The 57671-nt window shown below is 65.0% G+C and carries 41 protein-coding genes (1 of these 41 running past the window's edge); 18 read left to right on the top strand and 23 right to left on the bottom strand.

The window, feature by feature from the left end; genetic code table 11:
• From ABIE56_RS09700 to ABIE56_RS09685, 4 genes are all read right to left on the bottom strand, one after another.
• A protein-coding gene (locus ABIE56_RS09700) for an ESPR-type extended signal peptide-containing protein (RefSeq protein ID WP_429243608.1) crosses the window boundary here: on the bottom strand, positions 1–4490 show its 5' portion. Its footprint begins 2389 nt before the window's first position; 4490 of the gene's 6879 nt are visible here — the first part of the coding sequence; its start codon is at positions 4488–4490; its stop codon lies off the left edge, out of view.
• A gap of 121 nt (positions 4491–4611) precedes the next feature.
• Positions 4612–6591, bottom strand: coding sequence for a PA domain-containing protein (locus ABIE56_RS09695; RefSeq protein WP_429243607.1), 1980 nt, complete (start codon positions 6589–6591; stop codon positions 4612–4614).
• Positions 6588–7034, bottom strand: a complete 447-nt coding sequence (locus tag ABIE56_RS09690; protein WP_429243606.1) for a post-PEP-CTERM-1 domain-containing protein — start codon at positions 7032–7034, stop codon at positions 6588–6590. Before ABIE56_RS09690 ends, ABIE56_RS09695 begins: the two co-directional genes overlap by 4 nt.
• Positions 7035–7178: 144 nt before the next feature.
• Positions 7179–9134 carry a S8 family peptidase gene (locus ABIE56_RS09685; RefSeq protein WP_429243605.1) on the bottom strand — a complete coding sequence of 652 codons (1956 nt, stop codon included), beginning with the start codon at positions 9132–9134 and terminating at the stop codon, positions 7179–7181.
• Between the two features lie 347 nt (positions 9135–9481).
• Between ABIE56_RS09685 and ABIE56_RS09680 the strand changes: the two genes are divergently transcribed.
• The gene (locus ABIE56_RS09680; RefSeq protein WP_429243604.1) at positions 9482–10270 is read left to right on the top strand and encodes a TatD family hydrolase; all 789 of its coding nucleotides are present in this window, start codon (positions 9482–9484) and stop codon (positions 10268–10270) included.
• 5 nt (positions 10271–10275) lie between these two features.
• On the opposite strand, the gene ABIE56_RS09675 is transcribed toward ABIE56_RS09680, so the two are convergent.
• Positions 10276–11934 (bottom strand): Na+/H+ antiporter, encoded by a 1659-nt coding sequence (locus ABIE56_RS09675; RefSeq protein ID WP_429243603.1) that lies wholly within the window; start codon positions 11932–11934, stop codon positions 10276–10278.
• Positions 11935–12401: 467 nt separating this feature from the next.
• On the opposite strand from ABIE56_RS09675, the gene ABIE56_RS09670 reads away from it, so the two are divergent.
• The gene (locus tag ABIE56_RS09670; protein ID WP_429243602.1) at positions 12402–15458 is read left to right on the top strand and encodes a TonB-dependent receptor; all 3057 of its coding nucleotides are present in this window, start codon (positions 12402–12404) and stop codon (positions 15456–15458) included.
• Between the two features lie 427 nt (positions 15459–15885).
• A complete protein-coding gene (locus ABIE56_RS09665) occupies positions 15886–19005 on the top strand; it encodes a carboxypeptidase regulatory-like domain-containing protein (protein WP_429243601.1) in 3120 nt (1039 codons plus the stop codon).
• 96 nt (positions 19006–19101) lie between these two features.
• Here ABIE56_RS09665 and ABIE56_RS09660 read toward each other — a convergent pair whose 3' ends face one another.
• Together ABIE56_RS09660 and ABIE56_RS09655 are read right to left on the bottom strand one after the other, a co-directional pair.
• The gene (locus ABIE56_RS09660; RefSeq protein WP_429243600.1) at positions 19102–19980 is read right to left on the bottom strand and encodes an EamA family transporter; all 879 of its coding nucleotides are present in this window, start codon (positions 19978–19980) and stop codon (positions 19102–19104) included.
• A 156-nt stretch (positions 19981–20136) separates the two neighbouring features.
• Positions 20137–20478 carry a DUF6249 domain-containing protein gene (locus ABIE56_RS09655; protein WP_429243599.1) on the bottom strand — a complete coding sequence of 114 codons (342 nt, stop codon included), beginning with the start codon at positions 20476–20478 and terminating at the stop codon, positions 20137–20139.
• 119 nt (positions 20479–20597) lie between these two features.
• Between ABIE56_RS09655 and ABIE56_RS09650 the strand changes: the two genes are divergently transcribed.
• On the top strand, positions 20598–21167 hold the full coding sequence (locus tag ABIE56_RS09650; RefSeq protein ID WP_429243598.1) for an RNA polymerase sigma factor: 570 nt from the start codon (positions 20598–20600) through the stop codon (positions 21165–21167).
• A complete protein-coding gene (locus ABIE56_RS09645; protein WP_429243597.1) occupies positions 21164–21538 on the top strand; it encodes a hypothetical protein in 375 nt (124 codons plus the stop codon). The genes ABIE56_RS09650 and ABIE56_RS09645 overlap by 4 nt, the downstream gene beginning before the upstream one ends.
• Positions 21539–21541: 3 nt before the next feature.
• Here ABIE56_RS09645 and ABIE56_RS09640 read toward each other — a convergent pair whose 3' ends face one another.
• Complete coding sequence (locus ABIE56_RS09640; RefSeq protein WP_247432323.1) at positions 21542–22327, bottom strand: AMP nucleosidase; 786 nt, start codon at positions 22325–22327, stop codon at positions 21542–21544.
• A 202-nt stretch (positions 22328–22529) separates the two neighbouring features.
• On the opposite strand from ABIE56_RS09640, the gene ABIE56_RS09635 reads away from it, so the two are divergent.
• Positions 22530–23474 (top strand): DegV family protein, encoded by a 945-nt coding sequence (locus ABIE56_RS09635; RefSeq protein WP_429243596.1) that lies wholly within the window; start codon positions 22530–22532, stop codon positions 23472–23474.
• 230 nt (positions 23475–23704) lie between these two features.
• Positions 23705–24202, top strand: coding sequence for a DUF4124 domain-containing protein (locus ABIE56_RS09630; RefSeq protein ID WP_429243595.1), 498 nt, complete (start codon positions 23705–23707; stop codon positions 24200–24202).
• On the opposite strand, the gene ABIE56_RS09625 is transcribed toward ABIE56_RS09630, so the two are convergent.
• Positions 24203–24985 (bottom strand): SDR family oxidoreductase, encoded by a 783-nt coding sequence (locus ABIE56_RS09625; protein ID WP_429243594.1) that lies wholly within the window; start codon positions 24983–24985, stop codon positions 24203–24205.
• A 44-nt stretch (positions 24986–25029) separates the two neighbouring features.
• Between ABIE56_RS09625 and ABIE56_RS09620 the strand changes: the two genes are divergently transcribed.
• Complete coding sequence (locus ABIE56_RS09620; RefSeq protein WP_429243593.1) at positions 25030–25830, top strand: ABC transporter ATP-binding protein; 801 nt, start codon at positions 25030–25032, stop codon at positions 25828–25830.
• A 47-nt stretch (positions 25831–25877) separates the two neighbouring features.
• Positions 25878–26093, top strand: coding sequence for a hypothetical protein (locus tag ABIE56_RS09615; protein ID WP_429243592.1), 216 nt, complete (start codon positions 25878–25880; stop codon positions 26091–26093).
• Between the two features lie 118 nt (positions 26094–26211).
• Here ABIE56_RS09615 and sppA read toward each other — a convergent pair whose 3' ends face one another.
• Entirely contained in the window at positions 26212–28137 is a 1926-nt protein-coding gene (sppA, locus tag ABIE56_RS09610) for a signal peptide peptidase SppA (RefSeq protein WP_429243591.1), read from the bottom strand.
• Between the two features lie 52 nt (positions 28138–28189).
• Positions 28190–29575, bottom strand: coding sequence for an MATE family efflux transporter (locus ABIE56_RS09605; protein WP_429243590.1), 1386 nt, complete (start codon positions 29573–29575; stop codon positions 28190–28192).
• An 89-nt stretch (positions 29576–29664) separates the two neighbouring features.
• On the opposite strand from ABIE56_RS09605, the gene ABIE56_RS09600 reads away from it, so the two are divergent.
• The 5 genes from ABIE56_RS09600 (at position 29665) to ABIE56_RS09580 (ending at position 36903) form a co-directional block, all read left to right on the top strand.
• On the top strand, positions 29665–30828 hold the full coding sequence (locus tag ABIE56_RS09600) for a DUF3667 domain-containing protein (protein ID WP_429243589.1): 1164 nt from the start codon (positions 29665–29667) through the stop codon (positions 30826–30828).
• Positions 30829–31198: 370 nt separating this feature from the next.
• Entirely contained in the window at positions 31199–33373 is a 2175-nt protein-coding gene (locus ABIE56_RS09595) for a primosomal protein N' (protein ID WP_429243588.1), read from the top strand.
• Between the two features lie 88 nt (positions 33374–33461).
• Positions 33462–34418: a transaldolase gene (tal, locus tag ABIE56_RS09590; protein ID WP_429243587.1), complete on the top strand. Its 957-nt coding sequence runs from the start codon at positions 33462–33464 to the stop codon at positions 34416–34418.
• 190 nt (positions 34419–34608) lie between these two features.
• Positions 34609–35325: a TylF/MycF/NovP-related O-methyltransferase gene (locus tag ABIE56_RS09585; RefSeq protein WP_429243586.1), complete on the top strand. Its 717-nt coding sequence runs from the start codon at positions 34609–34611 to the stop codon at positions 35323–35325.
• Positions 35326–35460: 135 nt separating this feature from the next.
• Positions 35461–36903, top strand: coding sequence for a serine hydrolase domain-containing protein (locus tag ABIE56_RS09580; RefSeq protein ID WP_429243585.1), 1443 nt, complete (start codon positions 35461–35463; stop codon positions 36901–36903).
• A 10-nt stretch (positions 36904–36913) separates the two neighbouring features.
• On the opposite strand, the gene ABIE56_RS09575 is transcribed toward ABIE56_RS09580, so the two are convergent.
• From ABIE56_RS09575 to rpoH, 7 genes are all read right to left on the bottom strand, one after another.
• Positions 36914–38311: a coniferyl aldehyde dehydrogenase gene (locus tag ABIE56_RS09575; RefSeq protein ID WP_429243584.1), complete on the bottom strand. Its 1398-nt coding sequence runs from the start codon at positions 38309–38311 to the stop codon at positions 36914–36916.
• 105 nt (positions 38312–38416) lie between these two features.
• A complete protein-coding gene (locus tag ABIE56_RS09570) occupies positions 38417–39847 on the bottom strand; it encodes an efflux transporter outer membrane subunit (protein ID WP_429243583.1) in 1431 nt (476 codons plus the stop codon).
• Positions 39834–41006, bottom strand: a complete 1173-nt coding sequence (locus tag ABIE56_RS09565) for an efflux RND transporter periplasmic adaptor subunit (protein WP_429243582.1) — start codon at positions 41004–41006, stop codon at positions 39834–39836. Before ABIE56_RS09565 ends, ABIE56_RS09570 begins: the two co-directional genes overlap by 14 nt.
• Positions 40996–44199 (bottom strand): efflux RND transporter permease subunit, encoded by a 3204-nt coding sequence (locus ABIE56_RS09560; protein WP_429243581.1) that lies wholly within the window; start codon positions 44197–44199, stop codon positions 40996–40998. Before ABIE56_RS09560 ends, ABIE56_RS09565 begins: the two co-directional genes overlap by 11 nt.
• A gap of 94 nt (positions 44200–44293) precedes the next feature.
• Positions 44294–45664, bottom strand: coding sequence for a sensor histidine kinase (locus tag ABIE56_RS09555; protein ID WP_429243580.1), 1371 nt, complete (start codon positions 45662–45664; stop codon positions 44294–44296).
• Positions 45642–46325, bottom strand: a complete 684-nt coding sequence (locus ABIE56_RS09550; RefSeq protein ID WP_429243579.1) for a response regulator transcription factor — start codon at positions 46323–46325, stop codon at positions 45642–45644. Before ABIE56_RS09550 ends, ABIE56_RS09555 begins: the two co-directional genes overlap by 23 nt.
• A gap of 78 nt (positions 46326–46403) precedes the next feature.
• Positions 46404–47264 (bottom strand): RNA polymerase sigma factor RpoH, encoded by an 861-nt coding sequence (gene rpoH, locus ABIE56_RS09545; protein WP_429243578.1) that lies wholly within the window; start codon positions 47262–47264, stop codon positions 46404–46406.
• 309 nt (positions 47265–47573) lie between these two features.
• Here rpoH and ABIE56_RS09540 point away from each other — a divergent pair, with 309 nt between their 5' ends.
• Complete coding sequence (locus ABIE56_RS09540) at positions 47574–47987, top strand: type II toxin-antitoxin system PemK/MazF family toxin (RefSeq protein ID WP_429243577.1); 414 nt, start codon at positions 47574–47576, stop codon at positions 47985–47987.
• 184 nt (positions 47988–48171) lie between these two features.
• Here the strand turns inward: ABIE56_RS09540 and ung are convergent, their stop codons facing one another.
• The 5 genes from ung to ABIE56_RS09515 form a co-directional block, all read right to left on the bottom strand.
• Positions 48172–48873 carry a uracil-DNA glycosylase gene (gene ung, locus ABIE56_RS09535; RefSeq protein ID WP_429243576.1) on the bottom strand — a complete coding sequence of 234 codons (702 nt, stop codon included), beginning with the start codon at positions 48871–48873 and terminating at the stop codon, positions 48172–48174.
• A complete protein-coding gene (locus tag ABIE56_RS09530; RefSeq protein WP_429243575.1) occupies positions 48870–49709 on the bottom strand; it encodes a response regulator in 840 nt (279 codons plus the stop codon). The genes ung and ABIE56_RS09530 overlap by 4 nt, the downstream gene beginning before the upstream one ends.
• Before the next feature lie 15 nt (positions 49710–49724).
• Positions 49725–50705, bottom strand: coding sequence for a permease-like cell division protein FtsX (ftsX, locus tag ABIE56_RS09525; protein ID WP_429243574.1), 981 nt, complete (start codon positions 50703–50705; stop codon positions 49725–49727).
• Positions 50702–51379 carry a cell division ATP-binding protein FtsE gene (gene ftsE, locus ABIE56_RS09520; protein ID WP_429243573.1) on the bottom strand — a complete coding sequence of 226 codons (678 nt, stop codon included), beginning with the start codon at positions 51377–51379 and terminating at the stop codon, positions 50702–50704. Before ftsE ends, ftsX begins: the two co-directional genes overlap by 4 nt.
• Positions 51380–51548: 169 nt before the next feature.
• A complete protein-coding gene (locus ABIE56_RS09515) occupies positions 51549–53294 on the bottom strand; it encodes a DEAD/DEAH box helicase (RefSeq protein ID WP_429243572.1) in 1746 nt (581 codons plus the stop codon).
• Positions 53295–53715: 421 nt separating this feature from the next.
• On the opposite strand from ABIE56_RS09515, the gene trxA reads away from it, so the two are divergent.
• The 3 genes from trxA to ABIE56_RS09500 all read left to right on the top strand — a co-directional run bounded on the left by trxA (position 53716) and on the right by ABIE56_RS09500 (position 57536).
• A complete protein-coding gene (gene trxA / locus ABIE56_RS09510) occupies positions 53716–54042 on the top strand; it encodes a thioredoxin TrxA (RefSeq protein ID WP_139979157.1) in 327 nt (108 codons plus the stop codon).
• 159 nt (positions 54043–54201) lie between these two features.
• Positions 54202–55983: a transcription termination factor Rho gene (gene rho, locus ABIE56_RS09505; RefSeq protein WP_429243571.1), complete on the top strand. Its 1782-nt coding sequence runs from the start codon at positions 54202–54204 to the stop codon at positions 55981–55983.
• A gap of 182 nt (positions 55984–56165) precedes the next feature.
• Positions 56166–57536 carry a glutamate--cysteine ligase gene (locus tag ABIE56_RS09500; RefSeq protein WP_429243570.1) on the top strand — a complete coding sequence of 457 codons (1371 nt, stop codon included), beginning with the start codon at positions 56166–56168 and terminating at the stop codon, positions 57534–57536.
• Positions 57537–57671 lie beyond the last annotated feature (135 nt).

The following is a 57671-nucleotide window of genomic DNA, read 5'->3' as shown; positions in this document are numbered from 1 at the left end:
TCTCCCGTTGCGTTGTACGTGATCAGCGGATCGCCATTCTCATCCACCGCCTGGCCGCCGATTGCCGTGGCGCTGTTAGCCGTGGCCTGCGCACCACTACCGTACGAGGCTGCGTTCTTGCCCTGCGAGGTGGCACCGTAACCGCCAGCAATCGCACCGTCGCCCTGGGCGAATGCACCGGCACCCACCGACGACGCACCCACGCCATTGGCGCTGGCACCGTTGCCTACCGCCGTCGCGTAATCGCTATCGGCCACGCTGCTGGCACCGATGCTCGTCGCACCCGCACCATCGGCGATCGCGCTGTAGCCGTTCGCCGTGCTGTCATCGCCGAACGCTGCACTTGAGGCACCCGTCGTGGTCGACCGTGCGCCGGAGGCCTCGCTGTTCGCACCCACCGCCGTGCTGTCCTCGCCGGTGGCACTCGCCAGGCCACCGACCGCCGTGGCGTTGTTCGCCCCCGCGTAGCTGCCGCTACCGATGGCGGACGCAAAGTCACCGTTGGTGGTCGAGACGGCGCCTACGGCCGTCGACTGTGTGCCGGCCGCGATGGCTTCAGCACCCAGGGCGCTGGAGCCGAGGTCCTGTGCCGCTGCCGATTCGCCCAACGCCGTCGAACTATCCGCCGCCGCATAGGTATTCCAGCCAATGGCCGTGGCGTAGTCCGCCGTGGCCCATGCGCCGGCACCGAGCGCCGTGGTGGCGTAGCCGGTCGCTTGCGCCGTGAAGAAGCCGAACGCACTGCCGCCGACCGCCACGCTTTCGTCGCCCTGGGCGGTGGCGCTTTCGCCTACGGCCACGCTGCTCACGCCGCTGGCCGTGCTTTGCGTGCCCACGGCCGTGGAGTAATCACCCAGGGCATTGGCTACCGCACCGAACGCCGACGACTGAGCACCACTGGCGTAAGCACCGACGCCGACAGCCGAAGCCGCAAAGCCGCTGGCGGTCGCGCTCGCACCCACAGCGGTGCCGCCGACATCCGCGCTTGTCGCGCCGGTATCGACCGGTACACCGCCGTTGGTGATCAGCGGGTTGCCATCTTCATCGACCGCGACACCGCCCACGGCGACACTGCCCGGACCGTTGGCCTGCGAACCGGCGCCGTAAGCCGCGCTATTCTGGCCGGTCGCCGTCGCGCCGTAGCCGGTAGCCGTGCTATTCACACCCGACGCAAACGAACCACTGCCGTAGGCGCTTGCGCCGTTAGCACCCGCGAAAGCGCCCGAACCGGACGCGACCGCGTAATCACCCACGGCGGTTGCATCATCCGTCCCGTCATTCGCGCCGGTTGCCTTGAAGTAACGCGTCGCGTTGGTCACGTTGTCGGAGACCGCATCGAGCTGCGATTTGTTGACTGCATCCGTGGCTTCAGTACCGGCGGCCACATTGGTGATCTGCCGCTCGCTACCCACATCACCCACCGACACCGTGTTGTCACGATCGGCGTAAGAATTCGCACCGAGGGCCACGCTGTTGTTGCCGATCGCCCACGCCCCCGCACCGAGCGCCGTGCCACTGTCACCAAGTACCCAGCTATTGGTGCCCAGCGCCACCGCGTTGGCCGATTCAAGGCCGAACAGGGCGAAGCCCGTCTCGGCGTACTGGCCAATCGCCACGCTGCCCGTGCCCGCGGCGCTCGCACCGCCACCGATCGCTACCGCACCATCGCTGTAGGCTGCCGAGCCGTAACCCACCGACGTGGCCAACGCACCCGGCGCATACGCCTGGCTACCCAGCGCCGTCGCACCCTGGCCGGACGCTTCCGACAGGAACCCTGCGGCCAGCGACTGCTCACCCTGCGCGAAGGCGGCCGTGCCTAGCGCCGTGGCGAACTGCCCTTCGGCCTGTGCGCTCGCACCCACCGCGGTTGCGGCCAGGCCTGAGGCCGTCGCCGGCCCCACCGCTTCTCCCGTTGCGTTGTACGTGATCAGCGGATCGCCATTCTCATCCACCGCCTGGCCGCCGATTGCCGTGGCGCTGTTAGCCGTGGCCTGCGCACCACTACCGTACGAGGCTGCGTTCTTGCCCTGCGAGGTGGCACCGTAACCGCCAGCAATCGCACCGTCGCCCTGGGCGAATGCACCGGCACCCACCGACGACGCACCCACGCCATTGGCGCTGGCACCGTTGCCTACCGCCGTCGCGTAATCGCTATCGGCCACGCTGCTGGCACCGATGCTCGTCGCACCCGCGCCATCGGCGATCGCGCTATAGCCGTTCGCCGTGCTGTCATCGCCGAACGCCGCGCTTGAGGCACCCGTCGTCGTCGACCGTGCACCGGAGGCTTCGCTGTTCGCACCCACCGCCGTGCTGTCAGCACCGGCGGCATAGGCGAGCCCGCCGACCGCCGTCGCATTGGTCTGGGCGGCGTAACTGTTCCAACCTAACGCCGTCGCGTAATCCGCGGTCGCCCACGCACCCGCACCGAAAGCCGACGAACCGTAGCCGGTCGCCTTGGCCACGAAGAGGCCGAAGGCGCTACCACCCACCACCGTGCTCTCATCACCGCTCGCGGTCGCACTTTCACCCACCGCCGTGCTGCTTGTTCCGCTCGCCGTGCTCTGCGTGCCAACCGCCGTGGAGTAATCACCCAGGGCATTGGCTACCGCACCGAAGGCCGACGACTGTGCACCACTGGCGTAGGCACCCACACCGACTGCCGAGGCGGCGAAGCCGCTGGCGGTGGCGCTAGCACCGACGGCGGTGCCGCCGACATCTGCACTGGTCGCGCCGGTATCGACCGGCACACCACCGTTTGTGATCAGCGGGTTGCCATCCGCATCGACCGCAACGCCACCGACGGCAACACTACCCGGTCCGTTGGCTTGCGAGCCGGCACCATAGGCGGCACTGTTCTGGCCGGTCGCCGTCGCGCCCGAACCGGTGGCCGTGCTGTTCACCCCGGACGCAAACGAACCACTACCGTACGCGCTGGCACCGTTGGCACCCGCGAAGGCGCCGGAGCCAGAGGCCGTGGCGAAGTCGCCCACCGCCGTGGCGTCGTCGCTGCCATCGTTCGCGCCGGTCGCCTTGAAGTAGCGCGTCGCGCCATTCACGGCATCGTTCACCTGCCCCACGTTGGCCGCATCGGTGTTTTCCGTACCGGCCGCCACGTTGGTGATCTGCCGCTCCGCCCCCACATCGCCGACGGATACGGTGTTGTCGCGGTCCGCGACCGAGCCGGCACCGAGTGCGACGCTGGCGACGCCCAACGCCGCGCTCTGCGTACCGATCGCGGTGGAGTAGTCACCGATGGCGTTGGCGACCGCACCCACCGCCACCGATTGCGCACCACCCGCATAGGCGCCGACGCCAAACGAGGACGCGGCGAAACCACCCGCCTGCGCGCTCGCGCCGACCGCGGTACCACCGACGTCCGCGCTAGTCGCGCCCGTATCCACCGGCACGCCGCCGTTGGTGATGAGCGGGTTGCCATCCGCATCAACCGCTACGCCGCCGACGGCGACACTACCCGGCCCGTTCGCCTGCGCGCCCGCACCGTAGGCCGCGCTGTTCTGGCCAGTAGCCACCGATCCGTAACCCGTGGCCGTCGCGTTGCCGCCGTTGGCAAACGCACCACCGCCTACCGCCGTATCCCCCGCGCCGCCAGCAAAGGCGCCTGAGCCGGCGGCTGTCGAATACTGCCCGGCTGCGGTGGCGTCATCGCTTCCGTCGGCAAGGCCGTTGGCCTTGAAGTAATGCTGTGCATCGGCCGTCGCTGCATCCACCGTATTCACCCGGTTGGATACAGAGGTGACGTTCTGGGCGACGGTATCGACCCGCCCATTGACGGTGTCGACCCGGCCGTTGACCGTCGTGACACGATCATTGACCTTGTCCAGCTGGCGCTTGTTCACGGCATCCGTGGTCTGCGTGCCGTCTGCCACATTCACCACCTGGCGCTCGCTCCCGCTGCGGCCCACTGAAACGGTGTTCGCGCGATTGGCAATGGAATCCGACCCCAGCGCGACCGAGTTATTCGCAATGGCGCGCGCGCCGCGGCCGATCGCCGTGCTTGCGGTATTGGCTGCATTGGCGCCCTGGCCTACGGCGACACTATCGGTCGCGGTTGCGCGCGAGCCCTGCCCGAGTGTCGTCGCGAAATCGCCCGACGCCTGCGCATCCTGGCCAACCGCGGTGCTGTACGCGCCCTTGGAGTTAGCAGCGTTGCCCAGCGCCACGCTGTAGTCGCCGGCTGCCTTGGCCTGGGCCCCGCAGGCGAACGCCTGGTAGCCCTTCGCTACGGGGGCGAGCAGCGATGAGAAGCCGCTGCAGATGTTGCCGGCCTGTGCGTTGTTGTTCTGGGATGAGCCGGCGCTTGCCGATGGGCTGGCGATCGCAAGCATTGCACCGGCTACCAATGGCAATGCTGACATGGCGGCGCGGAGGCGTCGGGAGGCGCCGCCCTTGCCGTTCGCGCGTGCATGTTCCGATGCAACGACCAGGATCCCGAGCGACTTGTTCCATACCTTGCTGTAGATCGTATTCACGTAACTTCCTCCCGTGGGTGCCGCTATTTGCGACCAGCGACGGGGCGCGCCGCGCGCTGCCTCCAGTGCCTGCCGCCTCAATGGAACCCGGGCCGCGCGAGGCGGCCCGGGTGTGCTGCGCTTACTGCGTATAAACCGCCTGCACCGTGACTCCGCTGTAGGCCTTCACGCCGGTCACCTGGAGGTACCAGGTGCCTTGGGCGGGGCTGGCCTTGGTGTAAACCTCGGCATTGCCCGTGCGGTTAGCGACCGCGGTGAACGCCGTCGCGCCCGGTGCCTGCACGGCGATGGACACATCGCCCGAGCCACCCGCCGTGCGGAACGTCAGCGTTTTCGCCCCCGCTGGCACGGAAAGCGCATACACCTTGGTGCTGCCTGCGGCGCCGGACTGATTGCCAAGGCCCACGTTATTGCCGAGGCCGATGGCATCCGGGATCGCGACGTGCCACGCCGTGTACTGCTTCTGCGTTTCCGCATCACTCAGGCAGGCATTGAGGCTGGTTGCCTGGCCGGCCGTGATCAGGCCGGAGCTCGCCAGCGTGCTGGCGTAGGCGCGCACACCGGTGCGGTAGACCGCAAGCGTGGCGGCATCCCCAGCGATGGTCTTCGCGTTGGAGATGACGTTCGCACCCACGATCACACCACCTGGCACGAGCGTCGGAATGCCCGTGTTGCAGGTGAGCAGCAGCTGCCCGGTGGTGTTGAGGCCCCAGCCTTCATCCTTGAACAGCGCTGGCGTCAGGTCGACATCGATCTGGCCCATCAGGTCCTGGTTGATCGCGTATTCCATGATCGCGTTCGGGGTCAGGCGGGTGTCGTAGTGCGAGAACGACGAGCCCTGTGCAAGCACCGTCGGCGCATACAACTGCACGTTGCCCTGTGCATCGGCACCGGCGAGCCCCGTGCCCTTGCCGACGGCACCGGTCAGACCGGTGAGGTTGGCCTTGAGCTTGTTGCCATCGACCTGGCTGATCGCGATCGTCGGGATATTGATCGTGGTGGTGGGCGTACCGCCCGGGGTGATCGCACCGGCCTGGTTGTTGGCGATGAGCACCGCCTTCGCACCTGCCGTCTGTGCGTTGGCCACCTTATCGGTGAAGTTGCAGGTACCGCGATCGATCAGCGCGATCTTGCCGCTGATGGCCGAGCCATTGGTGATGGCGGCGCAACCATCCGCCGGCGCCGCCTGGACCACGCTGCCGCTGAAGTTGCTGGCGGTAGCGAGCGGCCCGAACGCACCCTGGGCGTACTGGTAATCACCTGCGGCAGCCGCCGGTGCCGAGACGCGGAAGATATCCGGCAGGCCAAGAGCGAGTGGCGCTTCCGCTTTGACTGTGGCGCCGGTGAAGACGAGGTTGCCGTCATCCAGGGCCGCGGTGACACGCTCGGCATTGGTCAGGTCATACCACTTCTTCATCTTCGTATCGTTGTAAACGAAGGTCGAATAGATATCGGGGCGGGCCACGCCGTCGTCGCCGACGTAGGGGGAACCCGTGGTCAGGCTGTTGAAGCCCGAGAAGCCCAGGCCGTGCGCCATTTCATGTAGCACGACGTTGAGGAAGTTGATGGAGCCGGCCGGCGTCTGCCCATCCAGGCCGAAGTACCACTTCGATCCTTCAAGGCAGCCAGGGGAACCCAGCGCACCGTTGAACTGGCTCTGGATATCCGCCTCGCCGGGAATACCATCAGCGCCGCTCAGCGCGTCGAACAGCGCCGAGTGATACCAGGTGTTGCGTACCGCGCGCGGCGGCAGCGTGCTGGTGTTGTCGAAGTAGAAAATGTAGGTGGTGCCGGATGAACCGAGGACACCAGACGTCGCATCGCACGAGAGCTTTTCGAACGTCGCATTGTTGACGATGGTCACGTCGCTCTGCAGCACCGCACCCCACACATCGGCGGCGAACTGGTAGACGTTCAACGCCTGCTTGCCCACCGTGGTGCCCGGGTTACCACCGACAGGCGTCGCCGGTGTTGGATCGTCGAGGCCCTTGCCGGTGCCGACATCCTGGTTGACGATCTTGATCTCCGCGGCACTGGCGCCCATGGCGCAAAAGAGCCCGGCGGCGGCGATGGCGGTAAAGAGAAGATTACGGCGGATCATTTCACCACCTCCGGCGCCTTCGGTGCGGCCTGTACGCCGTGATCGTCGTGGTGAATGCTGAGACTTCCATCGGGCTGCCGTTCGGCGACCACGCTGCTCATCAGTTCCTGCGGCACGCGTACGGCCTTGGCGCGAACGCCGTTATCGAGCGACACGCTGCGGAAGGTGGATTTCGCTTCGGCCGCCGTGCGTGGCTGGCCTGCGGAAAGCTTCGCCGCGGATACGCTTTGCGCACCAAATGCTTTCGACAGCGCCGCACGCTCCTCGGCGGTCGGCTCACGCAACCGGCCCGTTGCCGGATCGATCGCAACCTGTACGCCTTGTACGACGACCGTCTGTGGCGCGGCGGTCTTCGGTGCTTCGGCGGCGTGTACCGCTGTCGCGAGGGTGAAGACGCCCGTCAGCACCAGGCCCACGGCCTGTGCCAGTGTTCGTGAATACATTGCCCTTACCTCCCTTATGCGGCGGCAGGGACCCCTCCCCGCACGCCACGCCAGCGAAGACCCCCTCGCTGGCGCAAGACGAGAAGCCCGCCCCCTGGCCAGGCTTCCCCTGCCCACCGGCTCACGGCCGGCGGGCGAGTTCCATCAAGGTTCGACGAAGCGCGCGAGGACGCTGACGTTGGCGTACGCCGCCGGGCTGGTCACCGTGATGTACCAGGTGCCCGCTGCCGGCCGCGCGACCGTGACCGTCTCGTTATTCGTGCCCTTCTTGGCCGATACCGTCTCGGCGCCGGCCGTGCCGTTCTTCACGGCGATGGACACATCACCCGTCCCACCGGACGTGGTGAACACCAGCGTGCGGGCACCCGAGGGCACCACGATCGAGAACACCTTGGCCGAACCATCGCCCGAGGCCTTTACGCTCGTGCCGTTGGTGAGGACAGTGACATCCGGTTCGCCGGGGTTGCCCGAGTCGTTGCCCAGCGCCTTGTTCACCGCGGCGTAGGCATCGACGATGCCCGCACCGATGGCCTTGTCAGGCGTGGACGGGAACGCATGCGCCGTCGAGGTGAGCAGCGTGCGGATCTGTGCCGGCGTCGGCGTCGGCAGGCTGGCACCCTTTACCGCGGCGAGCATAAGGGCCACCGTGCCGGTGACGTGCGGCGTCGCCTGCGAGGTACCGGCCATGCCGCCGTAATCGGCCGTGGTGGGCTCGTGCGTACCATCGTTGATGGCCGACCACGAGAAGCCCGCCGAGACGACCGTGCCCGACGCGGCATCGTTCGCATAAACGCCACCGCCGGGCGCGGAAATCGCCACGCCCGTGCCGTAGTTGGAGTAGTAGGCGCGTTTGCCCGTAATGCCGTTGGACGCAACGGCGATGACACCCGGGCAGCTCGACGGCGAATAGTTCGCCGTATCGTCGTTTTCGTTGCCGGCGGCCACCACCACGGTCGTGCCACGGCCGATGGCGCCCGTGATCGCGTCGGCGGTCACATCGTCATCGCTGCACTTGCCTTCGCCACCCAGGCTCATGTTGATCACCTGGGCCGGATGCGTGTTATCCGGCACGCCATCGACATGCCCACCCGAGGCCCACACGATCGCATCGGCGATATCGGAGCTGTAGCCACCGCAATGGCCCAGCACGCGCACCGGAAGCACCTTCGCCTTGTAGGCGATGCCAGCCATGCCGGTCGTGTTGTTGGTCAGCTCGGCAACGTTGCCCGATACATGCGTACCGTGCCAGCTGGAGTCTTCAGCCGGGTTGTTCGCATCGACGCAACCGCCATTGGTCGCCAGGTATTTGTCATCGGTCGTCCAGTCACCGAGATCCCAGCCTCCTGGCACGCGCCCGTCGGTGCTACGGCCGGAAACGTAGCTATCGACGATGAAGTCGTAGCCGGCATCGGCGAGCGAAAGGTCGATATCCGGATGATTGGTGATGCCCGTATCGAGCACCGCGACGGTGACGCCGGTGCCATCGGACAGGTTCCACGCGTTGGCGACATTGCTGCCACCCTTGTTCGCGTAGCTGCTCGCGTCCGAGCCAATCTTTTCCGCGGTGCCATCCGGTGCACGGAAATGCCACTGGTAGCGCTGGTAGTACTGGTCGTTGACCACCACCGGCGTCGGCGCCGCTGCGGCGGCCAGGCCAGTCGCAGGAATGTCACGCACCTTCTGCATCATCACGTCGGCCTGGACGTGTGCCACGGCGGGGTCAGTCGCGATCTGGCGGATCAACGCATCCGCCTCGGTGGCGGATAGCTTGCGCGAGATGCGCACAAGGTCGGCGCCCGTGCCCAGCTTGCGCGAGTAACTGGCAAGCGGAGCTGCGGCTTTGCCGGCACGCAGCGAACCGGTCGTGGCGGCGGCACGCGAAAGTGCGGCGCTCACCGCCTGTGCGGCGGCCGCATGGTCAGTGCGCTGCGCGGTGCCATCGCGGTACTTGATGATGAAGCGGTCGTAGCCGCTCGATGCACGCAAGGTGCTGACGTTGAACGTGGCGTGGGGCGCGGCGGCCCCTGCGGCGAAGATCCCTGGCGCGACGGCCAGAACGAACGAGGCGACAAGCGACCTCGCGAGGATACGATTTCCCATCTGCACTACCCCTTAGCCCGTGGTACTGCCTGGGCGGCCGATTGCGGGCCGCCTTCCTTTTGATGCCCATGGCGGGCATCCCCTGCAAAAAAGAATCTGAGCTCCCTCTAAAAAACCTCCATGCGACGACTTCCTGGCGATATTTCGCTAGCCGTCGCAGGAACCTAGCAGCAGGAAAATACGACCGTCAATAATTTGACGCGTTATTTCGCGTCGTCCGAACGGCCTATCCGCCAAACCCCGTGGAAACGCTGTCCGGACGGCCATATATGTTCTAATTCATGGCTTTGCGTGGCAATAACGCACGGCAGTACCACGCACCCCCCAACCACTTTGCGAAAGAAATCATGGACTTGATCGACATCGGCGCGAACCTCACCCACGAGTCGTTCCGCCCGGATCTGGATGCCGTCCTGGCGCGTGCTTTGAGCCATGGCGTAGGCCGCATGATCGTCACAGGCGCCTCGCGAGAAGGCAGCGAGCATGCGCTGGCGCTCGCAAAAGAGAGCGGTGGGCGCTTATTTGCCACCGCCGGGGTGCATCCACACCATGCCGTGGACTATGACGACGCCACCGACGCCGTGCTGCGCCACCTCGCCAGCCAGCCGGAAGTTCGTGCGGTCGGCGAAACCGGCCTTGACTACAACCGCAATTATTCGCCGCGCGAGGTCCAGCGCGAGGTGTTCGAACGGCAGCTGGCCATCGCCGCCGAGTTCGGCATGCCGCTGTTCCTGCATCAGCGCGATGCCCATCACGATTTCCTGGCGCTGTTGAAGCGCTACCGTGATCGTGTCCCCGCCGCGGTCGTGCACTGCTTTACCGACACCGGCGAAGCACTCCGCGATTACCTCGACCTGGATTGCCACATCGGCATCACCGGATGGATCTGCGACGAGCGCCGGGGCGCGCACCTGCGCGAGCTGGTGAAGCTCATCCCCGCCAACCGGCTCATGCTCGAGACCGACGCCCCCTATCTGCTTCCGCGCACATTGCGGCCCATGCCGAAGGACCGGCGCAACGAGCCGATGTACCTGGCCCACATCCGTGATGAAGTGGCGAAAGACCGCGGTGAAACACGCGAGGCTGTAACCGAGGCTTCCACGCGTACCGCGGAGCGGTTCTTCCGCCTCCCCTGAGTACCCTACCCTGCGTGCAGCCCCGTGAGCGCGGCTTCGGCAAGATCGACTTCGCGCATCAACGAACGCAGGGTTTCATCGTTGATCGTATGGTCCCGGCGCAGTTCGATGAGCTGGTGACGTTCCGCCCGCAAGGCAGCGAGGCGCATGACGCGCTCGGTACCCGCCTCGGCGCGCGCCTTACCGGGCACATCACCTTCTTCCGCTGCTGCTTCCAGCCGCTGCTGATAATCCGCCATCACACGCGACGCGACGCGTGACGCCAGGGCGATGGCATCGGCATCACCGGCATCCTCGACCTTCTTCTGCTCGTCGGCGATGCCACGCAAGGCGGCCTCGGCGGTGAGTGCCCGCGCCTTGCGCTCTTCGCGCACCCGGGGATCCTCGCCCGGCAGTTTCAGCCCCTTGACCGATAGTGGAAGGCCGACGGCACCAAACAGCAGCGTGCACAGAATGACGCCCGTCGCGAGGAAGATCATCAGATCGCGAACGGGGAACGGCACCCCCGGTGCCTTCAAGAAGGGAAGCGACAGCACGCCTGCCATGGTGATCGCGCCCCGGACGCCGGCGAGCGCCGCCGTCCACATGAGGCGCGTGCCTACCTTGGGCCGCTGTTCACCACGGTGCAACGCGCGCATGAGCACGAAGCGAAGCGATACCCACACCCAGATGAAACGCAGGATGACAAGGGCCAGCGTAATGGCCACGACGTACGCCCCGAGATACCAGAGCTCACCCCCACCAGCCTGCTGCAGGTCGGTTTTCGCGCCGTCGATAATGCCCGGCAACTGCATGCCCAGCAGCAGGAAGATGAGACCGTTGAAGATGAACTCCACCATCGACCATACCGCGCTGTTCTGCATGCGCATGGCGACGTACCCGCCCTTGAGGACATCGGTGTAGTTCATCAACATACCCGCCGCCACCGCGGCGAGGATGCCAGACACGTCGAAGTGCTCGGCCAGCAGGTACGCAGCGAACGGCAGCAGAAGCAGCATGGCCACCTGGCTCGCCGGATCTACCTCGCCGCTCCAGCGCACCAGGCGCCGACGGAATGCGCCAAAGGTAAACGCCACCAGCGCACCCGCAGCGACACCACCCAACGCGGTGATCGCAAAATCACGGGCGGCATGCAACGCCGAGAAGTGGCCGGTCACTTCCGCCGCGACGGCAAACTGCAGGGCTACCAGGCCAGATGCATCGTTGAGGAGCGCCTCACCGGAAAGAACATGCATGAGGCGCGGAGGGATGCGCGTTCCGCCCGTGACCGATGACGTCGCGACCGCATCGGTCGGTGACAACACGGCAGCCAGCGCGAACGCAACAGCCAACGGCACCGTGGGGATCATCCAGTGTACGAAGTAGCCGACGCCGATGATCGTGAATATGACGAGGCCAACAGCCAGCGCGAGGATCGGCCCCCGCAGGAGAAAGAGTTCCCGCTTCGGAATGCGCCAGCCGTCCGCGAAAAGCAGGGGCGGAATGAACAGGAGAAAGAACAGCTCGGGATCGAACTGCACACGCATCCCAAACAGGCTGGCCAGCAACGCGCCCAATGCGATCTGTACCAGCGGTAGCGGCAAGCGGAAGGGGAGGATCCGGACGACCGCGCCGGAGAGCGCGACAACCAGGAGCAAGACGAGAATAGTGATGACGAGGTCCATGGCCCGAACGCTACCGGGCCGCACGCAAAAGCAGCAAGCATTTCCGTCGGATGGGGCGCAAGCAATTGCGCCGAAGTGCGTAATTACCTGCTTAGGATTTATTCCTATTGTTTACAGGTATTTCACAGGTTTACGTTCGTTTCACGCGCCGGAATCCGGTGCCGTCGCAGCCGTTTCCAGGGGATACAAGCGGAACGGCGCGACTTACACGGCAGAACCTTTCTTGTCGTCTTTTTGGGGAATCCAACATGCCAGCTTCGCTCCGGTTTGTAGTCCCTTCCAAAGGTGCGCCTAGCCGCTCGCCTTGACCGCGTGATGTCGCCTGCCCACCAGAAGGCAGACGGCACCGCGTAGCCGTGCATTTCGATCAGCCCACGCCGCCGCCGCGGCGAACACCCACGTGCCGCGTGGGTGCGGGCCCGTTCGTTCCGCCATCCGTCACATGCGTCCTTTAGGAGGGTAGGTTCATGCAGTCCGTCTCGCGTATCGCGGTTCCGCCGCGCCGCAAACTCACACTGGCCGTGGCGTTCGCCGTCGCGGCTGCCGCCAGTGGCGGCGCGTTCGCCCAGAGCAACGCCACCGGCGCCATCTACGGTTCGGCCAATCCCGGTGATGTGATCCACATCGAAAATAGCGCCACTGGCCTCAAGCGCGATATCACGGTCGACAGCAGCGGCCGCTACCGCGCCAACTCGCTGCCGATTGGCAACTACGACGTCACGCTGATGCACAACGGCGCCGCCGTGGATACCCACAAGAACGTCCAGACCCAGATCAGCCAGGGTACCGACGTATCGTTTGCCGCCACCGCCTCGGCCGGCAACGCCACAGAACTGGGTAGCGTGCAGGTCACCGCCAACAGCCTGCCCAGCATCGACGTGAGCTCCGTCGACTCACGCACCGTGCTTAGCTCCGACCAGCTGGCCAAGCTGCCGATCGCCCGCACATCCATCAGCTCGATCGCCCTGCTCGCCCCGGGTACGACGTCCGCCGCCCGTGGCTACGGCAACGCCCTCTCGTTCGGCGGCTCCTCGGCATCGGAGAACGCCTACTACATCAACGGCTTCCAGGTCACCAACCCCCTCACGGGCGTGAGCTCGCGCCAGCTCCCGTATGACGCGATCGACCAGGAACAGGTGCTTATTGGCGGTTACGGCGCGGAGTACGGCCGCTCCACCGGTGGCGTGATCAACGTCGTGTCAAAGCGCGGCTCGAACGAATGGAAGGGCGATGTGCAGGTGCTGTTCTCGCCGTCGTCGCTGGCTCAGGAGCCACGCAACATCTACTACCGCGACGGAACCAAGTACCAGCGCGGCAACCCCTACACCTGGCGTGACCAGGAAAACCTGCAGTACTCCGGCTCGATCGGTGGCGCCCTGGTGAAGGACAAACTATTCATCTTCGCCGCGGCCGACTGGATCAAACAGACCGGCAACTACACCGCCCCGAGTGGTGCAAACGATGACGAGCGCGATACCGGCAAGACCAAGCGCTGGTTGACCAAGATCGACTGGAACATCACTGACAACAACATCATCGAGCTCACCGGTATCGGCGATACCGAGACCACGGATGCATCGATCTTCGGCTACAACTACAACACCGGCCGCGGCGACTACCTTGGCCACCAGTACACCAAGAACTACAACAATACGCAGACCAACGCGACGCCGGGCGGTGATACCTACATCGCCCACTACACGGGCTATATCACCGATGACCTGACGGTCAACGCGATGTACGGCCGCGCCAACTCCAAGCACTCCCAGGTCGTCGACGAAGCCAGCGGCCTGACCTGTACCTCCATCTCCGACCAGCGCGCGGCGTTCAAGGGTAACCCGCAGAGCGGCTGCCTCGTGGGCGCCTCGACCCAGCTGACGCCGGGCTCGAAGGACAGCACCAAGGGGTGGAGCGCCAACATCGAATATCGCCTGGGTGACCATGACCTGCGCGGCGGTGTCGATAACTACGTGCTGCGCGCTACCTGGGGTGCAGTGCCAGTGGGTGGCACGGGCTATATCTACAACGATATCGGCGATGGCTCGTCCATTCGCAACCGCCTCAGCAACCTGGGCCTGGACCCGAACCTGTACAACCCCGCGGATTTCGCCAACGGCTACTACGTCGAGTCCACGGCGCTGTCGACGGGCACCTCGGCGCGAACCAACCAGCGTTCGCAGTTCGTGGAAGACAACTGGCAGGTAACTGACCGTTGGCACGCCTATATCGGCCTGCGCAACGAGCAGTTCTCGAACTACAACGGCGTGGGCGAAGCCTACGCACGTTCGCGCCACCAGCTCGATCCTCGTCTGGGTGTGTCGTGGGACGTGTATGGCGACAGCTCGCTGAAGGTGTACGCCAACGCGGGCCGTTACCACCTGGGCCTGCCCACCTCGGTGGCGGTCCGCGGTGCCGGTCCTTCCACCTACCCGTCGCAGTATTTCGGCTTCACGGGTATCGATCCGGTGACCGGTGCACCGACCGGCCTTGTCACGGGACCGTTCTCGCAGACGTATTACCTGAACGGCGCGAACGGTACGCCGCCCGATGCAAAGACCGTGTCGGCGCAGGATCTTCATTCTTACTACCAGGATGAATACATCCTCGGCTTCGACAAGCAGCTGGAAGACAACTGGGTGGTCGGCGCGAAGGGTATGTATCGCCGCCTGCGTAGCCTTATTGACGACATGTGCGATCCCTCCTCGCTGCAGACCTGGGGCGACGAAAATGGGCTGAGCGACGAAGTGAAGGCGGGTATCGGTCGAAGCACGGGCTGCTGGCTGTTCAACCCGGGCCGTGCCAACACCTTTACGCTGTCGCCGGCCGATGGCCAGTATCTCAGCGTTCCGCTTAGCGCCGCCGACCTCGGCTTCCCGAAGCCGAAGCGCCACTACTACATGCTCGACCTGTACGCCGAACACCAGTTCAGCGACAAGTGGTACGGCAAGATCGACTACACGTACTCGCGTAGCTACGGCAACTCCGAGGGCCAGCTGGATTCGAACATCGTCCAGGCGGACGTCTCCACCACGGAAAGCTGGGATTTCCCGGCCATCATGGAGAACACCAACGGCGACCTGCCGAACGACCGCAAGCACCAGCTACGCGTCTACGGCACCTATGCGCCGAACGACGAGTGGCAGTTCTCGACCGTCACCCGGATCACCTCGGGCGCGCCGGTCAGCTGCCTGGGAACGCGGCCGGAATCCGTCGGCGGCGACCCGTACGGGTACGGCGCCAACTACTTTTGGTGCAATGGGGAACCCGCGCCACGCGGTTCGTACGGACGCACGCCGTGGACGTACACGCTTGACGTAAGCACGGCCTGGAAGCCGGCCTTCGCCGACCACAAGCTGACCTTCTCGGTGGACGTGTTCAACCTGCTCGGGAAACAGCAGGTCACGCAGTACTACGAAACCGGCGAGCTCGCATCGGGCGACCCGAACCCACAGTACAAGCGCGCCCGCTCGTTCCAGGATCCGCGTTACGTCCGCCTCGGCGCGCGTTACGACTTTACCCTCTGATGCACCAGGCATAACAACAACAGCAGTATTTCCCCGGATCTTGGCTGGTTCCCTGGAGGGAACCAGCCATTTTTTTGCCTGCTTTTCCCGCAACAACCCTGCGTGAAAACTCACATCAGATGAAACCTTTTTCATCCTGCGTTTAACGAACGCCGCAAGGACCTGCGCAGTGAAAGGTAACCTCAGCCATTCGGGCCGCCGTTGCGTCGCAAGGCCTGGCTATCGCCTATGCGATCGGCACGAATTCAAGCCATCTAAATCCCTGCGTTCATGAACGCCGCATTGAGTGTGATTTGCAGCCCGGCGTAGTTTTCGCTCGCTTGTTGCAGTTTTGTTAATGCAGTGAGCGGCGCACACACCATCCGGTCGCACCCCGCCAAGGTTCGCGGCCGGCTTGCACGATTTGGCCAAGGGCCGGGGAGAAAGAATGAATACGCGTTTCATCAACAGCCAGCCAGGGCGGCGCACGCTCGCGCTCGCCGTCGCGATTGGCCTGGGCTTTGTCAGCACGGCGACGCTCGCCCAGAGCACGGCAGGTAGCATCTTTGGTACCGGCCAACCGGGTACCACGGTGACCGCCACGAACGCAGGCAGCGGCGTGAGCCGCTCGGCCACTATCGGGAACGATGGCCGCTTCAACATCGTTTCGCTGCTACCAGGTAGCTACAAGGTGACAACGAGTGACGGGAGCACCGCGCCGACATCGCGCGATGTCACGGTCGTCGCTGGCCAGGGCTTCAACGTCAACCTTGCCGCAGCGCCCACGACCGCTGGTAACGCCGAAGACCTTTCGGCTGTGTCGGTGACGGCGAACGCACTACCGCCCATCGACGTCGCCTCCGCGCAAACCAGCACAGTCATGACGGCTGCGCAGATCAAGCAACTGCCCCTCGCACGCAACCAGACCGCCGTGGCCCTGCTTGCTCCCGGCGCAACGAAGGGTGATAGCGCGTTCGGCAACCTGGCGTCATTCAGCGGCGCCTCCGTCGCCGAGAACAGCTACTACGTCAACGGCTTCAACGTCACCAACTTTTTCCAGAGCCTGACCTACTCCCAGGTGCCTTTCGAAGCGATCGATTCGGAGGATATCCAGGACGGTGGTTACGGTGCGCAGTATGGCAACTCAACCGGTGGCGTGATCTCGGTGAATACCAAGCGCGGCACGAACACGTGGCAAGGTGGTATCGATTTCACCTGGAATCCGTACCAGCTCCAGGCGAACCAGCCCAACATCTACCTGCAGAATGGCGCGTTGTTGCAGAACAACCGCCATAACAGCAACTACCTTGTCGGTAACAACCAGTCCGGCAATGCCACGGACTTTGGCCAGCGCTGGAACGCGTGGCTCGGTGGCCCGCTGATCAAGGACAAGCTCTTTATGTTCGCGCTGGTCGGTGGCACGCGTACCGCCGATGAGCACTACGGCGACACCACCGGTGGCGGTAGCTTCAACAAGACCACCATCAAGGATCCACGCTACCTGGTGAAGCTGGACTGGAATATCAACGAGAGCAACATCCTCGAGTACACCGGCTTCAGCGACAGCACCACCCAGCAGCAGAGCATCTACGGCTACGACTACGACGACAACGGCCAGCCGCATCGTAGCGACTACCTGGGCCAGGTGTACGACAAGACGGGTGGCATGACCAACATCCTGAAGTACACCAGCTACATCACGGACGACTTCACGGTCACTGCGCAGTACGGCAAGAGCGTCAACAAGCGAGTCAACACCGCGACAGCCGCTGACGGTACGGTGGAGTCGTACGACGGCAATATTTTCGACGCCGCCAACTCTCCGGGCTGCCCGGCCATTACCGATTCGCGCACGCCGGTCACGAACGGCGCTGTCGGCTACCCGCACTGCTCATTCACCCCTACCGGCTCACTGGATACGCCGAACGGTGAAGACCGGCGCGAAGCGGGCCGTATCGACTTCGAATACCACCTGGGCGACCACGAACTTAAAGCGGGCTGGGCGCGCGATCACTTCAAGACTGATACCGGCACCGCCTATGAGGGCGGTGCGCTCTACCAGTACAGCTCGATTCCCGCTGACATCCTCGGCCACGAGCCCGGCCTGGATCCGGCAGATAGCGTCGTCAAGCAGACCGTATTCGCGACCGGCGCCAAGGTCGGCATCACCCAGAAGTCCTACTACCTGGAAGACAACTGGCACGTCACCGATAACTTCATGGCGCGCATCGGCGTACGTAACGATGGCTTCGAGAACACCAACAGCCTCGGCCAGACCTATGTAAAGCAGGTGCACAGCTGGCAGCCGCGCCTGGGCTTCTCGTGGGATGTACACGGTGACTCCACGCTCAAGATCTATGGCAGCGCGGGCGACTACTCGTTGCCGCTGGATGGCAACGTGGCACTGCGCGGTGCATCCGCCTCGCTGTACCAGATTAAGTACTTCAGCTACACCGGCGTGGACCCGATCACCGGTGCGCCGATCGGCCTGGGTGCGCTTCCCGATGCCTACGCGGCCGCGTTCCCGGCACGCACCGGTACCACCTACGCCAACGGCGAAGCCGGCCAGGTACCCAACCCGTCAGCCGTGGCTACGCAGGACCTCAAGCCGTTCAAGCAGCGTGAGTTCATCCTCGGCGCCCAGCAGCAGGTGGAGGACTGGACGCTTGGCGTGAAGGCCATCTACCGCAAGATCCTCACCGGCATCGACGACTCGTGCGACTTCCGCCCGATCGCCAAGGCGGCCAACGCGCAATACGGCCTGAACCTGGATACGACCAGCCTGACGCCGGAGGCGGCCAACGTGCCGGGCTGCTACATCTTCAACCCGGGCAGCGCGGTCACCCTGACCACGCCGGTGGATGCCACCGGCCAGCTTTACAAGATCCACCTCACGGGCGATGACGTGGGCGAGCCGAAGTACAAGCGTGCGTACGAGGCCCTCCAGCTCACCGCCGAGCGCAACTTCGATAACACGTGGTACCTGAAGGCGTCGTACGTGTGGTCGCACCTGCGTGGCAACTCGGAAGGCGGCGTCGATTCCAGCAACGGCCAGGCCGACACCGGCACCACCGAGCTGTTCGACTACCCGGAGATCATGGCCGGCTCCAATGGCTATCTGCCAAATGATCGTAAGCACACGCTGAAGATCTACGGCGCATGGCAGATCAACGACGAATGGCTGGTGGGCGCCAATGGCGTGTTCCAGACCGGCCGCCCCGAGAACTGCTATGGCCTGAACCCGATCGATAGCGTGGTAAACGGCGGGTACGGTTCGGGTGCCTACCTGTATTGCGATGGCATGATCGTGAAGCGTGGATCGGTGGGTCGCACACCTTCGTACTGGAACATCGATCTGAACACCTCGTACAAGCCGCAATGGGCGAAGGGCGTAACCCTCTCGGCCAGCGTCTTCAACGTGTTCAATAAACAGCACACGCTGACCATCAATGAAGTAGGCGAAGACCCGAACGGCGCGCCGCTGACTAACAGCACGTACAAGATCCCGACGAGCTTCCAGAGCCCGCGTTACGTGCAGGTCTCGGCCGAGTACGACTTCTCGCTCTAACGGTTCATTACAAGAAGACAGGGCGTGCGGCCTCTCCCAACCGCACCGCCTTGCAGATCTCCCCGGATCGCCGCCCGCTCCCACGGGCGGCTTTTTTTAGATGGTGGCTGGCTTGCGCAGCAACGGCGACACGATGAACACACCGATGCCGAGCAGGATGAGCAGGACGCCGAGCCACAACATCGGCGGGAAGCGTTCGCCAAACGCCAGCCACGATGTGGCGATGCCCGAGACTGGTACGAGCAATGACAAGGGCGCCACCGACGACGCTGGGTAGGTCTTCATCAGGAAGTTCCAGACGGCGTATCCAAAAATGGTGGTGACGTACGCCTGGAACAGCACGGAGCCCACGGCCGGCCATGTGAGCGTCGCCGGCAACGCGGTAAATACCGCGGGCCCCTTGGCAATAAGCGTGAGCACGACCAGGGCCGGTACGGCAAAGGCGCTGGTCCAGACGACGAAGGCGAGCATGTCGGGCGGCTTGAAGCGCTTCACCAGCAGGTTGCACACGCTCCAGTTCAGCGCCGCCAGCAGGATCAGCGACGTGCCCAGCACCCCGGCCGCCCCCGGCGCCGCATGAATCACGACGGCAAGCCCCGCCGTACCCAGCAGCATCCCTGCCAGTTGGGGCGCGCGTATGGGCTCACGGAATACCAAGGCGCTCAGGATCACGGTCATGAACGCGGCGAACTGCAGCACCAGCGATGAAAGGCCCGGTGACATGCCCTGCGCCATGGCGATGTTGACGACGCCCCAAAGCCCTGCGCCGAAGAACAGCCCGTAGGTAGCCATGGCGAGCAGCGGCACCCCTTGCGGGCGGCGTACGAAGAGCACCAGTGGCACCGCGGTCAATACGAAGCGCAACGTGGTGAGTACGAACGGATCGAGCGAGCCCAGACCCACCTCGATCACCGAAAAGTTGCTTCCCCATATGAGCGTTACGAGAACGCCCAGGAGGATGTGCAGCGGCCGCATGCTGTGTCCTTTCGCTGTCAACGGAATGCTAGCGTAAGGCTTGTGGAGCTCGCCGCCTACGCGGCCATTCTCAAGAAGCCGTGACTGTGGGGGCACGCTTGCGCGCGTTGGGGTTTGCCGCTAGCTCCCATCGCGCGCAAGCGCGCTCCTACAGGGTCACGCGGCGGGCAGGGTCTGCCGGCGCGAGATCGCGTAGTACACAAGGTTGCCCACGCCGGTGCACGCCACGAGCACGGCGACCACGCCCGGGTTCAATTCATCCCAGCCCTTGGCCTGGATAAAACCGAAGCCGACGGCCAGTAGGGTGAGGACGGTACCCCAGCGGAGAGCCGACTGGCGGCGCTGATTGAGTTCTTCCTCAAACCACTGCTTCTGGAGCTCACCCGTCACGCCGGCCTGGATCATCTTGTGGCGGAACCGCGCGTCCACGATCCACTTGATCACGATGGCGATGGCAAAGAACAGGCTGATGGGGATGAGGGCTTCAACGGCGTTCATGGGGGGCTCCTGTGGGGTCGGTGGTCTTGGCATCATGGATACGGGCAAGCCATGACCGGTTGCACTGCAACCAACCGCGGGGTGGGCGTATCCATGGTCCGCATGGACGATAGCGCGACATGAACGACGACCAGGCCCTGGTAGAGGCCGTGCTGGCCGATGCGCCAGGGGCGTTCGCGCGCCTGGTGCGCCAGTACCAGGGCCTGTGCTGGCATATCGTGCAGCGCATGGTGCGCCAGCCGGACGACACGGCCGAGCTGTGCCAGGAGGTGTTTCTGAAGGTGCACCGGACGCTGCACCAGTTCCGCCATGAAAGCCCGCTGCGCGCCTGGATCGGGCGGGTGGCCTACCACGTGGCGCTACGCCACCTGGAGCGCAAGCGCATCGATATCGTGGACCTGGGCGACGATGACGATGGCATGGCCTTCCTGGAAAACCTGGGCGATGGCGCGGACATGGAGGCCCGGATTACCCAGGACCAGGCCGACACCCTGCTGCACGCCGCCATCGACACCCTGCCGCCGGTCCAGCGCACGGTGCTGACCCTCTACCATCTGGACGAACTGTCCATCGCCGAGATCGCCCAGGTGACGGGCATGGCGACCGGCACGATCAAGAGCCACCTGTTCCGGGCCCGCCTGCGCCTGCGCGGCGAACTGGAACCGAGCATGGGAGTAACCCCGGTATGAAAGACATCGATTTCCGCAGCCACCCTGCCGCCGAGCGCGAATGGCAGGCCCAGGAGGACGAGGCTGGCCCTTACGCCGCCGTGGGCCGCGCTGCACGAGAAGCCATGGAGCCTGCCCTGCCGGCCGATTTCGCCGAGCGGGTGGCGACGCTGGCCCAGGCGCAATCGCGTGCCCTGCGCCAGCCAGCACGGTTGGAGGCCTGGCTGATCGGCAGCCTGCTTGCCACCATGATCGGTGGCGCGGTGGCGTTCCTGGCTACCGATGCCCATGCGCTCGATAGCATGCGCCAGCCCTTGTTGCTCGTGCTGGCAGGTTGCGTGGCCCTCACCCAGGGGCTGGCCTGGCTGCGCCCCACCGGCCGGCGGGGTTAACCCTTATTCGTTCTCGCCCTCGAAACGCAGGTGTTTCACACTGCGGCCGTGGCGGCGCACCAGCTTCAGGGCTTCCACGCCCACCTTGATGTGCTTCTCCACGAAGTTGGCCGTCACCGTGGCATCACTTGCCTCGGTCTTGACGCCCTCGGGGATCATGGGCTGGTCGGAGACGAGCAGCAGCGCGCCACAGGGAATGTGGTTGGCGAAGCCCGCCGCGAAGATCGTGGCCGTTTCCATATCGATGGCCATGCTGCGCGTGCGGCGCAGGTGCTCCTTGAACGCCTCGTCGTGTTCCCACACCCGGCGGTTCGTGGTGAACACCGTACCTGTCCAGTAGTCGTGGCCCAGGTCGCGGATCATGGTGGAGACGGCGCGCTGGAGCTGGAACGCAGGCAGCGCCGGCACTTCCGGCATCAGGTAGTCGTTCGACGTGCCTTCGCCACGAATGGCCGCAATCGGCAGGATCAGGTCGCCAATGGCGTTCTTGCGCTTGAGGCCACCGCACTTGCCCAGGAACAGCGCCGCCTTGGGTTCGATGGCACTGAGCAGGTCCATGACCGTGGCGGCATTGGGGCTACCCATGCCGAAGTTGATCAGGGTGATGCCATCGGCCGTGGCGTTGGGCATGGGCCGGTCGCGGCCACGCACTTCCACGCCGTTTTCCTGGGCGAAACGCTCGACGTAATGGCCGAAGTTGGTGAGCAGGATGTGCTCGCCGAAGCCTTCCAGCGGCGTACCCGTGTAGCGGGGCAGCCAGTTGGAGACAATTTCATTCTTGGTTTTCATGGGGAACCCGGTGCGGATGCGCCGGCGAAGGGCGTGGCCTGTCAGGCCTGGCCGGCGCGGTTACCGGCGACGCCACGCCGGCAAGATGCCAAATTCATTCGGGCAAGTGTAGCATCCGGCGCAGCGGGGTGGGCAGGGCGCAATGGGTGCGCCGGACGCCGCCGGGCCTGGCCAAGGCCCAACTGGAATGGGGGTAGACCCGATGCGGATCGGTGTGGCAATTGATGCGGCGGTCGACGTGCCGCAGGACTTCGTCGAACGTAACGGCATCGCGGTGATGCCCATCACCGTGAAGGTGGATAACCACAAGTTCAAGGATGACCGCGACCCGGCGGAGATCCAGCGCTTCCGCGACCAGAAGCTCGGCAGCCGCAGCCATTCGGCCGAGACCGAAGCCAGCAGCGTGGAGGATGTGCAGAGCCTGTTCCTCGATCGGCTGGTCAAGGACTACGACTGCGTCGTCTGCCTCACCATCATGGCCACGCGCAGCCCCATCCACGACAACGTGATCAAGGCAAGCTTCTCCATCCTGAAGAACTACCGCCCCATCCGCGAAGCCGCGGGCATCAGCGGCCCGTTCCTTATGCGTGTCGTGGATACGCGCAACATCTTCGCCGGCGCGGCGCCCGCCGTGGCCGAGGCGGTGCGTATGATCCAGGCGGGCAAGTCGCCGGCCGAGGTGCGCGAGCGCGCGGCGCACATCGCCGATTGCTCGTATGGCTATATGTTGCCGCGCGACCTGAACTACCTGCGCTCGCGTGCGCGCAGCAAGGGCGATCGCAGCGTGAGCTTCCTCAGCTCCATGCTCGGCACCGCACTCGATATCAAGCCGATCCTGCGCGGCTACCGTGGCGAAACCGGGCCGGTGGGCAAGGTGCGTGGCTTTGAGCATGGCGCGCAGGTGTTGTTCGAATATGCCTCCAAGCGCGTACAGGCCGGCCTGCTCGTGCCGTCGCTCACGCTGAGCTACGGCGGCGACCTGGACGAGATGCGCAGCCTCCCGGGCTACACCTCGCTGGTGCGTCACTGCGGCGATGCGGGCGTGGAAATGCTCGAAACCCCGATGAGCATCACCGGCATGGTCAACGTTGGCGAAGGCGCCATGACCCTCGGCTTCGCCTCCGAAGAGCACGTCGCCGACTTCTGACCGTGCCCAGGACCCGCCACGCCCATCACGACGCAACGCGCCCCTGTAGGAGCGCGCTTGCGCGCGATATCGTCTTGCGAGGCGCACGAGCGCTTTTCCCGCTCGTCGCCGCGCTGGCACTCGGGACGTTCGCGCGATCCACGCCTGCCGAAACCGTCTACAAATGCACCACCAGCGGCCAGACGAGCTATCAGCAAACCCCGTGCGCTAAATCGCAACACCAGGAACAATTGCAACTTCCGGACTCGGCACCCGCCGACGGCCGCGTCGCCCCGATGCCCACGCCACCCGCCGATGGCGTCTTCGTGGACGAAACGCCGCCACCGCAGCCACCACGACCGCTACCTACCCTATACCTGTGCGTGCGCGCCACCGATGGCAAGACGTACACGAGCAGCAACGGCCATCCCGATGCCTATGCAGCGCCACTAGGCGTGCTTGGCGCCGTCGATAACGGCCTGGCGAACACGTACGGCAGCCGCAACGCGGCTGTCTCGTCGTTCCCCGAACTCAACCGCGGCAAGGGCAACGCCGCGGCCATCGCGAACAGCAACTACGTTTGGGTGCAAGACCAGTGCCGCCCCATGTCCCCGGCAGAAACCTGCCAGGCACTGCGCGACCAGAACGATGCGAACCAGAAAGCCATCCGCAATGCGTTCAAGAGCGAACGTGGGCCGTTGGATGCCAAGGATGCGGAACTGCATTCACAGTTGCAGGGTTGCAGCTGATCAGAAGCCGTAACGCAGAAACCCGCCATCCACGCCAACGACTTCGCCAGTGACATAACTGGACGCCGGCAAGCACAGGAACGCGACCGCGCCCGCCACTTCCTCGGGTTCGCCGATGCGTCCCATAGGCGTGTGATCGAGCACTTCATCAAGGTATTCTGCATCGGCCAGCGCAGGATCGGTGCGCTGCGTGCGGATGTACCACGGCGCCACCGCGTTCACGCGGATGCCGTCCTCGCCCCATTCGCAGGCAAGGTTGCGGGTGAGCTGGTGGATGGCGGCCTTGGTCATGCCGTACGGCGAACCGGTGCGCACGTGGCGGATGCCCGACACCGAACCCACGTTCACGATGGCCGAGTGCGTGTGTTCTACCAGGTGCGGATGCGCCAGCCGGCACATCTCGAAGGCAGAGAACACATTGAGCTCGAAGATGCTGCGGTACTCCTCCGGGGTGTACGCCAGCGTGGACTTCACGATGTTGCCGCCCACGTTGTTGACCAACACCGAGAGTTCGATCTCCAGGTCATTGACCCAGTCGAATACCGCCAGGCGATCCTCATGCTCGGTGAGGTCGGCGGTCATCGCCAGGATCTCGACCTCGGGGCATTCCTCGGCAAGTTCCTGGGCGGCCTCTTCCAGCGCGGCCTCATCGCGCGCCACCATGAGCACGTCGGCGCCAAGCACCGCCAGTTCACGGGCGCAGGCATAACCAATGCCCTTGCTGGCACCGGTCACCAGGGCCGTACGGCCATCGAGCCGCCAGGCGGCCAGTCGTGGATGCATCTGATAGTCCTCCATGGGGCTGATCGTACCGTATGCTCGGGAGCATGGATGCCACGACACCCCTGCTCTCCATCGATCGCGCCACTGTCCTGCGGGATGGCCGCGCCCTCCTCGATCGTCTCTCGCTGGATATCGCGCAAGGCCAGCACACTGCGATCCTTGGGCCCAATGGCTCGGGCAAATCCACGCTGGTCAAACTGGTGGAGCGGCGCCTCTACCCGCTTGTGCACGATGACGGCTCGCCGGTGGTACGCATCTTTGGCCGTGACCGCTGGAACGTGGCTGAACTGCGCAGCTTGCTCGGCGTGGTCTCGTCGGATCTGCGCCGCGAGTTCGAGGCAACGCACGAGCGGGCGATCGATACTGTGCTATCGGGGTTCTTCGCCTCGATGACCCTGGGCCTGGACCACGTGGTGGACGAGAGCATGCGTCTTCGCGCCATGGCGGCCCTTGAACGGGTGGGTGCGACCCACCTGGCAAAGCGCGACGTATCCACCCTCTCGACGGGCGAGGCCCGCCGCGTGCTTATCGCCAGGGCGCTCGTGCACCAGCCGCGCGCCGTGTTGCTGGACGAGCCGTGCGCAGGCCTGGATCCCGGTACGCGTCGGCGCTTCCTCGACCTGCTGCGCCAGCTCGCCCGGGAGGGCACGACGCTGCTGTTGGTCACCCACCATGTGGAGGAGATCGTGCCGGAGATCGGCCATGTGGTGATGCTGCGCGATGGCGCGCTGCATGCCCAGGGGCCAAAGGACGAGCTATTGGCCGACACGCACCTTTCAACGCTGTTCGACTGGAACATGGAAGTGGCGCAAGTCGACGGTTTTTATGATGCGCGATTGCGCTAACCGGCGTGCCGCCCGAGACTCACGCCCCTGCCGCCTGGAGATCACCCATGATCCGCAAAGCCCTGCCGCTCGCCCTGCTGGCCCTGTGTTCCGCATGCTCCAAGCCACCCCCGCCCGAGCAGAAGCCGCCGGAACCGCAGGCGCGTGTCGAAACGCCGTGGGATAGCCTCGAGGCACAGAAGAAGAAGGCGCAGGACGTGCAGAAGGTGGTGGATAAACAGGCCGCGGATCAGCAGAAAGCTGTTGAGGCGCAGACGCAGTGAGTCGCGTCACCGCGCTGTAGGCTTTTCGCGCGCGAGCGCGCTCCTACAGGGAGCGCGCTACGTATCCGCGGTTGTAGGAGCGTGCTTGCACGCGATCCATGTTTACAGAATCGCTGCGTTACCGCGGCGAACAGAAGCAATAAGCGTAAACGTGCGGCTTGCCGGCCTCGGCCGTGCGGAACAGCACAAACTCCGGCGCCAGCTTCGGCAGTTCGGCCACCCACGACGGGAGCTGGAAGCCCCACGACACGGCGACACGCGCCTCGGTGCTGTCGCCGACGCTGGTAAGGAACCGCTCAAACGCGCCCATCGGCTTTTCGGCGTAACGTACGTTGTAATCCTTGCCCAGGCCGGCCTGCTGCGCGGCATCGCGCACGGCATCATCCAGGCTGCCAAGGCGATCGACCAGGCCCCGCTGCACGGCCTGCTCACCCGTCCATACGCGGCCCTGCGCGATGGTATCGATCGCCGCGAAATCCTTGCCGCGCGCACGCGCCACGCCGCCGACGAAATCGCGGTAGCCCTTGTCGATGATGCTCTGGATCAGGATGCCGACCTTCGGGTCGAGCGGGCGGGTCATGTCGAACGCGCCGGCCAGCGGGCTGGTACCCACGCCATCGCTCTTCACGCCGAGCTTGGCCAGCGTATCGGGCACGGTGAAGAACATGCCGAAGATGCCGATCGAACCGGTGATGGTGTTCGGCTCGGCATAGATCCGGTTGGCGTTCATCGAGATCCAGTAACCGCCGCTGGCGGCAACATCACCCATGGAGACGACGACCGGGATACCTGCCTCGCGAGTGAGCTCCACTTCGCGGCGGATCTGTTCGGCGGCGTACACCTCGCCACCGGGCGAGTTCACACGCAGTACGAGCGCGCGCGTGCGGCGATCCTGGCGAACGCTGCGGATGAGCGCCGCGGTGGAATCGCCACCGATGGTGCCCTGCGCCTGCTTGCCGCCCGTAATCTCGCCTTCGGCCACCACCACGGCGACGCCGGGCGAGGTCTGCAACATGTCGACGGTCGTCAGCCCGCGATCGGCGAGGTACGTCCCCAGGTCGACGTTACGGAAACCCGTGTCCTTCCGACCGGCCGGCACGCCTTCCTTGCGGAACATCTGCACGATGTCCTGATCGGTGGCAATGCCGTCGGCAAGTTTTTCATCGACTGCCAGCTGGGCCAGGCTGCCCTTCGCGTCGCGGACGCGCTCGGCAAGGCCATCCACATCGGCGCGGAGTTCAGCCGGATCGATATGGCGGGCCTTCGCCACCTCATTGATCCACGTGGTCCACAAACCACCCAGCCAATAGCCGTCGGCCTCCTTCGATTCCGGCGACGCGTGGTCAAGGATGAAGGGCTCCGCGGCGCTCTTGAACTGGCCCACGCGGAACAGGTGCACCTGCACCCCCAGCTTGTCCAGCAGGTCCTTGTAGAACAGGCGGTAGTTCGCGAGCCCGGTGGCGATCACGCCACCTTGCGGATCCACGTAAATCTTGTCGGCATGCGCGGCCAGGTAATACTGGCCCTGCTCGAGATTCGCTCCCCACGCGATCACCGGCTTGCCAGCGGCGCGGAAGCGGTCCAGTGCACCGCCCACTTCGCGCAGCGCGGCGAAGCCGCCGGCCTGGAGCTTGTCGGTGCGCAGCAGGATCCGGCTGATGCGGTCGTCCTTGGCCGCGGCATCGATCGCGCGGACCAGGTCACGCACCTGCACCTGCTTCACGCCATCGCCTGAAAGGCGTGAAAACGCGCGCGACGCCGGGTCGGCACTGTACTGCTCGACCAGGGCGCCATCGGGCGCCAGCACCAGCACCGTCTTGTCATCAATTTTGTCGGCGCGGTTACCGACGAAGACCAGCAGGAAGAAGATGCCGAGGAAGCCGAAGAAGATGACGTTCAGCACGACGAGCCGCGTGATGTTCAGGCCACGACCCAGCCCGCGCAGGAACCGGCCGAAGCCGTTGCGACGGGGCGGGGGAACCGGCGGCACGGGCGACGGACGTCCGGGCAGGGGCGGCGGCGTGGTGTTCAGCGGATCCGACATCGTGGGCTTTCCTTACGAGTTACGCGCAGCGTAGCGCGTTGCCCCGTCGGCATCACGTGTGGAATGGCACGGGGGTGCTCCCGGCGTCCTCGGGCCAGTTGGCGTGGCCGCTGATACGCCAGAACCTTGCGAACAGCACCACGGCGGCCACGCTCAGGCCAGCGACCAGTCCCATCCACATCCCCCGCGCGCCCAGGTCGTGCTGGAAGGCCAGGTACCAGCCCACCGGCATGCCCACCATCCAGTACGCGAACATGGTGAGGCCCATGGGCACGCGGGTGTCCTTGAGGCCACGCAGGGCGCCGTTGGAGGCCACCTGGATGCCGTCGGCGAACTGGAAGACGCCCGCCAGCAACATGAGCTGGGCCGCCGTGGCGACCACCGCGGCATCGTTGGTGTACAGGCTCGCGATGGGCCCCGGCAGCAGGATCATGATGCCGGACGAGAACAGCTGGGTAACCAGCACCAGTGCCAGCCCGGAGAGACCGGCGTAGCGCACACCCTGGGCATCACGACGGCCCGCCGCGTTGCCGACGCGAACCGTGATCGCCATCGAGACGCCGAGCGGCACCATGAAGGCGACCTGGGCCACGTTGAGCGCCACGTGATGCGCGGCGGAGACGGTTTCGCCAAGGCGGCCAATCAGCAGCGCCACGGCGACGAACAGCCCCGCCTCCATCAACAACGTCACGGCCATGGGCAGGCCGATGTGCAGTAACTGGCGGATCTTCGCCCAATCCGGTGGCGCCATGCGGCTGCGCAGGTTCAGGTCGCGGTAGTTGCGGTGCAGGAGCACATACGTGGCAAAGCCGAGCATCTCCAGCCAAAGGACCGTTGCCGTGGCGATGCCGCTGCCGCGCGCGCCCATGGCCGGCAAGCCAAGCTTTCCGTACATGAGCACGTAACCCAGGGGCGCAAGCACCACCGTGCCGCCCAGGCTGAAATACAGCGATGGCTTGGGCATGGAAAGGCCATCGGACAGGCCGCGCAGGGTGAAGTACACCGTAAGCGCGGGCGCGGCGAAAGCGATGGCATGCAGGAACGCGGTCACATCGGCGCGCATGGATTCCACCACGTGGAACAGCCCCATGAGCGGCGATGCGTGCCACACCGCCACGCCCAGCACGAGGCCAAGTACCAGGGCGATGTACAACGCCTGGTGGAACACCGCGCCAACTTCGTTCCGCCGGTTCGCGCCATCGAGCTGCGCCACCGTCGGCGGCACGGCCATCATGGTGCCGATGCCGGCCACGATCGCCAGCACCCAGATGTTCACGCCCGTGACCACCGAGGCCTGGGTATGCGCCCCTTGATGCCCGGCCAGCACCGCGTCGACCACGTTTGGGCCAACGGAAGAAAGCTGCGCGGCGATGATCGGCAGGGCCAGCCGGGTGGTGGCGCCGATCTCGCGGCGCGCGCGGGCGCGGTCGAGGGGCATGGGGAATCTGTTCGAGGGGGCCGCCCATTGTACCCGGGGCCATGCCATCATCCGCACCCGGAAGGGGATAAAACGGGGATACCAGCGGAATGAACGAACTCAAGCCGTCTCCCGCGCTGCTGTGCGCGAACTGCGAAGCCGTGCTGCAGGGCGAGTTCTGCCACGCATGCGGCCAATCGGTGCATAGCGTGCTGCGCCCGGTCTCGCACATGCTGGAAGACGCCGGCGACATCTTCTTCCATATGGATGAGCGCATCGTTCACACGGTGCCGCCGCTCTATACCAAGCCGGGCTTCCTCACCCTGGAATACTTTGCCGGCCGCCGGGTGCGCTATATCGCGCCGTTCCGGCTCATGTTCGTGTTTTGCCTGCTGTCGTTCTTCTTCATGCACGTGGCGATCAACGGCCTGAAGTTCGGCGAGGCCGAAGGCGGGGATACCGATTCACTGGGCCAGTTCACGCATGCCGCCACCGCCGATGACGTGCACGAGATGTACCGCAAGGAGGTCCGCTCGCTGCTCGCAACGCAGGAAGACCCGAACGTGCCGGCCATTGCGAAGGGCGGCCTTTCCATGATGCAGGGCATGGTCCGGGATGCCGCCAACAAGCGCCTGGCGCAGTTGAACGCCCCCGCCATTGCCCCACCCGGCAGCGGCGACGAGGACGACGTGCAGCTGAAACGGGTACACATGCTGAGTAACGAATCGGGCGACATGCGTTTCAACATCGCCTGGGTGCCTGATGCGGTGAACACCCGCCTGAACGCCGGACTGGACCGGCTCAAGGCCAACCTGGTCCAGGCCTCCAACCCGGGGCCGCAAAAGAAAGAGGCCATCCAGCGCATCGTAGAGGGCATCTTCGGCGTGCTGCCGCAGACCATGTTCATCATGGTCCCGGTGTTCGCGCTGATCCTGAAGGTGTTCTACGTGTTCCGCCGGCGCCTGTATGTGGAGCACCTGATCGTGGCCCTGCACAGCCACGCGTTCCTGTTCCTCGCGCTCATGCTGCTCACCCTGCTGGGCTTTGCCCGGGGGGCTATCGCCCCGCACTTCGCGCCGGCCGGCACGCTGATCCGCGTGGTCGAGGTGGCAATGTGGATCTGGATGCCCATCTACCTGCTGCTCATGCAGAAGCGGGTTTACCGGCAGGGATGGGGAATGACTATCCTTAAGTATTGGTTGATAGGCAGTGTCTATTTCTGGCTGCTCGGTTTCGCCCTGACCATTGCCGTGATCATCGGTATTTCCCACTAGGATTTTTTCCTACGTAGCAAGTGGTTGTACACAGGCAGCGAGGTCCCTTCGCCTTTGTCAAGGTTTCGCGGACATCTGGTGAACCCTTATCGCATCGCATTTTTAACTCGTTGATTTCATGCTATATTTCAGCTTGGTTAAAATGTGTTCAAGGTGACCGGCACGGCCTAACCAAGCGGCTGGAGGCCCTCCATCCGAGTCTCATCCACAGACTTATCCACAGCACTTGTGGATAACCCGGAAAGGGTCCCGAGGACGGGCACTTAGCCCAGATTCCTCCCGCCTGACACGTCATTGCCATCCAAGCCCTCGCCACGATGGTTAATCATTGACCAGCGAAATCGCTGGACCCCGTTAAACTAGGCCTCGCATGACATCCGTTCTTCGCGTCGCCCTACCCGTCCCGCTGCTCACCCTTTTCGACTACCTGCCGCCCCTGGCCGGGGTCGCCGGGGCGGGTTCGCGTGTGCGCGTCCCCTTCGGGCGAGGCGAGATGGTGGGTATCGTGGTCGACCCGGCGGCCGAGGCCGCGGTGGGGGTAAAACGGCTGAAGCGCGCCAGCGAGGTGCTGGACGAGTCCCCGCTGCTCGATGCCGAATTGATGGCCACCCTTGGCTGGGCCGCGGATTACTGGGCGGGTGCGCCAGGCGAGGCGTTCGCCAACGCACTGCCGCTTGCCCTCCGCGAACCGAAGCCGCTGCCACCGACCGGGCGCGAGGTATGGGCGCTGACCCAGGCCGGCCGTGCCGCCCACGATGCGCGCAGCCGCAAGGGCGGCTCGGCCGCGTTGCTAGCGGCACTGCATGAGGGTCCGCGGGCCGCCGACGAACTGGGGTTTGCCCTGCCAGACTGGCGCGCGGCCGCCCGCCGCCTGATCGACGCCGGCCTGGTGGAGAAGCTCGAGCTTAAGGAAGGCACATTACCTGCCACGCCAGCGCCGGGCCCCGCGCTCAGTGACGAGCAGGCAGCCGCCGTCGAGGGCATCGCCGAGGGCATGGGCACCTTCCAGCCCTACCTGCTGGATGGCGTAACCGGCAGCGGCAAGACCGAGGTATACCTCGCGCTGATCGAACAAGCGCTGGCAGCGGGCAAGCAGACGCTCTTGCTGGTACCGGAGATCGGTCTGGCCCCGCAAACGGTTCGGCGCCTGCGCGAACGCCTGGGCATCGCCATCGAGGTGCTGCACTCCAACCTGGCCGAGGGTGACCGTGCCCGCGCCTGGCTGCGCGCCCGCGATGGCAGCGCCCGGGTCGTGATCGGCACGCGCTCGGCGGTGTTCACCCCCTTGCCGGCGGCGGGCCTGATCATCGTCGATGAAGAACACGACGCTTCCTATAAGCAACAGGAAGGGTTCCGCTACCACGCCCGCGACCTGGCGCTGGTGCGCGCCCGGGCCCATGGCGTGCCGGTCGTGCTGGGCTCGGCAACGCCCTCGCTGGAGAGCCTCGCGAACGTCGATGCGGGGCGTTACAAGCGGCTGGTGCTGCGCGGCCGCCCTGGCGCGTCACAGCCCACCCGCGTGCAGATCGTGGACATGCGCGCGCAGCGCCTGGACCACGGCCTCTCGCCCACGCTGGTGAACGCCGTGGCGGCTTGCGTTGGCCGCGGCGAGCAAGCCCTGGTGTTCCGTAACCGCCGTGGTTACGCGCCGGTACTGCTCTGTTACGACTGCGGGTGGCATGCCGATTGCCCTCGCTGCGAGCGGCCCATGACCCTGCATGCCGGGCGCCGCCGGCTCATCTGCCATCACTGCGACAACACCGAAGCGCAGCCGTCCGCCTGCCCCGCCTGCGGCTCGGCCAACCTCAGCCCGCAGGGCCAGGGCACCGAGCGCCTGGAAGAAGCCCTTACCGAGCGCTTCCCCGAGGTACCGGTCGTCCGTATCGATCGCGAGACGACGCGACGCCGCGAAGCGTTCGGCGAAATCCTGGACGGTCTGCGCGAGGACAAGCCAGCCATCCTGGTCGGCACGCAAATGCTTGCGAAGGGCCACGATCTGCCGAACCTTACGCTCGTAGCGATCGTGGGCGTGGATGAAGGCCTGCACAGCGTCGATTTCCGCGCCAGCGAGCGCCTTGCGCAGCTGGTGGTGCAGGTCGCCGGCCGTGCAGGCCGCGCATCGCGCCCCGGCAGCGTACTGCTGCAAACCCACCACCCGGACCACCCCATGCTGCACGGCCTGCTGCGCGGGGGGTACGCCACCGTCGCAACCGAGCTCCTGGCCGAACGCCGCCTGCTCGAGCTGCCGCCGTTTTCGCACCAGGTGCTGCTGCGGGCGGATGCCCACGGCCGTGCGGAGGTGGACGCCTTCCTCCACGACGCGCACATGGCCATCGGCGAACCCGGCGACCTGCGCCTGTCTGGCCCCATGCCCGCCCCCATGCCCCTGCGTGCCGGGCGGTTCCGTGGCCAGCTGCTCGTGGAGGCGGCGACGCGCGCACGCCTGCACGCGTTCCTGCGGCCCTGGCAGCATGCCCTGGCGGCGCTGCCATCGGCCCGCAAGGTACGCTGGTCCCTTGATGTGGACCCCATCGACCTATATTGAACATGGCAACCGATACCATCGGATGCCTACCCCCGCTGCCACCATGGCGCGACAATCTTTTTCCCCACAGGTAACGGAAGCTGCAAACGTGACCAGCCAACTCGAACAACTGCGCAAAGTAACCAAGGTCGTCGCCGATACGGGCGATATGTCGGCCATGAAGACCTTCAAGCCGGAGGACGCGACCACCAACCCGTCCCTGCTGCTCAAGGCCGCCGGCATCCCCGAGTACGCCCCGTACATCGACGAGGCGGTGAAGTGGGCCAAGGAGCAGAGCAACGACCGCGCCCAGCAGCTGATCGATGCCGGCGACCGCCTGGCCGTGCTCGTGGGCCGCGAGATCCTGAAGATCGTCCCGGGCTACGTCTCCACCGAAGTGGATGCGCGCCTGTCGTTCGATGAAGAGGCTTCCATCGCCAAGGCCAAGCGCCTGCTCGGCATGTACAAGGATGTGGGCGTCGACCCGAAGCGCGTGTTGATCAAGCTTGCCTCCACCTGGGAAGGCATCAAGGCCGCCGAGAAGCTGCAGAAGGAAGGCATCAACTGCAACATGACGCTGCTCTTCAGCTTCGAGCAGGCCGTGGCTTGCGCTGAAGCCGGCGCATTCCTCATCTCGCCGTTCGTCGGCCGCATCTTCGACTGGTACGTCAAGAACACCGATACGAAGACCTACGCGCCGGCCGAAGACCCGGGCGTGAAGTCGGTGCAGCGCATCTACAAGTACTACAAGGATCACGGTTACAAGACGATCGTGATGGGCGCCAGCTTCCGCAACATCGGCCAGATCCAGGCCCTTGCCGGCTGCGACCGCCTCACCATCTCGCCGGACCTGCTCAAGCAGCTGGACGAGACCGATGGCGACCTGCCGCTGGCCCTGAAGGACACCGGCAAGAAGGATGAGCCGCCGAAGAACAAGATGACCGAAGCCCAGTTCCGCTGGGGCCACAACGAAGATGCGATGGCCACCGACAAGCTCGGCGAAGGCATCCGCAACTTCGCCAAGGACCAGCGCAAGCTCGAAGAGCTGCTCGGCGCCAAGCTGTAATTCGCCGCACGCCGGGCGACACAAAAAAGGGCCCTCGGGGCCCTTTTTTGCGCCTGTTGCCTGAGCGCGCCTGCGCGCGGTGCATCCCCGCCGCGACGCAACGCCTGCGCCCCACGCATAAACTTTTCCACCGCCCGCGGGCACACACCCAGTCGTGAACCACACGCTTCAGCCAGGGGAACACCGCGCCATGCCCACCGTATCGTCCACTACCCGCCCGCAACGCTGGCAGGACAAGCTCAAGCCCGGTGTGCTGCTGCGCGCCGCACTCGCGCGGCGCGGCTCCATGCAGGCCCACCTTGGCCCCGAATGGCATACGAACCTGCATGCTATCCACGAAACGCGTGAGATGACGGCGATCCTGCTCACCGATGCCGCCGCCCTGCAGATCATGGTCGCGGCCAAGGCGGCGCGCCGGCTGGGTGGCGTGATGGCGGAAGCCGGTGTGTTCATGGGTGGCAGCGCACGGCTGATCTGCGAGGTGAAGGCAGATAGCCAGCTGCACCTGTTCGATGTGTTCGAAACACAGCAGCGCGCGGTGGATGCCTCAGGATCCGAACTGCGCGCGCACTTTGGCACGGTGCACGGACACCTTGCGTCGGTCGAACGCCTTCTATCCCCCTACGCTGGCGTGCATTTTCATCCCGGCTTCTTTCCCGAGTCGACGATAGGCTTGCCCGACCACGCCTACAGCTTCGTGCACCTGGATATGGACCTCGTCTCCAGCACGAACGCTGCGCTGGACTACTTCCTGCCACGCATGCTCACGGGCGGCATCCTGATCGGTGATGACTATTACGACCCCGGCGTGCGCCAGTGCTTCGCCGAGCACTGCGGCCACGGCGGCTATACCCTGATGGAATTACCCTGGGGCCAGGCGATGGTGGTAAAGCACAGCCCCTTGTAGGAGCGTGCTTATGCGCGAGCCGGCGCTGCGGCGAGCACCCATCGCTCGCAAGCGCGCTCCTACAAGGGCGCAGCTAAACCCTTGGGCAGTGCGCGGCATCCAAACGCGATACCCGCTCACGACAAGGCGCGCCGCATGAAGACGAAAGGCCTGATGACGAGGCGCCACATGGCGCTCGCCATAGCGTTTGCCGCCCTGTCATCCACAGCCATCGTCGCGGCGCCCGACACCCACCGCCGCGAGGCCATCGAAAACGGCCTTCGCCCCAAGGTGGATATCGCGGGCGAAACACCTGTGCACTGGAGCGTCTACGAACGGATGCGCCGCTACGGCGTGCCCACCCTGTCAGTGGCGGTCATCGAGAACGGGCGTATCGCGTGGTCGGCTCGATATCGCAGCGAAGGTTCGGTGACCCTGCCCGCCGGCGACGAGCGCTTCCAGGCGGCCTCGCTGAGCAAAGGCGTTGCGGGCAGCCTCGCGGCACTTCTCGCGGAAAAGGGCACGCTGAACCTGGATGCGCCCGTGGATGCGTGCCTCGCTCCTGTGAAGCTACCGCCCGGCAAGCAGGATGCCACGCACCCGGTGACCTTACGGAACCTGCTTCACCACACCTCGGGCGCCACGGTGAACGGGTTTCCCGGCTATCCATCGGGCTCAGCCGTGCCCACGCCCGAACAGGTTGTGTCCGGCCAGCCGCCCGCCAACACGGCCGCCGTGACCATCGCCACGGTACCTGGCGACGCCTATGCGTACTCCGGCGGCGGCTACACCGTCGCCCAGATCGCGATCACGCATTGCGCGAAAACGCCCTTCGCCGAGCTCATGCAACGCTACGTTCTGGGTCCGGCAGGCATGAGGAACAGCACCTTTGCGCAACCGATCCCGCCCGGGCCACTTCACGCTACCGGCCACGCGGCCGACGGCGCCGACATACCGGGCGGCGCCCATACCTATCCCGAACTCGCCGCAGCGGGGCTTTGGACCACGCCCGAAGATCTCGCGCGCTGGCTCATCGCCATCCGCAACGCCGACCAGGGCCTGCCTTCGTTCCTGCCAAAAAAAGCGGCCGCGCAGCTGCTCACGCCGGGTATTCGTAACTACGGCCTTGGCGTGTTCGTGAGTGGCGAAGGCACGGCACGGCGCTTCATGCACGAAGGCGGTAACGCTGGCTTCAAAAGCAAATACGTTATGTTCCTCTCAAGCGGAACGGGCGTTGCGATCCTTACCGATAGCGATAACGGCACGCCACTCAACGTCGAGTTCACCAAGGCGGTGGCAGCGGCTTACGGATGGCCTGACTTCGCACCACGCGTCGTTGCGCGCGCAGCACTCGATAGCGAGGCCATGGAGAAGCGCGTCGGGCGCTATGTGATCGATGATGCAGCCTACGATGGCGACAGGTCGCTTGCCCTCATCCATGACCATGGCGCCTGGTTTCTCGAACTTCCCAACATCGGCAGGACGCCGCTCGTGCCGACAGGGCCAATGGTGTTCGTCGCGCCTGAAACGGGGTATGCGGTGACCGTCGATGAGGCGGGAGTGTTAACCGTTGGATCGATCAGGGCAAAGAAGGCCTGAAAGCGAATGCCTAGCGTTTTATTTTGAACGAAAGGAGGCGATCGATCGTCGTGCCGTAGGGTGGGCGGAGCATCGCGGTGATATCGAAGCGCGACTGCCGGTACACGGCGCGTGCGTGGCTGAAAGTGCGAAAGCCATCGAAGCCGTGGTAGGCGCCCATGCCAGAAGGACCGATACCGCCGAAGGGAAGGTTGTCCTGGGTGAGGTGTACGACGGTGTCGTTGAGCGTGACACCACCGGCCACGATGTTCGCGAGCACGTGTTCCTGATCGGCGCGACCGTTGCCGAAGTAATAGAGGCTCAACGGACGCGGGTGTGCGTTGACATAGGCAATCGCATCATCCAGCCGGCCATACGGCACGATGGGAAGGATGGGCCCGAAAATCTCCTCGCGCAGTACCAGCATATCTTCGTTTGCGTTGAGCACGACCGTCGGCGCCATGCGCCGTCTGTCTGGCGCCTCGTTCGATGGATTCAATTCACGAACCGTCGCACCTTTGTCGCGCGCATCGCGTAGGTAGCCTTCAAGGCGATCCCTGTGGCGGTCGTTGATGATCGATGTGTAATCGGCATTGCCGCGAAGCGTAGGAAACATCGCGCCTACATGCCGTTCAAGCGCTTCGACAAACGCATCCACGGATTCCTTCGGCACCAGTGCGTAGTCGGGCGCGACGCAGATCTGCCCCGCGTTGAGCGTCTTACCGAACAACAGCCGGCGCGCGGCAAGGTCAATGTCGGCATCTCGCCCGACGATCGCAGGTGACTTGCCGCCAAGCTCCAGCGTCAGCGGCACGAGGCTCTCCGCCGCGGCACGCATCACATGCTTCGCCACGGAGGTAGCGCCAGTAAACAGCAGGTGATCGAACGGCAACGCGGAAAATGCCTCGGCCACGCCCTGATCGCCAGTAACGACTGCCACTTCCGTTTCATCGAACGCCTTGGCCACCATGGCCTGCATCAACGCGGACGACCGTGGCGTAAATTCCGATGGCTTGATCATGGCGCGGTTTCCAGCCCCGAGAATACCGGCCAGTGGCGCGAAAGTGAGGTTGAACGGAAAGTTCCACGGCGCGATGACGCCCACGACGCCCTTGGGCTGGTAATCGACCCACGCTCGCGCACCGAGCAAAGCGAGCGGCGCGGGCGACACCCTGCGATAGTCGCGGCGCATCCAGCGGCGCACGTGGTGCTTTGCGTGCTTCAACGGTTCGATGGACGCGGCCACATCGCTTACCAGCGAACCCTGGCGTGAGCGATGGCCGAAGTCATCGCTCAGCGCATCGGCGATATCGCTAGCGTGATCGACCAGCAGGCCGATGGCGCGGTCGAGGCGATCGATGCGGATAGCCGCAGGCGGCGTGCCGTCGCGGCGGTGGGCGGCTTGCTGGCGGGCGAGTAGGGTCTGCATGGGCCGATCATAGGCGACCTCATACGGTTGTAGGAGCGCGCTTGCGCGCGATGGAGGGTACGGCGAGCACCCATCGCGCGCGAGCGCGCTCCTACAAGGGGCGCTTTAGGAGGCCGCGGGGGCCTGCCAGCCGCCGCCGAGGGCGCGGATGAGGGCCACGCTGGCGCGGAGCTGGCGGGTTTCCAGATCGATCACGCTGCGGCGCGCGTCCAGCGCAGCCGTCTGCGCCTGCACCACATCAAGGTAGCCGACGGCACCCTCGCGGTAGCGGTTGAGCGACAGGTCCACCGAGCGCTGGGCGGCATCCGCCGCGGCGCGCTGGTCCGTCAGTGCTGAGCCAAGGTCACGCAGTAGCGTCAGGTTGTCTTCTACCTGGGCAAAGGCGTTCAGCACGACGTCGCGGTACTTTGCCCCTGCCTCATCCGTGGCGGCCTTGGCGGATTCCACGGCGGCCTTGCGGCGGCCACCATCGAAAACGTTCAGCAGCACCGTGGGGCCAAGCGCCCAGAAGCGGTTCGGTGCCGTGGCGATGTTCCCCCACTGGGCACTCTGCCAGCCACCCTGGCCATCCAGCGTGATCTGCGGGAAGAAGGCGGAACGCGCCACGCCAACACGCGCGTTGGCCGCGGCCGTGCGCCGTTCAGCTGCGGCGATATCCGGCCGGCGCTGCAAGAGCGCCGAAGGCACTTCCAGCGGAATGCTCGGCACCTTGACCGGATCGTCCTTCGTATCCAGCGCGAACGTCGATGCGCTGTCACCAACAAGTACGGCAATGGCGTGCAGTACGATGGCACGTTGCGCCTGGGCCTGCGTCAACTGCGATTTCGCATTCGAAAGCTGGGTCTGCGCCCTGGCAACATCCAGACCCGAGGCGATACCACCCTCGTGGCGTGACTGGGTCAGCTGCAATGCCTTCGAGAACGCATCAATGCTCTCGTTAAGCACTTTGATCTGACGATCCTGGCCGTTGAGCTGGAGGTAGCTGTCGGCAAGCTGCGCCTGCAGGCTTAATTGTGCCGCTGCGAGATCACCCGCCGCAGCGGCCTGCTCGGCCGTACCGGCGGCGACCGTGTCACGCACGCGCCCCCACAGATCCACCTCGTAATCGAGCTGTCCACCAAGCGTGTACGAGTTGTAGTACGCCGGTGATGTCGCACCACGCAGCGGCTTCGTGTCGGACTCGCGGTTGCGCGTGGCATTCGCGTTCAGGCCGAACGTCGGGAAGAGCCCGGCGCGGACCTGCGTCGTGAACGCTTCAGCTTCCTGGTAGTGGGCGTACGCCGCCGCGAGCGTGGCGTTGTTCTTCAGCAGTCGGCCCTGGAGATCATCAAGGCGCGTATCGCTATAGAGCGCCCACCAGGATGCGCGATCGAGGTGATCGGCAGGCTGCGCTTCCACCCACGGCGAGTTGGTGTTCGCGAACTGCGGGGCGACCGGCACCTCAGGCGTCTTGTACGTCGGCGCCATGGAACAGGCGGCAAGGCCTGCCGAAAGCAGCAGGCCCGACAGCAGCCGCAAGGGTTCACGCCTTGCCATTGCCGCCTTCCTTCTTCGCGGGGATCACGTGCACAGTATCGCCCGTGGCCAGGCCATCGGGCGGGCTCTCGATCAGGCGGTCACCGGCGGCGATACCCGAGGCTAGCTGCACGGTCTTACCAAAATCCTGGGCGATGATCACGTCCTTGAAGGTGACCTTATTCTGCGCATCAACCACGGCGACGCGCAGGCCGCTGCCGTCGTACACCAGTGCGCTGGCCGGCACGCGGAACAGTGCGGCGTTCGCCGGCAGGTCGAAGGTGACGCTGGCATAGCCGCCCGGGAGTAGCTGGCCGTCGTTGTTATCGACTGCCACCTGAACCAGCGTGGTGCCGCTGGCGGCGTTGATGGCCGAGGAGGTGGATTCCACCTTGCCTTCGAAGGTCTTACCCGGGTATTCCGGCACCGTGAGCTTCACTGTGGCGCCCTGCTTGATCGACGGCGCGTAGTTCTGCGGCACATTCACGTACATGCGAAGCTTGTGTGTATCGGAAACCACGAACAGTTCCTGGCCACCGCCACCGGCATTGATCAGTGCGCCGACATCGGTCTCGCGCGCCGTGACCACGCCGTCGAACGGCGCGACGAGCTTGGCGAAGCCCTTGGTGGCTTCAATTCGCTCGAGGTTGGCCTGGGCTGCCTGGGCCAGTGCGCGCTTCGCATCGTAATCGCCGCTCTTCTCGTCCACTTCCTGCTTGGACACCGAATCGGAATCACGCATGGCCTGCCAGCGCTTGGCCGTGGTCTGTGCCAGGGCTTCGTTGGCACGCGCACTGGCGAGATCCGCCTTGGCCTGCAGCAGCTGCTGGTCGAGGTCCGGCGTTTCGAGCTCACCCAGTACATCGCCGGCCTTTACCTTCTGGCCGATGTCGTACTTCCACGACTTCAGGTAACCGCTGGTGCGAGCGTAGATGGGTGCGCGGGCATACGCCTGCAGCCGACCTGGCAGGTTCAGGTCACCGCCACCCTGGCCGCCTTCAGGCGTGACCAGGGTAACGCTTGGGACAGCCTGCTCGTTGGTCCAGTCGCGCAGGTTGCGCGATTCGTTGGCGCGGGTGGCGACACCGGCGACGACGATGGCGAGCACCACGATGGCAGCAATGATGCCAGCCAGGCGGAGGCGGCGCGGCGGAGGGGTATGGAGCGTATCAGGCGACATGGACGGGTTCTCCGGAAGTGTTCGCCGGGGTTTTGGAGGTATGGCCGCGGCGGCCATGGACGATATTGAAGACCACCGGCACGAACAGCAGCGTGGCCGTGGTGGCGAAGATGAGGCCGCCGATGACGGCACGGCCGAGCGGTGCGTTCTGCTCGCCGCCCTCACCCATGCCCAGGGCCATCGGCAGCATGCCGATGATCATGGCCAGGGCGGTCATCAGCACCGGACGGAAGCGAACGAAGCCGCCCTCTGAGGCTGCGATGAAAGCATCACCGGTATCGGCAAGGCGCTCGCGGCAGAAGCTCACCACCAGGATGGAGTTCGCCGTGGCGACACCCATGCACATGATGGCGCCGGTAAGCGCGGGCACCGACAGCGTGGTGTGGGTGGCAAAAAGCATCCAGATGATGCCGGCGATAGCGGCGGGCAGCGCGGTGACGATCACGAACGGATCCGCCCACGACTGGAAGTTCACCACGATCAGCAGGTAGATCAGCACAATCGCGCCGAGCAGGCCGAGGATCAGGCCGGTGAATGCGCTGTTCATCGTCTGGACCTGGCCTAGCAACGCTGTGCTGGAGGCCTTCGGCAAGTCCTTCTTGTGGGCATCCAGAATCTTCTGGATATCGCCCGCCACGGCGCCCAGGTCGCGATCCTGCGTGGTGGCGAAGATCTCCACCATCGATTGGATGTTGTACTGGCTGGCCACCGTGCTGCTGGTAGTGCGGGTAAACGAGGCAAAGCCACCGAGGATCTGCGACCCGGCCGCACCGGTGCTGGGGCTGATCGGCACGTTGGCCAGGTCAGGCAGCGTATCGATGGCGTACTGCGGGGTCTGCATCACGATCGGGTACGACACACCGTTCTGCGGGTTCAGCCAGAAGGTCGGTGCGATCTGGCTGGAACCGGCGAGGTTCACGCCCAGGCTGTTGGTGACGTCACGCTCGGTGATGCCCACTTGCTGCGCGCGGCTGCGGTCCACATCCACATTGAAGGTGGGGCTGGCCTGCGACTGCTGGATGCGTGCATCGACGATGCCCGGCACGCGGCGGATCTCACGCAACAGCGTATTCGCGTACTTGAAGTTGGCTGCCACGTTAGGACCGCGGATCTGCAGATCGATGGGCGCGGGCGAACCGAAGTTCAGGATCTGACTGATGATGTCCGCGGGCGGGAACGAGAAGGTTGCGGTCGGGAACAGGCGCGGTAGCTTCTCGCGCATTTCGCGCACGTAATCCGCCGTCGGCTTATGGCCTTCTTTCAGCGAAATCTGCAGGTCGCCATCGGCCGAGCTCACGGTGCCGGTGTTGTTGTAGGTGTTGTTAATACCCGACGACGACAGGCCCATGTTGTCGACCACCGTACCCAGCTCATCAGCCGGGATGATGTTGCGGACTTCCTTGGTGACAGCGGCGAACAGATTGGCGGTTTCTTCCACGCGGGTGCCGACCGGTGCACGCACGTGCATCAGGATCTGGCCCGAGTCCACCGAGGGGAAGAAGTTGCGGCCCAGCATCGGCACCAGCGCGAACGACAGGATGACGAACGCCATGAAGCCGATGACGAACGGCTTGCTGTTGTGCAGCGCCATCTCGAGCAGGCCATGGTAACCCTGGCGCAGCGACTCGAAACGCTTTTCGAACCCGCGCTGGAAGCGCACCAGCGGGTTACGCGAGACCTTGCCATGCTCGCCGTGCGGATCATCCAGCGAATGCGGGTGCAGCAGGTACTTCGCCATCGTCGGCACCAGGGTACGCGACAAGATGAACGAACAGATCATGGCGAACATCACCGCCTCGGCCATCGGCACGAACAGGAAGCGGGCGACGCCATCGAGGAAGAACATCGGTACGAAGACGATACAAATGCACAGCAGCGATACGAAGGCCGGCGTCACGATCTGCGCCGCGCCGTCGAGGATCGCCGTCTCGACATCCTTGCCGTGTTCGAGATGCCAGTTGATGTTCTCGATAGTGACCGTGGCATCGTCGACCAGGATGCCCACCGCGAGCGCAAGGCCGCCCAGGGTCATGATGTTCAGTGTCTCGCCAAAGGCCGATAGCATCGCAATCGCACCAAGAATCGCCAGCGGGATCGAGGTGGCGATGATGACCGTCGAACGCCAGCTGCCGAGGAACAGCAGGATCATGAGGCTGGTGAGCGCGGCGGCAATGACGCCTTCGCGGGCCACGCCTGAAATCGCGCCACTGACAAACAGCGACTGGTCACCGATCGGGCTGATCTTCAGGTTCTCCGGCAGGGCATCCTTCATGCCCTTCACGCGATCCTTGATGCCCTGGATGATCGCGAGCGTGGAGGCCGAGCCGTTCTTCAGCACGGTCATCAGCACCGATCGGTTGCCGTCCACGTGCACGATATTGGTCTGCGGCGGCGAGCCATCGCGTACATGCGCCACATCGCGGATGAACACGGTGGCGCCATTGACGACCTTCACCGGCAGGTTGCCGAGCTCATCGACCACCGACGGTGAATTGTTGAGCTGCAGCGTGTACTCAAAATCACCGATTTTCTGCGTACCGACCGGCGTGATCAGGTTCTGCGCGGCCAGTGCGTTGGCCACGTCCTGCGCCGACAACCCGCGCGCCTGGAGCGCGGCCGGGTCGATATCAATCTGCACCTGGCGGGTCTTGCCGCCGAACGGGAACGGAATAGCCGCACCGGCCACCGAGGTGAGCTGCGGGCGGATGATATTCAGGCCAAGATCGGCCAGGTTCTGTTCGGTCAGGCCATCACCCGAAAGCGCGAGCTGGATGATCGGCACGGTGGAGGCGTTGTAATTCAGGATCAGCGGCGGCGTGGTGCCCGCCGGCAGCTGCTTCAACAGCGTCTGCGCCACGGCCGTCACCTGCGCGTTGGCGGTGCGGATATCGACGGTGGGCTGGAAGAAGATCTTGACGATACCGAAGCCGTTGATCGAGTTCGCCTCGATGTGCTCCACATCGTTCACGGTCGTGGTGAGCACGCGCTCGAACGGCGACGAGACGCGGCCGACCATCTGGTCGGGCGGCAGGCCGGTGTACTGCCACACCACGGCGATCACGGGGATCTTGATGTCGGGGAAGATGTCGGTCGGCGTACGCATAGCCGACAGCGGACCGATGATCAGGATCAGCAGGGCGAGGACGACGAAGGTATACGGCCGCGTGAGGGCGATCCGGACGATGCCAATCATGGGGGGACGGTTTCCGAGCGCGATGTTGCGTCGCGGCGAATTTTGCCCCCGCTGGTTCCTGCGGCGTAGTTAATAATTATTTAGGCGTATTCGGCTAGGCCGCCGGGCACGTCACCGAGAACACCGCGCCTTCGTCGTTTCCGCCCACCGCCAGCGAGTATCCGTGGAGGCGCACGATGGCGCTGACGATCGCCAGGCCAAGGCCGCAACCCGGCTTCGCGCGGGTCTCGTCGCCGCGGTAGAAGCGACGAAACACCGCATCACGCTCGCCCACGGGAATACCCGGGCCCGTATCCGCAATATCAATACGCGCATCGCCCGTCGGGTCAGTAAGGGCCACCATGCGAATGGCACCGCCGTTCGGCGTGAACTTGATCGCATTGCCAACGAGGTTGGCGAAGGCTTCGAACATGAGCTGCGGATCACCACGCAGGGGCGGCAATTTGCCCACATCCAGCTCGAACACCTGGTGGCGATCTTCGGCCAACGGCGCGTAAAAGTCGTGCACGTTCTTCAGTACGGTGCCCAGGTCCATGTTTTCGAAACACGCGCTGCGCTGCCGGTCCTCGAGTTCGGACACGCGCAGGAGCGCGCGGAAACGCGCCAGCACGGTGTCGATCTCCTCAACGGCGGCCTCGAGCTGCTCTGCCTCCGGCGTGCCTTCGATCTGTTGCTGCACGCGGTACAACCGCGTGCGCATGCGCGTGAGCGGCGTACGCAGGTCGTGCGCGATGTTGTCGGTCACGCCTTTCACTTCACCGAGCAACCGCTCGATCTCGCCCAGCGTGGTATTCACCGTGCCGGCCAGCAGATCGACCTCGTCACCGGCGCCACTCACGGGCAGGCGCACACTCAGGTCACCCTCGCGGATGGGTTCCATGGCGAGCTGGATCTGACGCACGCGGCGCGCGGGACGGCGTGCGATAAGGATGCCGCCAAGCAAGCCCGGGATGAGCGTGAGCGACAGGCCCCACAGGGCACCACGGCGGATGATCGCACCCAGGCCATCGATGGTCGCGCTTTCCTTGACCACCACCAACCGCTGGCCACCGGGCAACGTGCTGGCGAGGCCGCGGGCGCGCCGGCCGGATTCCCCGGGATGATCCTCGACCTCCGCCGTCACAGCACGGACAACACCATCCTCTTCGAGGCCTTTGGGGATCTTCCCAACGTTGCCGGCAAGGCGGCGGCCCTGTGCATCAAACAAGCCCGCGGCCATGAAGCCGGTCGCATCGATCGCGCTTGCGGCATCGACGGTATCGGTGAGGCGGCGCGAATCGGTGCGCTCAAGGTAGTGCAGGCGCGCGGCCAGCATGCCGTCCACGACATTGGTGAGGTAGCGCGACGATTCCCACTGGACCACGCCCAGCAGGATGACGCACCAGATGGCGAACAGCGCGCCATAGATGAGGATGAGGCGCGAGGTGGCGGAACGCCAGGCGTCAGTCAGCGGGCGCAAGGACATACCCCGAGCCGCGCACTGTACGGATAAGCGGCACCTGGCCAGCGCCATCGATCTTGCGACGGAGGCGGCCGATATGGACATCGATCACGTTGGTGCCCGGGTCGAAATGAAAGCCCCAGACATGCTCGAAGATCATCTGCCGGGTCACCACCTGGCCCGCGTTGCGCATGAGGAACTCGAGCAGGCGGAACTCGGTGGGCAACAGGGTGAGCGGCTGACCGTTGCGCAAGGCATTGTGCTTGACCAGGTCGAGCTCGAGATCCTCGACACGGATACGCGTTTCACCCGCCTCGGGGCGGCGATGCCGCCGCAGCAGTACTTCGGCGCGTGCCGCCAGCTCATCGGGGGCGAACGGTTTGGTCAGGTAGTCATCGCCACCCGCCCTTAGCCCACGCACGCGCTCATCCACGTCGGAAAGCGCGCTGATCATGAGCACGGGGGTTTCCACCGAGCGCTTGCGCAGCTCGGAGACGACATCGATGCCGTCCATGCCGGGCAGCATGCGGTCGAGGGTGATGATGTCGTAGCCATCGGCCAGCGCACGCGCCAGGCCGTCGCGGCCGTTCGCGACCCAGTCGGCCTGCAGGCCGTGGGCGCCAAGCTCCGCGACGATATCGCGGGCGGTGACTTCATCATCTTCGATGACCAGGGCCCTGGGCATCCTTCTCACTCCACGTTCGGGACAACGGAAAACGGCCCCACGAGGGGGCCGTTCCGGATCTTACGCCGTTCGCAGCCCTCAGGCGGCGATGGCGACACGCATCTTCTTCATGGCATTCGCCTCGATCTGGCGAATACGCTCAGCCGAAACGCCGTACTCATCGGCCAGATCCTGCAGGGTGGCCTTGTTGTCCTCGGCCAGCCAGCGGCGCTGGATGATGTCGCGCGAACGGGCATCCAGGTTGGACAGCGCCGAACTCAGTGCGCCCATCTGGTTGTTCGAGGCATCTTCCTCGGCCAGGTTGTCGTACGGATCGGCGCCTTCATCGACCAGGAACGCGGCCGGTGCCGGCTTCTCGTCGTCATCGGCATCGGCCGGGGCTTCGAAGCCCACGTCACGACCCGAAAGGCGCGATTCCATCTCGCGGACGGTCGCTTCAGGCACACCCAGGTCCTGGGCGACAACACGCACTTCCTCGGCATTCATCCAACCCAGGCGCTTCTTGCTCTTGCGCAGGTTGAAGAACAGCTTGCGCTGGGCCTTGGTGGTGGCGACCTTCACGATGCGCCAGTTGCGCAGGATGAACTCGTGCATTTCGGCACGGATCCAGTGGACCGCGAAGCTGACGAGGCGCACGCCCTGGTCCGGATCGAAACGCTTCACCGCCTTCATCAGGCCAATGTTGCCTTCCTGGATCAGGTCGGAGAGCTGCAGGCCGTAGCCGTTGTAACCGCGGGCGACATGCACCACGAAGCGAAGGTGGGACATCACCAGCTGGCGGGCGGCGTCGAGATCGGCGTCGTCGTGGAAGCGCCGCGCAAGCGTCTGCTCCTCGTCAAGGCTGAGCACCGGGATACGATGGACGGCCGCGATGTAGGAATCCAGACTGCCAACGACGCTCGGGAGCCCGTAATTACGGGTGGCGAGGGCTTGGGACATGTGTGGAACCTCCTGAAAGTCTCGGTGCAGGTTAGCAGTCCCATGGTGGGAGTGCTAACCCCTGCCGAAGTTCAAATTGGTTAGCTGTACTCAATGGTACAGAAATACCCCCGGCATGTCCAGTGGACCCAGGGGCGTATTCAGGGGGCAGATGGGCTACCGGAGGGCCCGGCAGCCAGGGGCGGCACGTAGGTGCCTGCCACACAAGGAAAATGGGGTCAGGCCCTCGAAACTAAAGGGGTTAGGACTACACACATTGCCGCGGGGTGCTGGCAGCCACCCGGTAGGGCCCTGCCTAGGCTCATGGGCATGCCTTTCTTCTACCCACCCCTTCCCGGCACCATCCTGATTTGCCGGTTCCCGCCACCCGGCTCGGCGCCACCCGGGGAAATGACAAAGACCCGCCCCGTGGTGGTCGTCAGCCGGCGCCTGAGGGGACGCACGGGTCTCACCAGCGTCGTCCCAGTGAGCATGACCCCACCACGGCATGAGGACCGCTGGCACGTTCGCGTTCCCGCCGATGCCATGCCACCCGGATGGTGTGATCGCAAAGGTGACCGCTGGGCGAAATGCGACATGGCGGTGGTGGTAAGCCTCGAGCGACTTTCTCAAGCGCGCGTGCAAGCCATGCGAGGCAGCGCGCCTGCACCGTTATCGCGAGTCAGTGCGGCGACGCTCTACGAAATACGTAAGGCTTTGGCCTTCGTGTTCGAGATCGAATGAATGCGGACGGCACACACTTGCATGTTGGGCGCCCAACAACTATGGTCGCTGCGTCTATCGGCTGCCATGCCGATTTCAAGACCTCGACGCATTGAGTGGTAGCGATCGAGGCGGGCCGGAACACGATGACAAGTGATTCGGTTGCTATTTAGCCCGCGCGCCTCGGCCGCGGGCTTTTGTCTATTCAGGACGCAAGTTCCGCGCGGCGCGGCAGTGACCAGTCGACCGGTGATTCGCCGCGGGCTTCGAGATATGCATTCGCCTTGGCGAAGTGCCCGCAGCCCATGAACCCGCGGTGCGCGGATAATGGCGAAGGATGCACGCTGCGCAGAATGCAGTGGCGCTTGCCGTCGATGAGCTGGCCTTTCTTCTGCGCGTGGCTGCCCCACAGCATGAAGACAAGACCTTCGCGCTCCCGGCTCAACGCGTCGATGGCGGCATCGGTGAAGCCTTCCCAGCCGCGCCCCTGGTGTGAAGCGGCCTGCCCCGCTTCTACGGTGAGCACCGCATTGAGCAGCAGCACGCCGCGGTCGGCCCACGGCGTAAGGCAACCATGATCAGGGCGTGGAATGTCGAGACAATTCTCGATTTCCTTGAACATGTTCTGCAGTGACGGCGGCACGCGCACGCCGGGGCGAACGGAAAAACTCAATCCGTGCGCCTGGTCTGGGCCGTGGTACGGATCCTGGCCCAGGATGACGACGCGCACCTTGTCGAATGGCGTGTGTTCAAAGGCGCTGAAGATCTCCGGCCCCGGAGGGTAGATGACCTTGCCCTGCGCCTTCTCATCACGCAGGAACACGGAAAGCGCCAGCATCTCGGGCCGATCGAGGTAGTCACCAATGCGCTCCTTCCAGGAGCTCTCCAACCGCACGCGCTCGTTCACGCTTCGGCCTGGGCGCGCAAGTGCAGGGCTACGCGCAGCTGGAACAGGAGCTTCGTGATCAGCAGTTTCTCTTCCACCGGCTTTTCGACCAGGTCGTTCGCACCGGCGCGCAGCAGCGCGGCCTGGTTCGCCGGATTCTCATCACCCGTCATGATGAGCGTCGGGAGCTTGCCTTTGCCGTAGCCGAATTCGTTGCGGATACGCTCCACCAGGTCGCCACCCGTGAGCTCGCCCTTCAGGCTCACGTCGGTAAGTACGACGTCCGCTCCCACCCGGCCGCCTGCCTTCGCTGAACGCAGGAATTCAATGGCGTCTTCCGCGCTGATCACGTGGTGCACGGTTAGGCCGTACTTCTCCATCATGCGGCGCGTGGCCAGCGCAACCACGCGGCTGTCTTCCACGTACAGCACCTCGCCTTCCGCGCCACCCTCGGGGCGCACGTAGCCGCGGATGAATTCCGCGAGCGCACCAAAGCCGAGCGACTTGTCGAAGTAATCCGTGACGAACTCGCCGAGCTCGCGGCGGTGCAGGCGTTGCTCCACATCGCCGGAAACCACGACGATGGGCATGTAAATCTGTGGCGCGGCCTCGCGCACGAAGCGCGCGACTTCCAGGCCATCCATGTCGGGCAGGCGCAGGGCGACCGTGACGAAATCGAACACGCCACGCTGCAGTTCCGACTGCGCCTCGGCACCCGTGCCGACACCAATGATCTCTACCCCCGGCACCTCGGCGGTGACGACGCGGGAAATCAGCTGGCGCACGACCTTGGAACCGTCGACCAGCAGGATGCGCGGCGTAGCGCCAGCGACGCCTGATCCGATATGCGATGCCACCCCCTGCCTCCCGTCTTAACCCGCCGCTGCGCGGCGGATCTGTTGTGCGCTGACCAACCGCGCACCCAGCCATCCGAGGATGGCCGATGCAACCGGCACCGAAAGAAGTAACCACCCTGGCAAGCCACCGAACTGGACACTGCCGTCATAAGCGGCCGCCAACCGACCAACCGGTCCCGCCATGGCGAGCTCGATGGCGACGGCGAGTACCACGGCAAGAATGCCTGCCAGGAGGCCAAGCCAGATGCCCGCATAAAGATAAGGCCTGCGCACGAACGGGCGGCTGGCACCGATCAACAGCAGCACGCCGATTTCCTCGGCACGGCTCTGGATATCGACGCGAATCGTGTTGCCAACCACGAGCAGCGCGGCGATACCGAGCAGCAGCGCCAGCATGGTGGTGGCGCGGGCACCGACGCCAACGATGGCATCCAGGCGCTGTCGCCAGGCCCCGGTGTCCTGCACCATGTCCACGCCAGGCGTGGCCTTCATGGATTCGACCAGACGGGTAGCGTCTTCCAATGAGAGATTCGGCTTGGGCTGCACCGAAAGCACGTACGGCAACGGGTTCTCATCGAGCGACTGCAGCGCGCCTGAGAATCCCTGCACCTCGGCCAGTTCGGCCAGGCCGTCCTTCGGCGTCCGCACCGTGATGTCCTGCACCTCGGGGCGGCCGCGCAAAGCAGAGGCAGCCGTCTCCGCCATCGCCGCGTTCTGGCCCGGCTTCATGAAGGCACTGATGGTCTGGTTGCGGCCCAGGGCATCGCCCATGCGCTCGACATTGCCCAGCAGCAGATAGAAAGCGAGCGGCAGCGCCAGGGCCACGCCCATCACGGCGACGGTAAGCAAGGTGCCCAGCGGCCGGGAGGCCAGGCGGCGCCAGCTGATGGAAAGGCTCCAGGCGTGGTGTTCGCGCCAGGCGCCGATATGGCGCGGCGTGGTCCGCTTGGTCTTCTCGGGCTCGGGCGCGCGGCGCGGTTCGCGGACGGTATTCATACAACCTCCGTGGCCGGCACGTCGGCGATGAGCTTGCCGTGGTCGAGGACGACGACGCGTTTCTTCATGCGCTTGATCAGCATCAGGTCGTGACTGGCGACGAGGACAGCGGTGCCGACCGCCTGGAATTCGGCGAACAGGCCCATGATCTCCATGGCCAGCTGCGGATCGAGGTTGCCCGTGGGCTCATCGGCGATGAGCACCGCCGGCTTGGCCACGATGGCACGGGCAATGCCCACGCGCTGCTGCTCACCCGTGGAAAGTGTGCCGGGTAGCTGCTTTTCGTAGCTGAGCAGGCCGACCTTCTCCAGGGCGGCGCGCACGCGGCGGGCCCGCTCGGCAGGAGAGACGCCGGCGATCACCAGGGGAAGTTCGACGTTGGCGAAGACGCTGCGATCGAGCAGCAGGCGGTGGTCCTGGAAGACCATGCCGAGCTTGCGGCGGATACGCGGTATATCGGACGAGCGGACGGTATTGAGCTTCTGCCCGTCCAGCGTGACCACGCCATTGGTGGGGCGCTCGATCATGGCCAGCAGCTTCAGCAGCGTGCTTTTGCCCGCGCCGGAATGGCCGGTGACGAACGCCATTTCACCGGCATCGACCTGGAACGAGACATCCGTAAGGGCCTGGTGGTCGCCCTCGTATCGTTTGCTCACCAGATCGAAACCGATCACCGCGTTACCCGTTGGCCCGTGAATCCGTAGAGGATACGGGATGCGGGGGCGGTTTGGGCTGGGTCTGGGTCGCGGTTCAGGGGGTGGGAGCGCGCGGCTTCAGCGCCCCGTCGGTTTATCGCGCGCAAGCGCGCTCCTACACGTAGGAGCGCGCTTGCGCGCGAGGGCCTTATTTACCGCCGAAAATGCGGCCAAGGCGGCGGAAGAACCCTTCCTTCTTGACCGGAGCGGCGGCCGGCGCCGGGGACGCGGCCGGGCGCGATGCGGCGACGTGGCGCGACGGACGGCGGTTGCCGTTGCCATTGCCGCCTTCCGCCCCAACCGCACGCGGCGCAGCGGCGGTGTTGGCGTCCTGGATCCGCACCTGCGGTGCACCATCGCCACCTTCACGGCGGCTACGGCCACGACCGCCGCGGCGGCGGCGCTTCTTCGGCGCCGAATCGGCGGCCATCGCTTCGGCGGCAGCCGGCAGATCGGCCACGGTCTCGGCAACTACCACGGTCGTCACCGGCACCTCGGTGGACGCGACGGCCGGCTTATCCTGGCGCGGGCGACGTTCACGGCTGCCGCTACGCTCGCCCGAGCGCGGACCCGACCCCGAACGCGAGCCGGAGCGGGAACCTTCACGCCCGGACCGCCCGCCCTTCTCCGGCGGCGCGCCGCGGGTCGGGATGTGCCCGCCGGTGTCGTTCGGATCATCCACTTCATCCTGCACGCCATCGGCGCGCGGGCGCGGGGCCGGCATCACCAGCATGCGCGCATCGATGGATGCGGTGGGAATCTTCTGGTTGATGTAGGTCTCGATGTCCGGAAGACCCATCGCGTACAGATCGCAAGCGAAGCTGATGGCATCGCCTTCAGCGCCCAGGCGCGCGGTGCGGCCGATACGGTGCACGTAGTCTTCGGCATCCTGCGGCAGGTCGTAGTTGAACACGTGGCTGACGGCCGGGATGTGCAGGCCGCGCGCGGCCACGTCGGTCGCCACCAGCATGTCGATCTGGCCATCCTGGAAGCGCTGCAGCAACTTCTGGCGCTTCACCTGCGGCACGTCGCCCGAGATGGCGCCCACGCGGAAGTTATGACGCTTCAGGCGATCGGTGATGCGCTCGGCGGCGGCCTTGGTGTTCACGAAGATGATGCTGCGTTCGGCCTTGCTCTCCTCGAGCAGGTTCAGCAGCAGCGGCATCTTTTCTTCCTTGGACGGGAAGTAGACCACCTGGCGCACGCGATCGGCGGTGACGTTTTCGGTCTCCACCACCAGCTTTTCAGCTTCGTGCATGTGCTCGTAGGCCAGCTCGAGCACGCGGTGGCTCAGGGTGGCGGAGAACAGCAGGACCTGGCGCTTCTCGCGGGCTGGCAGGCGGCGGAAGATAAAGCGCACGTCCTTGATGAAGCCCAGGTCGAACATGCGATCGGCTTCGTCGATGACCATCACCTCGACGCTGCCGAAACCGAAGACGTCCTGCTTGTAGTAGTCGAGCAGGCGGCCCGGGGTGGCGATGATGATGTCGCAGCCATCACGCAGCTGCTGGCGCTGCTTGTCGTAGTCCACGCCGCCGTAGATCAGCGCGCTGCGCAGGCCGGTGGCCTTGCCGATCGTCTGGAAATCCTTTTCGATCTGGATGGCGAGTTCGCGGGTGGGCGCGATGATGAGCGCGCGCGGGTCGGAATCCTTGCGCCCCGGCTGGGCGGGGTTCTTCAGCAGGCGGTCCATCAGGGCCACGAGGAAGGCAAAGGTCTTGCCGGTGCCGGTCTGGGCCTGGCCAGCGACATCGCGGCCGGTCAGGGCGACCGGGAGGGTCAGCGCCTGGATGGGCGTGCAGCGGGTGATGCCGGCGGTGGCGAGGCCCTGGTGCAGCAGGGGGTGGAGTTCGAGGTTTTCGTAGAAGACGTCGGTAAGTACGGTCTGGGACATGATGGGCCTGGAGGCTTGCGCCGCGGGTACGCGGCGCCGTCCCTGCGGCAAGGAATACACCACGGGACGGGTGGTTGAACCGGCCGGCGCCACGGGAGGGTCGGTGGGCCCGCGGTTGCTAGCCGCTGGCGTGCCGACGCGCCCGGCGCACGGTGGCCGGAGGCAGGAGATGACGGCCCGACGGCTCCCGCTGGCATAGCTGAACCGGCTGCTCGAACCGGTTTACCTATGTCAACGGAAACCATCCGCTGGCACCTTGAATCGCTTGAATCGCGCCCCTAGTTCGGGTGGAATGAGGGCCACCGGCTGCAATGGCCAAGACCTTCGGTTCCGGTTGGACCCGCGACATGGGGCTCCTAAGTGTAGCCGATGCCAGCGTCACGGTCGTCAACTCCCCTTAACACCCGATTTGGAGACCACGGTGAGCGACAAGATCACCCACACGAGCGACGCTGCCTTCTCGAAGGACGTCCTTGAATCCGACACCCCCGTCCTGCTCGATTTCTGGGCGGAATGGTGCGGCCCCTGCAAGGCGATCGCCCCCGCCCTCGAGCAGCTGGCGGATGAGTACCAGGGCAAGGTGAAGATCGTGAAGATCAACATCGACGAAAACCAGCAGACCCCGCGCCAGTTCGGCATCCGTGGCATCCCCACCCTCATGGTGTTCAAGGATGGCAAGGTTGCCGGCACCCAGGTCGGTGCCGTGAACAAGGGCGTGCTTGCCCAGTTCATCGACAAGTCCATCTAAGCAACAACGCGTCATCTTCTCGAGCCACCGCGTGAGGCGCTTTACCTTGCGCCTCACGCGATGCTAGGCTCTAGGCGTTCGCCCCGGGACACCCCGCTGTCCCCCCAGCCGCGAACCCTCCCACCTTCTTCTTCCAACGGCGCCCCGTGAGGTTTGCCCGTGTCCGATATCGAAAGCAAAGATTCCATCGACGCCAAGGGCGCCGGCGACCAGCCTGCGACCGAGCCGCGTCCCCGTACGCGCCGCAAGGCGCCAGCGGCCAGTGCCCCTGCGGTAGAGACGAGCGCCCCGGCGCCGGCTCCCGCACCGGCAGCCCCGCCGCCTCCACCCCCGCTCCCCCCCGTTCCCGCGCCGCAGGCTGAGCTTCAGCTCAACAACCCGCCACCGGCTGCCGAGTCGCGTCAGGCCCAGGAGCCGCGAGAAGGCGGCCAGCAGGGCCAGTCGCAGCAAGGCGGCCAGCAACAGGGCCAGGGCCAGGGCCAGGGCGGCAATAATCAGCAAGGCGATCGCCGCGAGCGTGAAGGCCGTGGCCGTCGCCGCCGCAACGAACGCAACCAGCAGCGCCAGGGTGGCGGTGGCGGTGGCGGCAACGGTGGTGGTAACTACCAGCACCAGCGCAACAACAACGGCTATCCCGTCGATGAAGACGAGAACGCTGATGCCGGCAGCAACGATCGCCTGATCAACCTGACCGAGCTCAAGCGCAAGAACTCCATCCAGTTGCTCGAATTCGCCGAATCGCTGGGTATCCGCGAAGGCGTCGCCCGCCAGCGCAAGCAGGATGTGGTGTTCAGCATCCTCAAGGCGCATGCCCGCTCAGGCGGCGGCATCTGGGCCGAAGGCGTACTCGAAATCCTCCAGGATGGCTTCGGCTTCCTGCGCTCGGCCGATGAGTCGTACCTGGCCGGCCCCGACGATATCTACGTCTCGCCCAGCCAGATCCGTCGCTTCAACCTGCGCACCGGCGATTACATCACCGGACGCGTGCGCCACCCGAAGGAAGGCGAACGTTACTTTGCCATGCTCAAGGTGGACGACATCAACGGCGATCCGCCGGAGGCGTCGAAGAACAAGCTGCTGTTCGAAAACCTGACCCCGCTGTTTCCACGCAAGGCGTTCAAGCTCGAGCGCGGCAACGGCTCCACCGAAGACATCACCGGCCGTATCCTCGACCTGGTGGCGCCGATCGGCCGTGGCCAGCGCGGCCTCATCGTCTCCCAGCCGAAGTCGGGTAAGACGATGATGCTGCAGAACATTGCGCAGGCCATCCAGTACAACCACCCCGATGTTCACCTGATCATGCTGTTGATCGATGAGCGCCCGGAAGAAGTCACGGAAATCGCCCGCACCGTCCGCGCCGAAGTCATCAGCTCCACCTTTGATGAGCCGGCCGTGCGCCACGTGCAGGTTGCCGAGATGGTGATCGAGCGTGCCAAGCGCCTGGTCGAACACAAGCGCGACGTGGTGATCCTGCTCGATTCGATCACCCGCCTGGCCCGTGCCTACAACACCGTGGTGCCCAGCTCCGGCAAGGTGCTCACCGGCGGTGTCGATGCCAACGCCCTGCAGCGCCCCAAGCGCTTCTTCGGCGCGGCACGTAACGTCGAGGAAGGCGGCAGCCTCACGATCATCGCCACGGCGCTGACCGATACCGGCTCCAAGATGGACGAGGTGATCTACGAGGAGTTCAAGGGCACCGGCAACATGGAAGTGCACCTGTCCCGTCGTATCTCCGAGAAGCGCGTCTACCCGGCCATCGACATCAACCGCTCCGGCACCCGCCGCGAGGACCTGCTGATCGATCCGGACCTGCTCGCGAAGATCTGGATCCTGCGCAAGCTCCTCCACCCGATGGATGAGCTGGCCGCCATGGAGTTCATGCTCGACAAGATGAAGAACACCAAGTCGAACGACGAGTTCTTCAACTCGATGAAGCGCTGAAGTCCAGTCATGGCACGATCAAGGGCCGCCCCTCGGGGCGGCCTTTTTTCTTGCGCCATGGGCACGCGGCGGTCACCGGCTTTTGCTACGCTCCGCGGCGGGCATGACACCTTTTCCCGGGCGACATGCGCCCCCATGTGGGGCGGCTACGGCCCCTGCCGTCCATTGCCAAGGAAAGTGAAGTGTCCATTCCCAGCGCCGCCAAGAGCACGCCCATCGGTGACCGCGATGACCTGGTCGCCTACCTCGCCGAGGGCGAAAAGCCGCGCGACGCCTGGCGCATCGGCACCGAGCACGAGAAGTTCGGCTTCTATACGGATGACCTGACCCCGCCGCCGTTCGAGGGTGGGCGCCCCGGCATTCGCGCCATCCTGGAAGGCCTGGCTGAGCGCTACCACTGGGATATCGCCCGTGAAGGCGATACGCCGGTGGCGCTATCGAAAGGCATGGCTAACATCACCCTTGAGCCTGCCGGCCAGCTGGAGCTCTCCGGCGCGCCGCTGGAGTCGATCCACCAGACCTGCGACGAAGTCAGCAACCACCTGAAGGAAGTGCGCTCGGTGGCCGACGAGTTCGGCATCGGCTTCCTCGGCATGGGCTTCCAGCCCAAGTGGCGCCGTGACCAGATGCCGTGGATGCCCAAGGGCCGCTACAAGATCATGCGCGAGTACATGCCCAAGGTCGGCTCGCTCGGCCTGGACATGATGACCCGCACCTGCACGGTGCAGGTGAACCTGGATTACGCGACTGAAGCGGACATGGTGAAGAAGTTCCGCGTGGCCCTGGCGCTGCAGCCGATCGCCACCGCGCTCTTCGCCAACTCACCCTTCACCGAGGGCAAGCCGAACGGCTTCAAGTCGTTCCGCTCGCAGGTGTGGACCGATACCGATGCCGACCGCACGGGTATGCTCGATTTCGTGTTCGAAGAGGGCTTCGGCTACGAGCGCTATGTCGATTACATCCTCGGCGTGCCGATGTACTTCAGCTACCGCGATGGCAAGTACATCGATCTTTCAGGCAAGGATTTCCGCAAATTCATGCGTGGTGAACTCGCCGAACTGCCGGGCGTGAAGCCCACCATGAAGGACTGGGCAGATCACCTCACCACCGCGTTCCCGGAAGTGCGCCTGAAGCAGTACCTGGAGATGCGCGGCGCCGATGGCAGCCCGTGGAACCAGCTGTGCGCCCTGCCCGCCTTCTGGGTGGGCCTGCTGTACGACGATGTCGCACTCGATGCGGCATGGGACCTGGTGAAGGACTTCAGCAAGGCCGAGCGTCATGCGCTGCGTGATGGCGTGCCGAAGGAAGCGCTGCACCTGAAGTTCCGCGACCACACGGTGCGTGAGCTGTCGCTCGAAGCACTGAAGATTGCCGACCATGGTCTGAAGCGCCGCAACGTGCGCGGCAATCGCGGCGCCGATGAATCCATCTACCTCGAGCCGCTGCTGGAGATCGCCCTCTCGGGCAAGACCCAGGCCGACACGAAGCTTGAGCAGTTCCATGCCAACTGGAATGGCAGTGTGGATCCTGTCTTCAGCGAATACGCTTACTGACCCGGCAGCCCCTGCAGGAGCGGGGGGGGGGGGGGGGGGGGGGGGGGGCGGGGCGCCCCCCCCCCCCCCCCCCCACCCCCACAAACACGAAAGCCCCGGGCGCCCCCGGCGAAAAAAACAGACCCGACGAACAGT

It is taken from the genome of Luteibacter sp. 621 (genome assembly GCF_050435445.1).
In the GTDB taxonomy this organism is placed as follows: domain Bacteria; phylum Pseudomonadota; class Gammaproteobacteria; order Xanthomonadales; family Rhodanobacteraceae; genus Luteibacter.
Note: the sequence above shows the minus strand (reverse complement) of the source record. Positions and strands in the feature narration are given on the sequence as shown.

Bases quoted from the DNA above. Each gene is read 5' to 3' on its own strand.
- ABIE56_RS09695 (WP_429243607.1), bottom strand. From the start codon at position 6,591: ATGATCCGCCGTAATCTTCTCTTTACCGCCATCGCCGCCGCCGGGCTC.
- ABIE56_RS09690 (WP_429243606.1), bottom strand. From the start codon at position 7,034: ATGTATTCACGAACACTGGCACAGGCCGTGGGCCTGGTGCTGACGGGC.
- ABIE56_RS09685 (WP_429243605.1), bottom strand. From the start codon at position 9,134: ATGGGAAATCGTATCCTCGCGAGGTCGCTTGTCGCCTCGTTCGTTCTG.
- ABIE56_RS09680 (WP_429243604.1), top strand. From the start codon at position 9,482: ATGGACTTGATCGACATCGGCGCGAACCTCACCCACGAGTCGTTCCGC.
- ABIE56_RS09675 (WP_429243603.1), bottom strand. From the start codon at position 11,934: ATGGACCTCGTCATCACTATTCTCGTCTTGCTCCTGGTTGTCGCGCTC.
- ABIE56_RS09670 (WP_429243602.1), top strand. From the start codon at position 12,402: ATGCAGTCCGTCTCGCGTATCGCGGTTCCGCCGCGCCGCAAACTCACA.
- ABIE56_RS09665 (WP_429243601.1), top strand. From the start codon at position 15,886: ATGAATACGCGTTTCATCAACAGCCAGCCAGGGCGGCGCACGCTCGCG.
- ABIE56_RS09660 (WP_429243600.1), bottom strand. From the start codon at position 19,980: ATGCGGCCGCTGCACATCCTCCTGGGCGTTCTCGTAACGCTCATATGG.
- ABIE56_RS09655 (WP_429243599.1), bottom strand. From the start codon at position 20,478: ATGAACGCCGTTGAAGCCCTCATCCCCATCAGCCTGTTCTTTGCCATC.
- ABIE56_RS09650 (WP_429243598.1), top strand. From the start codon at position 20,598: ATGAACGACGACCAGGCCCTGGTAGAGGCCGTGCTGGCCGATGCGCCA.
- ABIE56_RS09645 (WP_429243597.1), top strand. From the start codon at position 21,164: ATGAAAGACATCGATTTCCGCAGCCACCCTGCCGCCGAGCGCGAATGG.
- ABIE56_RS09640 (WP_247432323.1), bottom strand. From the start codon at position 22,327: ATGAAAACCAAGAATGAAATTGTCTCCAACTGGCTGCCCCGCTACACG.
- ABIE56_RS09635 (WP_429243596.1), top strand. From the start codon at position 22,530: ATGCGGATCGGTGTGGCAATTGATGCGGCGGTCGACGTGCCGCAGGAC.
- ABIE56_RS09625 (WP_429243594.1), bottom strand. From the start codon at position 24,985: ATGCATCCACGACTGGCCGCCTGGCGGCTCGATGGCCGTACGGCCCTG.
- ABIE56_RS09620 (WP_429243593.1), top strand. From the start codon at position 25,030: ATGGATGCCACGACACCCCTGCTCTCCATCGATCGCGCCACTGTCCTG.
- ABIE56_RS09615 (WP_429243592.1), top strand. From the start codon at position 25,878: ATGATCCGCAAAGCCCTGCCGCTCGCCCTGCTGGCCCTGTGTTCCGCA.
- sppA (WP_429243591.1), bottom strand. From the start codon at position 28,137: ATGTCGGATCCGCTGAACACCACGCCGCCGCCCCTGCCCGGACGTCCG.
- ABIE56_RS09605 (WP_429243590.1), bottom strand. From the start codon at position 29,575: ATGCCCCTCGACCGCGCCCGCGCGCGCCGCGAGATCGGCGCCACCACC.
- ABIE56_RS09600 (WP_429243589.1), top strand. From the start codon at position 29,665: ATGAACGAACTCAAGCCGTCTCCCGCGCTGCTGTGCGCGAACTGCGAA.
- ABIE56_RS09595 (WP_429243588.1), top strand. From the start codon at position 31,199: ATGACATCCGTTCTTCGCGTCGCCCTACCCGTCCCGCTGCTCACCCTT.
- ABIE56_RS09585 (WP_429243586.1), top strand. From the start codon at position 34,609: ATGCCCACCGTATCGTCCACTACCCGCCCGCAACGCTGGCAGGACAAG.
- ABIE56_RS09580 (WP_429243585.1), top strand. From the start codon at position 35,461: ATGAAGACGAAAGGCCTGATGACGAGGCGCCACATGGCGCTCGCCATA.
- ABIE56_RS09575 (WP_429243584.1), bottom strand. From the start codon at position 38,311: ATGCAGACCCTACTCGCCCGCCAGCAAGCCGCCCACCGCCGCGACGGC.
- ABIE56_RS09570 (WP_429243583.1), bottom strand. From the start codon at position 39,847: ATGGCAAGGCGTGAACCCTTGCGGCTGCTGTCGGGCCTGCTGCTTTCG.
- ABIE56_RS09565 (WP_429243582.1), bottom strand. From the start codon at position 41,006: ATGTCGCCTGATACGCTCCATACCCCTCCGCCGCGCCGCCTCCGCCTG.
- ABIE56_RS09560 (WP_429243581.1), bottom strand. From the start codon at position 44,199: ATGATTGGCATCGTCCGGATCGCCCTCACGCGGCCGTATACCTTCGTC.
- ABIE56_RS09555 (WP_429243580.1), bottom strand. From the start codon at position 45,664: ATGTCCTTGCGCCCGCTGACTGACGCCTGGCGTTCCGCCACCTCGCGC.
- ABIE56_RS09550 (WP_429243579.1), bottom strand. From the start codon at position 46,325: ATGCCCAGGGCCCTGGTCATCGAAGATGATGAAGTCACCGCCCGCGAT.
- rpoH (WP_429243578.1), bottom strand. From the start codon at position 47,264: ATGTCCCAAGCCCTCGCCACCCGTAATTACGGGCTCCCGAGCGTCGTT.
- ABIE56_RS09540 (WP_429243577.1), top strand. From the start codon at position 47,574: ATGCCTTTCTTCTACCCACCCCTTCCCGGCACCATCCTGATTTGCCGG.
- ftsX (WP_429243574.1), bottom strand. From the start codon at position 50,705: ATGAATACCGTCCGCGAACCGCGCCGCGCGCCCGAGCCCGAGAAGACC.
- ABIE56_RS09515 (WP_429243572.1), bottom strand. From the start codon at position 53,294: ATGTCCCAGACCGTACTTACCGACGTCTTCTACGAAAACCTCGAACTC.